We start from the raw sequence: 57,671 nt of genomic DNA on the forward strand, positions 1-57,671 counted from the left end.
GGTTTTGCGTGTGCAAAGATAGAACTATTTTTTATTATCCTCCTAATTTTTTGCCACAAAAATGAAAATGATGGAGATTTTGATAAGAAAAACGCGAAAATTTAGGGAATCATTTTTGCTTTTCTCAAACTTTATGTATCTTTGTCCCCGCAAAACAAAGTGCGGGGTGTAGCACAGTTGGTTAGCGCGCCACGTTCGGGACGTGGAGGTCGGACGTTCGAGTCGTCTCACCCCGACTTGCAATCGCAATCGCTTGAAATCGAAGCGGTTGCGATTGTTGTTTTAAAGCTCGACCGGCGGGGAGGGGGCGGCTGTTGCATTTCTTTTCGGAGAAAATGGCCCGAATGCTTGTGGGTGACAAATATTTGTAGTACTTTTGTGGGCTGATTCTGATATGGGCTCAAAAAGAGGTGCCACGGTTGGCCCCGCCCGGCAGAGATAAACGTAAAAATAAAAAGTAAAAATGTACGTTATTGTTGAGATTCAAGGACAACAATTCAAAGTAGAAAACGGAAAGAAGTTGTTTGTCCACTATTTGGGAGCAGAGCATGGCGCCGTTCTCGAATTTGACAGAGTATTGCTCGTTGACAAAGACGGAGCAGTAACCGTAGGCACTCCCACCGTAGAAGGTGCGAAGGTCGTATGTGAGGTTGTTTCGAACGACGGATACGGTAAGAAAGGCCTCGTAAAAGGTGAAAGAATTCTTGTTTTCAAGAAGAAAAGAAGAAAAGGTTATCGTCGCTTGAACGGTCACCGTCAGTATTTCACCGAAGTGTTAGTTAAAGAAATTGTTGCTTAACCCTATTAAACTTCTAAGAAAATGGCACATAAGAAAGGTGTTGGTAGTTCTAAGAACGGTCGTGAATCGGAAAGCAAACGATTGGGTATCAAAATTTTCGGTGGTCAATATGCCAAAGCCGGAAACATTTTGGTACGTCAAAGAGGTACAGTACATCACCCGGGTGAGAACGTAGGTATGGGTAAAGACCACACGTTGTTCGCTTTGGTAAACGGTACGGTAGTATTCCGCAAACGTCAAGAGAACCGTTCGTATGTATCGGTTGTACCGGCAGACAATAACTAATAAAGAGTTATAACCTATGTATAGAAAGCGTGACCGCTCGCAAGAGCAGTCACGTTTTTTATTTTTGTACGGGAGGGAATGCAGAGCGCGGGTTTCGTGGATGGAGTGTGGTATGGCAGTGGTGCTGTGCGTGTCGGTGATGTGCCTATGCCGGCGGTGGTGGCTGCTCTCGTATGTGGGGGGGGACGGGGAATGCAATGGTTGCTCCCTCTCCGATGCCGGCGGTGGATAAAACGAAAGGGCCCGCATCGGTGTGATGCAGACCCTTTTTTAATCTTTCACGTGTGTGCTTCTTATGCTTCGTGGATAGCGTCGTTAGGACAAACCTCGGCGCAAGTTCCGCAGCTCAAGCATTTTTCGGGATCGATTTTGTAGATATCGCCTTCCGAGATAGCTTCTACCGGGCACTCGCTAATGCAAGAACCGCAAGCAACACAGTTGTCATTAATTACGTAAGCCATTGTTTTTTAGTTTTTAGTTTGAAATAATTAGATCTAATTGCACCACAAATGTAGTACTTTTATTGCGATTGCAAAAAAAATGAGGAGAGATTTTCTGGCGTAAATAGAATTCTTGCGAAACAATAACCCCGTTGTTTTTCCGTTTGATAATTAGTTACCCGATGATGGAACGATGGTTACATAGAGGCTCTGTGGGGCGGCCGATATTTCGTGGGCGAAAGTCGGTCGTGCGTTGGTGCGTGGGGGTGGTAGCGCTCTTGTCGCTGGCTGGCGGCACGGTGTGGGCCCAACCTCGCAAGGTGCAGAATTTGCCCTATGCCGACTACAAGCTGCTGCATCTGGGCTTCTCCATCGGTACGCATGTGCAGGATATGACTTTTGTGCATTCGGGCTTCGTGACCGAGGGGGGAGAGAGCTGGTATATGGATATTCCCGATTTTTCGCCGGGTTTCAACGTGAACCTCATGGCCGACCTCTATCTGTGCCAATACCTCAACCTGCGGGTGTCGCCGGGCATATTCTTTGGCAACAAGGTGGTGAAATACCGCGAGTCGAACTCGCAGGCGACTCAGACGCAGGACTTGAAGTCGAACTATATCGTGCTGCCCGTCGAGCTGAAATTCAGTGCCGAACGGTGCAACAACTACCGGCCCTACCTGATTGGCGGGGTGATGGCTACGGCCGACGTGTCGAAGAAGCGGAACGATTTCCTCAAGCTGAACACCTTCGACGGCTACTTGACCATCGGTATCGGGTGTGACCTCTATCTTCCCTATTTCAAACTGATTCCCGAGCTGAAGTTCTGCTTCGGGCTGACTGATGTTATCAACCGGAAACGCAACGACCTGCGCGATCCGGCCGACATCAAGTATACTCAATCGCTGAAGAAGGCGACCTCAAACATGGTGGTCTTGTCGTTTTATTTCGAATAATCCTCGATAGAGTTGTAGATAACCGAGAAGAGTTCGGGCCGTATGTTGAGCTCGGACAGGGCGTTGTGCGACCGCGAGGGATAGACTCGGTTGCAGAGGAATATGTAGATGAGCTGTTGCTCGGGATCTATCCAGAAGCAGGTGCCGGTAAAGCCCAGGTGGCCGACGGTGGCAGGCGATGCCTCGAGTGCGGTGGGGCTTTTGTCGGGCTCTTTCGTGTCGGGTTTGTCAAATCCCAGTCCGCGGCGGCTGGTGGCGCTCTTTTCGGTCATGAAGCGGTGCACGGTCTCGGGCGACAATATCTGCTCGCCGCCGTAGCTGCCGTGGTTGAGCCACATCTGGCACAGCTTGGCCAGGTCGTTGGCCGAGGAGAAGAGTCCGGCATTGCCCTGCACACCGCCGAAGAAGGCGGCCGTCTCGTCGTGCACATAGCCGTCGAGCTGCTGGTGGCGGTAGAAGAGGTCGTTTTCGGTGGGGGCAATCCGCTCGATGGGGAATCGGGTGGCCGGGCAGTATCCTGTGGTGCCCATGCCCAGCGGTCCGTAAATATGCTTTTGCAGGTAGCGGTCCATGGCTATCCCGGTGGCACTCTCGACCGTCTCTTTCAACAGGATAAAGTTGAGGCAACTGTACAGATAGCGTTTCGTGGGACGTAGCTTGGTGCCGATGATACGGGCGATGAGGGTGTCGGGGAGCGATGCGGAGCCGTAGAGGTCGTGTGCTATCTGGATGGGATATTGGGCCGACTGTCGGGTCGAGAGCAGGTCGGAGCGTAGCCGGGCGTTGCGGTTGCCGAAGGTGCAGCCGTCGATGGGTATCGAGTAGGTGGCATCTTTCCAGCGTTTGAACAGGGGCGGGGTGAAGCTCTGCGGGTCGATGAGTACTGCCGAGACTTGCAGCGAGGGGCGCATGCCGGTCTCGTGGAGCAGGGCCTGGCGCAGGGTAAGGTCCTTTTTGTCGCTGTTTCGCAGCGGTGCGAAGTAGTGGCTCATGGGTTTTTCGAGCACGATGTCGCCGTCGTCACAGGCTTTCATCACGGCAGGCAGGGTGCCGGTGGCTTTCGATACCGAGGCCAGGTCGTAGAGGTCGTCGGTGGCGACGGGGTGGGCGTGAGTCTCGTAGTCGAAATAGCCGTAGGCCTTGTTCCAGACCACCTCGCCTTGACGGGCTACGACCAGTTGGCAGCCGGGGAAGGCCTCGTGAGCGATGCCCTCGGCAATAATCGAATCGACCTTCGACAGCACCCGGCTGTCCATGCCTACCGATTCGGGCAGGGTGTAGCCTAGGCGGCACTTCTCGGTGCGCAGGCCATCGCCTTCGTCGAACGAGCCTTCGAGCTTGACGGGCAGTTTGCCCCGGATGGCACAGCCGCCGAAGAGGGCCTGTGCGGCATACTCCTGAGCCAGCGGCGTATCTTCGTAGGCCAGCAGCAGGGCCCGGTTGTGGGCCAGCTCGTGGCCCAACCGGTTCATCTGGTAGGGCGAGAGGAAGCAGACGGCAATGGCTTTGCCGGTCTGGCAGAGGCGACCGATGCGGGCCCGGTATTGCGTCTTGTCACTGTGGATGGCCACAATCACCCGGTCGTAGTGGCGCAGGGTGTCGAGCAGGACGGTCAGGTCGGTAGAGTCGTCGAACTGTCCCGGCTGTGGTGCATACAGTTTCGTGGTGGTTTGGAATACCGATTTTGTATCGCTACCCACCGATACGACCGCAATTCTCGATTTGTCCAGATGCGTGATGGGGAGGGTGTGGTGCCGGTTGTGCAGCAGGGTGAGCGCTTCGGCATTGAGCCGGCGGTTCAGCGCCTCGTATCGGGGAGCGTTCAAGTCGGCCGTCAGCCCCTCCAGGTCGACCGACTTTTGCCGGGCCAGCCCCAACGCATATTTGTAGCGCAGTACCTTTTTGCATTTCTCGTCGATGAGGCTTTGCGAGATTTTCCCCTGGTCGATGGCTTCGCGTATGGCCTTGAGCTGAGCCTCGGGCCGTAGCGGATTGAGCACGATGTCGTTGCCGGCCTGGATGGCCAGCAAGGCGGTGTTGCCGAAGGTCGATGCCCCTTTCATCTTGAGGGCATCGGTGAAGACAAGCCCCTCGAATTGTAGCGAATCGCCCAGCAGGTCGTGGGTGATGGCACGCGAGAGCGAGGCCGGTCGGCCCGAATTGTCGAGTGCGGGAATGTTCAGATGGCCCACCATCAGCCCCGACAGGCCGCTGTCGATATACCGCTTGAAGGGGGCAATCTCGACCTGCATCAGCCGCTCGCGGCTGTGCGGTACGAGGGGCAGGGTCTTGTGCGAATCTTCCGAGGTGTCGCCGTGACCCGGGAAGTGTTTGGCTACGGCCATCACCCCCTCGGCCTCGAGTCCGCGGGCATAGGCGATGGCTTTGGTCGAGACGTTGTCGAGCCCTTGCCCGAACGACCGTTTGCCGATGACCGGGTTGCGGGGGTTGCTGTTGACGTCGAGCACCGGGGCAAAGTTGACCTGAATGCCCATGCGGCGGCACTGGCGGCCCACGGCGCGTCCATATTCATAGAGCAGGGAGTCGTTCTGGATAGCCCCCAGCATCATGTTCACCGGGAATCGGGGCGTGTCGGAGAGGCGCATGGCCAACCCCCACTCGCCGTCGAGGGTGATGAGCAGCGGCACCCGGGCCAGCGATTGGCAGTAGTTGGTGAGTGTGGCCTGGTCGGTGGCGGTGCCGGCATCGAAGAGGAGGCCGCCAATTTTCAACTCCTGCACGAGCCGTTTCAACGACTGGCGGTTTTGCGGCGTATCGCTGTTGCGCACGGTGATGACGAACAGTTGGGCGATGCGCTCGTCGGGGGTGAGGGTGTTGAATACCGAGTCGGTCCATTGCTCCATTTTTTGCGGGTCGGCCTTTTGCAACAGATGAGGTTCGACCGCTTGGACAGGCAGGAGCCAGAGAACCAGGAGTATCGCCGTGCAGACAACAGAGTGTTTCATATCGCGTTATTGAGGTTTAGCCGGGGTGATGCGCACTTCGTCCAGCGCCGAAATGGCGCGTTTGGCCTGAGTCGCTTTTTCGATGTAGTTGATGACCACGTCGCGCAGGAAGGCGGCGCTGTTTTTCCGCTCGGTAGCCTTCAGACATGGGGTCATGTGGTCGCCGCCGTTGGCCACGTAGTCGATGGTGGCTATCGAGTAGATGCGGTTGTCGTCGAGGGGGGCGCCGTCGATGGTGAGGTTGGCGGCTTTGTCGTCGGCTATGGTCATGCGCACCTCGTGGCTTACGGCCTCGCCGCCTCGCGAGGCGATGATGTCGAAGAGGTCGCGCAGGTCGCTCCCCTTCAGTTTAATGAGGCACAGCGTGTTGTCGAAGGGGAATATCGAGTAGATTTCGCCGAGGGTGATTTCGCCCTGCATCAACGGGTTGCGGATGCCGCCGATGTTGGTGATGGACAGGTCGACCGGTTGCCCGAATACCGACGGAGCCTCGCTCTTGATGATGTCGGCCGAGAGGTTGGTCAGCAGCGAGCCGGGCCGTTTGGGCTCCATGTATTGGCTCGAGGTGCCTATGACGATGCGCATCACGCTGTCGACGCTCGTTTTGTATTTGCTCACGATAGCCTCCATTTGGGGCTCGGGAGTCTGGTTCCAGTGGGCATCGACGGGAATCAGTCGGGAGGTGATGTCAAATTCGGGTCGCGAAGCCGTGCAGGCCGAGAGAAGCCACAAGGCGGCCGCGAGTATGCAGCAGGTATGTTTGTAAGTCGTTTTCATGAGTGTGCAGCTTGATTATTTGTTTTTGGGATCAATGGTAATGCAGCCCAGGTAGGCTCCGCTCATGCCGGTTTGGGCAATGACCACGTCGCGCCCTTGGCTGTTCTTCACACGGTAGCGCAGTGTGGAGTCGGGGGTGGCGTCGATTTTCTCGGGGTTAATTTCGGTATGCGAGTGGCCGCCGATGATGATGTCGATGTCGGTGCTGGCCGCAGCCACCTGCGGGTCGGTCGTGTCGCTCTTCTCTTGAGCCGTATATCCCAGGTGCGAGAGCACCACCACGAGGTCGGCCCCCTTCTCACGGAGCAATCGGGCCGTGCGGTTGGCCGCTTCGATGGGGTCGTGGAATACCACCCCTTGGCACGACTCGGCCGGGATGAGGTTTTCGGGGTTGACGTTCAGCGCCAGGAATCCCACCTTGTAGCCGCCTATTTCACGGATGACCCACGGCTTCACCAGACCGGCCAGCGGGGTAGCCGACAGGTCGTAGTTGGTCGAGATGAAATCGGCCGTCGAGCCCTTGATCAGTTGGGCCAGTTTCTCCATGCCGGCGTCGAACTCATGGTTGCCCAGCGTGCGCACGTCGTAGCCCATGGCATTCATCGCCTCAAACTCGGCATCGCCTTTGAACAAATTGAAGTAGGGAGTACCCTGAATGGCGTCGCCCGCATCGACCAGCAGCACGTTGGGCTCGGCGTTGCGGATGCTGTCGATGACCGCCATGCGACGCACCACGCCGCCCAAGTCGCCATACGTCTTGTGTGAAGGGGCAAAAGGTTCTATCTGGCTGTGGGTATCGTTGGTGTGTAGAATGACGATACGCCCTTGCTGAGCCTCTGCACAGAAGGCCATCGAGAGGCAAACAGCCGCGATTCCAATGATTTTCTTTACCATAAATTGCGTGTATATTCTTGAATAATTTGTTGTTTCGATTGGACGAAATTACAAATTTAGAGAGGATATATCAAATGGGGAGTATGAAATTTATCGGTCTCGATTGTTTTTATCTTCAGCAGAAGCCTGTTGTCGAGTAAAAAAAGCGGGTATCTCTTGGCTATGTGCCGAAAAAGTTGTTACTTTGCACCGCTTTTCGTAATCTCTGGCAGGAAAAGTGGCCTGTTATATTACGTTTCAGTATGAACATTTTAAATAGCTATTAAAAATGGATTTAGTTAAGATTGCAGAAGAAGCATTCGCATGCGGTAAAGAGCACCCCGATTTTCGCAGTGGTGACACGATTACCGTATCGTACCGTATCAAAGAGGGAAACAAGGAGCGTATCCAGCAATTCCGCGGCGACGTTATCCGCATCTCGGGTCACGGTAACAAAAAGCGTTTCACGGTTCGTAAGATGTCGGGCAACGTGGGTGTAGAGAGAATCTTCCCCATCGAGTCGCCGTTCATCGAAGAGATCGTAATCAACCGTCGTGGTAAAGTGCGTCGCGCCAAATTGTATTATCTGCGTGCACTCACCGGTAAAAAAGCCCGTATCAAAGAGAAGAGAGTTTAATCTCTTTTTTGAGGCATATAAAAACCGCATCGAGCAATCGGTGCGGTTTTTATGTTTTAAAGTTACGAGGTGGGGAGGATGGCATAATGATAATATTACGAAATCCCCATAAATAGGGGCTTGTAGAGTTGTTAATTAAAGAAAAACGATTATCTTTGTATATAGATTCATTAACTGGAGGAATAGCTATGAAAAAAGTAGTAGGGTTGCTTGTATGGGCTGTATTGGCTTTGTTGCCGTCGTATGCTCAGTACCGGGCGACGTTTGGTTCGAACGGTGTCTTGTATGGCCTCAATACAGACGATGAGGTGTGGGTTATCTCGCAATATCTGGATGGACGGGAAACGGTGCATCATACGTATAGCGGTGATGTGGTTGTGGCCGACAGTGTAGTGAATCCGTATGAGTTTTATGGAAAGAAGAGACCCGTAATCGGGGTGAAGGTTTCGAAATATGATTTTAGCGGAGTGACCAGTCTCACGTTGCCCAATACCGTACGGACGGTAGAGGGGATAGAGGGTTGTGCCATCGAAACCATAGATTTGCCGGCTTCGTTGACCGAGGTCCCCAATTTGAGCGGATGCCCCAATCTGAAAGAGTTGATACTTCCTCCTACCATCAGGAAGGTGGGTGTATGTTTGAACAACTGCCCCAGCTTGACCCATGTGCATTTAGGGGCCGGCGTATATCAGGTCGATAGGCATGCGTTCGACGGTTCCGATGCGTTGGAGTCTGTAACGGTCGATGAGGCGAATGCAGCTTTGGCTATTGTGGACAATGTATTGTATAACAAGAGCATGACCCATCTTGATTTCTGCTTTCCGTGGAATAAGGAAAAGGTAATCGATATTCCCCAAACGGTAACTTTTATCGACTCGGAGGCCTTCAGAGGATGTGAAGGTATAGAGGAAGTTACGGTACCTGAGGGGATTGAAACTTTATGGATGGGGGTGTTTAGAGATTGTGTCAATTTGCGCAAGGTTTCGTTGCCGGAGTCTTTAAAGGAAATATCTCATTATGTTTTCTTGGGATGCCGTAGTTTGGAAGAGGTGAATATACCCTCGTCGGTCGAGTCGATAGGTATCGATGCGTTTGAGAACTGTACGAGTTTGACCCGACTGGAGCTTCCCGATCGGTTGAGCGAAATTATGATAAGGGCCTTTTTGGGATGTGAGAATCTGGACTTGGATATTCCGCAGTCGGTGCAGTCGATAGGGTGGGCGGCTTTTGCCAATTGCAAGAAATTGTCGAAGGTGGTATTGCCCGAATCGATAGAGGAGATAGGCGATTCGACATTCTATAATTGTTCGGGCTTGTCGGAGCTAACCGTTAAAGGCAAGATTTCGAGTGTGGGAGAGTTTGCTTTTGCCTACTGCTCGAGCATGAAAGAGTTGAATCTCGACAATTTCGTGGGCGATATCGAGCGATATGCGTTTGCCGGTTGGGGGCTGGATTCGCTGGAAATCCCCGAATCGATTTCTCGGTACCAATCTTCGGCTCTGTCGTTATACGACTCGTTGAAGGTAGCCAGGATTGCGGATACGAATAAAACGCTTGATGCCGACAACGGGCCGCTGTTTTGGGGGTGTGACCATCTTCGAAGCCTGTATGTGGGACGACCTACCTCGAGCGGACTCTTTCTCGAGCTGCCGGCATTGACCGATCTTACGTTTGGCAGTTTTGTTTATGATGCCTCAGATATGATTTGGTCGGAGTGTGGCAATATTAAAACCGTTACGTGTATGAGCACTACGCCTCCGGAAGCCGGGATGTCTACCTTTTCGGCGGTTACCCTGTTGCGTGGTGTGCTGAGGGTTCCGGCATCGGCCGAAGAGGTTTATCGCAACACGTTGCCGTGGAGCGCATTCGAGGTTATAGAAACATTCCCCGATGTGGTGCCTGCGGAGTTGACGTTCAATGGGGCGGACAGCGTGGCGATGACCCCGTCATCGTATCTTTCGCTGTCGGTTACCGTCTATCCCGAGCAGGCTAATTTTGACCGATTGACGTGGAAGAGCAGCAACGAAGAGGTAGCTACGGTAAATAAGGATGGTGTGGTCCATTCGAATAAAGAGGGCGAAACCGATATTACCGTATCGACGAGCGACGGGTTGTCGGCTACCTGCCATGTGTCGGTGCGCTATGTCAGTGGTGTAGAAGAGGTGGCAGCCGAGCCCGTACTTCTCTATCCCAACCCGGTGAACGATCAGTTGCATATCGAGGGCGCTACCCCGGAGACAACCGTGGCTTTGTACGATATGACCGGCCGTCTGGTTCTCTCGACCCAGGCTTGCGAGGGTGTGACCGTGCTCGATATGGCCGGCTTCAAACCGGGTGTATATCTGTGCCGCATCCAGAACAAGAGTTACAAGATTGTGAAACGGTAGCGACTCGGGTCAATTCGTTTCAATCCGATACGGGGGCTCTGCCGATGGTGTGCAGGACCCCTGCTTTTTGTGCGATTGGCTCGAGGCAGAGTCTGTTCAAGGGTGTGGGTTTGAGGCCGGGAGCGCAATGCCGTTTCGGGTGAAGGGCAGAAAACAGGCTCTGTCCCTTAACGAATTGAAATAAATTTTGCGATGCCCGCGGTTTGCACTATCTTTGCACCGTCTATGTAAGAGCCGGGTGGGCTGCATGGCCGGTGAGGCTGTGGCGGTGTAAGCCGGTGAGGTGCAGGACAAATTGACAGCCTCGGGCTTGCCGCCGCGGGGCAAGCGGTGGACGTGAGCCTGCCGGAGCGACTTCGGCACTGTTTTTGCCGAATACCGATTAAGAAGATAAATAACTCTAAATAATAGAAAGCGATGAGTAAAAAAGCACTTTTGATGATTCTCGATGGTTGGGGCATCGGCAATCATTCACACGCAGATGTAATCTACAATACCCCCACTCCTTATTGGGACTATCTGTTGAAAACCTATCCTCACTCGCAACTGCAGGCCAGTGGCGAAAATGTGGGTTTGCCCGACGGTCAGATGGGTAACTCGGAGGTAGGTCACCTCAATATCGGTGCCGGCCGCATCGTTTACCAAGACCTGGTAAAGATTAACAAGGCTTGTGCCGACAACTCTATCCTGCAGAACAAAGAGATTATCTCGGCCTTCTCGTATGCTCGCGACAACGGCAAGAACATGCACTTCATGGGCTTGACTTCGAACGGTGGCGTACACAGTTCGCTCGACCACTTGTTCAAACTGTGCGACATCGCCAAAGAGTATGGCTTGGAGAATACCTTCATCCACTGCTTCATGGACGGTCGTGATACCGACCCCCACAGCGGCAAGGGCTTCATCCAGGAACTGGAGGCTCACTGCGCCACGTCGGCCGGTAAGGTGGCTTCGATCGTGGGCCGCTACTACGCCATGGACCGTGACAAACGCTGGGAGCGTATCAAAGAGGCTTATGACCTGTTGGTAAACGGTATCGGCCGCCAGTCGGACAACATGGTACAGGCCATGCAGGAGTCGTACGATGCCGATGTAACCGACGAATTTATCAAACCTATCGTCAACTCGACCTGCGACGGTCGCATCAAAGAGGGTGATGTGGTTATCTTCTTCAACTATCGTAACGACCGTGCCAAAGAGCTCACCATCGTGCTCACGCAGCAAGACATGCCCGAGGCCGGCATGCACACCATTCCCGGTTTGCAATACTACTGCATGACTCCCTACGATGCTTCGTTCAAGGGCGTGCACATCCTCTTCGACAAGGAAAACGTGCACAACACGCTGGGCGAATATCTGTCGAAACAGCACAAGAGCCAGCTGCACATTGCCGAGACCGAGAAGTATGCCCACGTAACCTTCTTCTTCAACGGTGGTCGCGAGGCTCCGTTCGAGGGTGAGGACCGTATTCTGGTTCCGTCGCCCAAGGTAGCTACCTACGACCTGAAGCCCGAGATGAGCGCCTACGAAGTGAAGGATAAGCTGGTAGCCGCCATCAACGAAAACAAATACGACTTTATCGTTGTGAACTACGCCAACGGCGATATGGTAGGCCACACGGGCATCTACTCGGCTATCGAGAAAGCCGTGGTTGCTATCGACGCTTGCGTGCGCGATACGGTCGAGGCTGCCAAGGCCAACGGCTACGAGGTAATCATCATTGCCGACCATGGTAATGCCGACAATGCCGAGAACCCCGATGGTACGCCCAACACGGCACACTCGCTCAATCCCGTGCCGTTTGTCTATGTGACCGAGAACAAAGAGGCTCGTGTCGAGAACGGTATTCTGGCCGATGTGGCTCCCTCGATTTGCCACATCATGGGCTTGCCACAGCCGGCCGAGATGACGGGTCACGACCTGTTGAAATAATAGAAATCAATGTTTGGAATATGCCGGAGTGCCAGTTGTGCACCCCGGCTTTTCTGCCTTATACTAACCGATGAAAACAACCGTAACCGAGGAGATTATGCTACAAGTAGGCCAAGCTCTGGTGAGCCTCGACGTCATAGAACGATTTTTTATTTGTAACCTCGAGAAGTGTCTGGGTGCCTGTTGCGTCGAAGGCGATGCCGGTGCCCCCATCACCGAGGAGGAGCGTTGTAAACTCAAGGAGATTCTCGATGTCGTGTGGGACGATTTGCTGCCCGAGGCCCGGCGGGTTATCGAGCAGCAGGGGGTAGCCTATGTCGATGAGGAGGGCGACCTGGTCACCTCGATTGTCAACGGCAAGGATTGTGTCTTTACCTGTTACGACAAGAACGGCATGTGCCAGTGTGCCATCGAGAAGGCCTATCGGGCCGGGAAAATCGATTTCTACAAACCCATCTCGTGCCACCTCTATCCCATACGGTTGAAGGAGTACCCCGACTTCTCGGCCGTGAATTACCACCGTTGGAAAATCTGCAAGGCCGGCGAGGTGCTGGGCCGCAGCGAGAAGGTGCGGGTATATGAATTTCTGAAAGAGCCGCTGATTCGTCGGTTTGGCGAGGCGTGGTATAATGAACTGTGTGAGGCTGCCGAAGCCTATTTGCAGCAGTATGGCGAGTAATCCGGTAAAATACAGCTATAAACAGATATGGCACATTGCCTATCCTATCCTCATCAGCCTGGTGATGGAGCAGCTTATTGGCATGACCGATACCGCTTTCATGGGGCGGGTAGGCGAGGTGGAGCTGGGTGCGTCGGCCATTGCCGGGGTCTACTACATGACCTTCTTCATGATAGCCTTCGGCTTTAGCCTGGGGGCCCAGATCATCATGGGGCGGCGCAACGGCGAGGGCAACTACTCCCGCATAGGTCCCATTTTTTACAAGGGGACCCTCTTCCTGCTGGGGGTAGCGCTGGTGCTGTTTGTCTGTTCCTATTTCGTTTCGCCCATTCTGCTGGCCCCGTTCATCAAGTCGCCACACGTCTACGAGGCGGCCATGAGCTATATCCACTGGAGGGTCTACGGCTTCTTCTTTGCCTTTGTGGCCGTGATGTTCCGAGCCTTCTTTGTGGGTACTACACAGACCAAGACCTTGACTCTCAACTCGGTGGTGATGGTGCTGTCGAATGTGGTCTTCAACTATATCCTCGTGTTCGGCAAGCTGGGATTCCCGGCTATGGGCATTGCGGGTGCCGCCATCGGGTCGTCGCTTGCCGAGCTGGTTTCGCTCATCTTCTTTATCGTCTATACCCGCATGCGGGTCGATGTCCGCAAGTATGGCTTGGATGGTTTCAGTCTGCGTCGAGGCGACTCGTTGCGACACATCCTGAATACCTCGGTATGGACCATGATTCAGAATTTCGTGTCGATGTCGACCTGGTTTCTCTTCTTCATTGCGGTCGAGCATCTGGGCGAACGGTCGTTGGCGATTACCAACATCATCCGCAACGTGTCGGCGCTGCCCTTTATGATAGTCATCACCTTTGCCTCGACCTGCAGCACGCTCATCAGCAACCTGATAGGGGCGGGCGATGCCCGGTATGTGCGGGGTACGATGGGGCAGTGCATACGCATGGCCTATCTCTTTGAGTTGCCGCTCATCCTGTTTTTCGTCTTTTTCCCCACCCTTATCCTGCGTATCTATACCGATATGCCCGACCTTATATCGGCCTCGGTTCCCTCTCTTTTCGTACTCTGCTCGGCCTATCTGTTTATTGTTCCGGGCAATGTCTGTTTTCAGGCCGTCTCGGGCACGGGCAATACCCGCATGGCCTTTCTGCTGGAACTGGTCACGCTGCTCATCTATATCGTCTATGTGGTGGTGATGATTTTTTACCTGCGGGTCGATGTAGCCGTATGCTGGACCACCGAGCACGTGTATGCCATCGGCATTCTGCTGTTTTCGGCCGCCTACATGAAGTGGGGTAAGTGGATTGATAAAAAGATATGAGAATAAGGCTGTTCCCTCTCCAAGACAATCCTTTTGTGCGCAGTCGCCTTTTTTTTCTTACGGAAATAAAAATGATAGAATGGTTGGAGGTTTAGATAATTTTAGTATCTTTGCCGGATAGATGTAATGTAAGGGGATGTGGTTGATGGAGTTTAAATTGATAATTGAGATTTTTTTATGGTAAGAAAAGTGCTGATAGTGTGTGCGTTTGTTTGCACCTTCTTTTTGTCGAAGGCGCAGGATTCGGCTGTGGCACCTTACCAGTTGCCCGATATTCCCGACAGTCTCACTACTCCCGATGTAAGGAGTGAATATCTGATAGAACATTATTGGGATAATTTTGCAGTAGAGGATAGGGCCTATTTAGAGGCACCGTTGGTGGTCGAGCAGGCATTTGTCGATTTTACTTCAATCATGCGCATCACTTCGCGAGAAAGTACGATGAAAGCGATTGCAATTTTGCTGAAGCGGGCTTCGAGCGATGGTGACATCTTGTTGATGTATGCCGACATAGCTGACAAGTATCTGTACAGCGGTGGGGGAACCTTTGTGAGTGACGAGGCCTATTTGCCTTTTGCCGAGGCTGTGGCCGAGTCGAAGAAGGTCGACGAGTTGCGAAAGTTGCGTTATATCTATCAATACGATGTGCTGACGAAAAATCAGGTAGGTATGACGGTTACCGACTTTGAGTACAAGTTGCCCGGTAAAGATAAGAAGTACCGCATCAAAAAATTGAAGTCGCCTTATATTCTGCTATACATCAACGACCCCGAGTGTGAAGATTGCTCGTTGGCTACCTTGCGGCTGAGTGTGTCGCAGGCCTTGCTGCAAGAGATACGCGAGGGGCGGCTTACGATATTGTCGCTTTATCCCGATGGCGAGACCGAAGAGTGGCTGGCCGGTGTGGCCGACTATCCCAAAGAGTGGGTGGTCGCTTCGATGGAGAATGGCGAACGCTGTTTCGATTTGCGAGTTATGCCGGCACTCTATTTGCTGGATAAAGATAAAAAAATAATTTTGCGTAATACTTCGCTCGAAGAGGTGGAACAGACCTTGAAAGCGACGAAAGAGATGTAAAGAGATAGACTTTGTGGTTTTGATTCGTTTTATTGTAGGACGATGTGAATCGTCATATTTTGAGATCCCCTCTGTGCGTGAGCATAGTTTTTGACCCAATAACACCTGAAAAGGAAGAATCGACCACAAAGTCTTTTTTTTTGTTCCCTGTCTGTTGAATTCATATTTTTTACTCCAAGAGTCCAATGGTACGATATTTTCCTTATCTTTGAATTTAAGAAGATAGAATGCGGTGTGGTAAAGTCTCAAACGGTTTTGGCTTTTTTACTCTCACCTTTCGCTATCTTTGAGAAGATAGGAGTCGGTTCGGCAGAGACAAATATTGAAAACTACGTTTCCTGTTTGTCTCTGCTCTCACCTTTCACTATCTTTGTTTCTTATAAAACCAGTGAGCTGTGGAAAATCGTATCAAGTTAAAGGTATTGGGATTGACATATAGTCAAGTGAAGAAGGGAGCATACGCTCTGGTCCTTGCCGAGGAGGAGGGACCCCGTCGCATTCCCGTAGTAATAGGTGTATCCGAGGCCCAGTCGATAGCCATTTCACTCGAGGGCATCATTCCGCCTCGACCCATCACCCACGATCTGTTTGTAAGTTTTGCCCATGGTTTCGGCATACGGTTGAAAGAAGTTTGCATTTATAAATTGGAGAACGGAGTCTTCTACTCCGAGATGGTTTTCGACGATGGTACCCGCGAGATGCGGGTCGACGCTCGTACGTCCGATGCTATAGCCATTGCCTTGCGTACACGCTCCGATATTTTTGTCATGCCCGAGATTATCGAGGAGGCCGGTTTCGTTTATGAAGAGGAGGAGGCCGATGAGCATTCTCCCGAGCGTAGTCGCGAAAAGGAGGTCGTAAAAAAAGAGGAGCGGGACTTGTCGGCCTGTTCGCGTAAGGAGTTGAAGGAACGGCTCGAAAAGGCTATTGCCTCGGAGGCTTACGAAGAGGCAGCCCGTATACAGGAGGAACTGAATAAAAGAGACAATCGCTTGTAAAAACAGCGATATTTTGGTAGCTTTGCCTGCTAATCTAAGCCATGCAAGGGTATAGGATAAGGATCGTAATACAAAACACAATTATATGAAAAGTATCAAACTGCGACTCATAGTAATGAACTTTCTCCAATTTTTTATTTGGGGATCTTGGCTCTGTACATTGGGGCTCTATATGACTACGCCTACCGAAGAGGGGGGGCTTGCTTTCGACGGTGCTCTTGTAGGCAGCGTGTTTGCCTTGTCGGGTATCGCTTCGCTCATCATGCCGGCTCTTATCGGTATCGTCTCCGACAAGTGGATCAATGCCGAGCGCTTGATGGGCGGCTTGCACTTTGTGGGTGCCATTGCCCTTTTCAGTGCGGCATTCATTTCGGACTATGACTTTTTCAAGATAGCGATGCTGGTCAACATGCTTGCCTATATGCCTACGCTGTCGCTCTCCTATACGGTGGCCTACAACGCCATCGACAAGGCCGGACTGGACCGTGTCAAAGACTATCCGCCGGTGCGGGTGTGGGGTACGGTCGGCTTTATCGTAGCCATGTGGATCGACAACTTCACCGGCTTCAGCGCCAACAACGGACAGTTGCTCATGGCCGGGGTTGCTTCGGTGGTGATGGGTTTCTACTGCTTTACCCTGCCGGCTTGTCCGCCGGCCAAGGCGATGAAAAACAACGGCCTCCTGTCGATGCTGGGTTTGGATGCGCTGGTACTTTTCAAGAATTACCGCACAGCCGTGTTCCTGCTTTTCTCGTTCCTGCTGGGTGCCGCCTTGCAGGTGACCAACATGTACGGTGTGCCTTTCCTCGATAGCTTCAAAGCCTCTTCGCCCGACTCTTGGGCCGTGAAATATTCGGTTATCCTCTCGTCGCTTTCGCAGGTATCCGAGACGCTGTTTATCTTGGCCATTCCCTTCTTCATGAGCCGATACGGTATCAAGCGGGTGATGATTATCAGCTTCACCGCCTGGGTGCTTCGGTTCGGGTTCTTCGCCATTGGCGGTCCCGAAGGCTTCTCGGTACTCTTCCTTATCTTGTCGATGATTGTCTACGGTATGGCTTTCGACTTCTTCAATGTGTCAGGCTCGCTCTTTATTGCCGATGAGGCTCCCGCTTCGATCAAGGCCAGTGCACAGGGTATCTTTATGATGATGACCAACGGCTTGGGTTCTATCGTGGGCGGTTACGGTGCCGGATGGGTAATCAAGGCCCACACCACGGCTGGTGAGACCGACTGGACGGCCTGCTGGACCATCTTTGCCGCTTATGCTTTTGTAATCGGTGTGCTGTTTGCGCTCACCTTCCACTACAAACATCAACGCACGGCTCAGGCCAACGCTTAATCGACAGTTGATGCCATGCAGATATTCTATGCTCCCGATATAGAGACCGTGCACGAGTTGCCCGAAGGCGAGAGCCAGCATTGTGTGCGGGTGTTGCGCATGAAGGAGGGCGACGAGATTGGCATTATCGACGGGCGGGGTACCCGCTATCGGGCCGAGATCGTGTTGGCTCACCCCAAGCGCTGCGGCGTGCGGCTGCTCGAGAGGGAGGCTGCTCCCAACCCTTGGACCGCCCGGGTGCATGTGGCCATTGCCCCCACCAAGAACCTCGACCGCATCGAATGGTTTGCCGAGAAAACCACCGAGATAGGCATCGATGCCATCACGTTGTTGCGTTGCCGTTTCTCGGAGCGGAAGGAGTTGAAGACCGAGCGCCTGAACAAGATTCTGGTTTCGGCCATGAAACAGTCGCTCAAGGCGGTGCTGCCGCAACTCTCCGAGATGACTCCCTTTGCCGAGTTTGTGGCCCGGCCGTTCGACGGCCAGAAGTTCATAGCCCACTGTTACGACGAGGGCGACCGCAAGGAGCTGACCGAGCTCTATCGGCCCGGTGAGAATGCCCTGATACTGATTGGCCCCGAAGGCGATTTCAGCCCCGAGGAGGTGGAGCAGGCCATCGCCTGCGGCTTCCGCCCCGTGATGCTGGGCCCGAGCCGCCTGCGCACCGAGACGGCCGGTCTGGTGGCTTGTCACACGATACAACTGATGAACCAATTAAACCCGAAATAATGAAACTCGAAAAACTGAAACATACCGACAGCGGCAACTTCTTCCTGCTGGCCGGCCCCTGTGTAATCGAGGGCGAGGCCATGGCTATGGAGATTGCCGAAAAGATTGTGCAGATAACCGATGCGTTGCAGATTCCCTATGTATTCAAGGGTTCGTATCGCAAGGCCAACCGCTCGCGTCTCGACTCCTTTACCGGTATCGGCGACGAGAAGGCCCTGAAGATTTTGCGCCGGGTGGGCGAAACCTACCAGATACCGGTGGTGACCGATATACACACGGCCGACGAGGCGCGCATGGCGGCTCAGTATGTCGATGTGTTGCAGATTCCCGCCTTCCTGTGCCGGCAGACCGACCTGCTGGTGGCCGCTGCTCAGACGGGTCGCGTGGTGAATATCAAGAAGGGGCAGTTCCTCTCGCCCGAGGCGATGAAGTTTGCCGCTCAAAAGGTGGTCGATGCCGGTAACGACCGGGTGATGATTACCGAGCGGGGTACCACCTTCGGCTATCAAGACCTGATTGTCGACTATCGCGGTATCCCGGTGATGCAGAAGTTAGGTTTCCCTGTGGTGCTCGACGCCACTCACTCGCTGCAAAAGCCCAATCAGGATTCGGGTGTGACCGGCGGCGTGCCCGAACTCATCGAGACGATAGCCCGTGCCGGGGTGGCCGTAGGGGTCGATGGCCTCTTCATGGAGACACACCCCAATCCCCGCGAGGCCAAGTCGGACGGCGCCAACATGTTGCCGCTCGACCGGCTCGAAGGACTGCTCACCCGGTTGGTGCGCATCAGACAGACCATCAATGCGTTTGACAAAAAATAGAGAAAAATAAAATCCGATTTCGGGAGGGGAGCGACGGTAACCGTCGACCTCTCCCTTTTTTCAAATATGCCGTATGAAACCGTCGTATACGGACGGTATCGTCGGTCCTGAAAATAGTGTTATGAGTCACAATACCCTTACCATGCTGGGCACGGGCAATGCCATCGTTACCCGCTGCTACAATACTTGTTTTGTGTTGAGTACCGAAACCTCGCGATGTCTGGTCGATGCCGGGGGAGGAAACGGGGTGCTTTCGCAGCTCGAGAAGGCGGGCATCGACCTGAGCTCCCTGCACGATATGTTTGTCACCCACGCCCACACCGACCACATACTGGGTGCCGTGTGGGTAGTGCGCATGATTATCAACCGCATGAAGAGCGGCCGGTACGAAGGAGCCTTCACCGTGTATGGCCACGACAAGGTGCTGACGGTACTCGACTGGATATGCCGTATGACCCTCTCGGCCAAAGACCGGGCCTATCTGGGTAATGGGGTACTCTTCCACGAGGTGAAGGACAAGGAGCGTTTCGAGGTGGGCGACATGCAGTTTCAGTGTTTCGACATCCTGTCGACCAAGGAGAAACAGTTTGGTTTCCAGGTAGCGCTGCCCGGCGGGCAGCGGCTGGTATGCCTGGGCGACGAGCCCTACAACGAGGCCAACCGGTCGTATGTCGAGGGGGCCGACTGGATGCTGTGCGAGGCCTTCTGCCTCTATCGCGACCGCGACATCTTCAAGCCCTATGAGAAGCACCACAGCACGGCGCTCGAGGCAGGGAGCCTGGCCGAGCAGCTGCGGGTAAAGAACCTGTTGCTCTACCATACCGAAGACCGCAACCTGGCCACCCGCAAGGAGCTCTACCGGGCCGAGGCGTTGCAGCACTTCACCGGGCGGGTTTTCGTGCCCGACGATTTGGAGACGGTCGAGCTGTCGTAGCCACCGTACACAACCGCGTGTAAATGGCTATGCGACCGTTTGTTCATTCGGAGAAATGTTTGTATTTTTGCCCTGAAAAAGAGTTGCCGACAATGGGGTCGGCCGTTCGTCCCCGAAGGGTGAAACGAGGCCGGTGCCTGTCGAATATAGGCGGGCCGATTCTCCCGATGTGGAATTTGCCGGCAGGGCAGCTCGGAATAGTATAAATGCAAAAACAGAAAAGGGGGTTCACGATGGGTGTACGACGTAACTGTATATGGGGAGTTGTTTTATTGGGTCTGTCGGTCGTTTCGGCTCCGGCTTCGGCTGCCGACGACGATCTGGTGAAAGCCATGATGGAGGTTTATGCCGAAGAGCTGGCCGCCAATCCTCAAGACTACCGGACCTATTACAGCCGCTCCATGGCCTATTTCGGACAGGGCGAAATGGAGAAGGCTTTGTCGGATATAAACAATGCCATCAAATATTTTCCCCGCCGGGAGAAAGACGACTTGGCCCAGGCCTATCTGCTGCGGGCCAAGATTCTGACGGTGAAGGGGGAGAACAAGCCGGCCCTGACCGACCTGAACAGTGCCTTGCGTCTGGTTCCCAACCATCGGCTGGCCTTGAAAGACCGGGGCGACCTGCTTTGCAAGATGGGCCAATACGACTTGGCCAAAATCGATTACAGCCAGTTGTTGCGGATGGATACCCGCAGCCAGAGTGCCTACATGGGGCTGGCCCGGGTCGAAGCACACGTCGGGCAACCGGTGCGGGCCAAAGACCTTCTGGCTCAGGCGGTGAATCTTTCGCCCAAAGATCCCATGGTCTACCTGGAGCGTAGCGAAATCTACAAAGAGATGGGGCTGTTGCCCGAGGCGGTCGACGATCTGGTCTACGCTGTATCGCTCGACGACGGACGTTCGGGTGCCGTGCAGCAGTTGGTGGCTTACAGCAACGAGGCTTACAGCGAGGTGATTGCCGGACTGAACCGGAACATCGAGCGATTCCCCCGTCAGGGCATGCTCTATTATGTGCGAGGTTCTATCTATAAAGACCATTACGACTTCAACTTGTCGCTGCGCGACTGGAATACGATTCTCTCCGAGAACTTCTTCAACTTCCACAGCATCTACTACAACCGGGCCTATTGCTTGTCGCGTCTGGGACGCTTCGACGATGCCCGCAACGATATTAAGCGGGCCCTCGAGAAAGATGGCCAGAATGCCGAATACTATCGGCTGCAGGCCGAAATCGAACGCGGTGCCGGCGATTTGGTGGCTGCCGACCAGGCTATCCGGCAGGCTGCCGTATACGATCCGTCGAATGTGCAGGTGTGTATCGAGCGGGGTATGATTGCTTACGACGAGGGGAATTACATCGATGCTATCGGTTACTACAACGAGGCTATCGCCGTAGCTCCTACGATGCCCTATCTCTATCTGCTGCGGGCCTACGTGCAGGAGTATGGATTTGAAAACCGGGCCGAAGCCGAGGCCGACTATCGCAAGGTGCTGAGCCTCGACGACCAGTCGACCTACTATGGCGACAACCTCAAGGGCATTGCCTTTGCCCGCCTGCATCAACCTCAGGAGATGGCTCGCTGGGAGAGCCGGCTGCTGCAGTCGGGTACGGTGCGCAATATCGACTATTTCTATTTGGCCTGCATGTATGCCATGACCGATGCCGACAAGGCAATCGGCTATCTCGAGAAGGCCTTGCAAAGCGGTTTCGGCGATTACAACCGGATAGCCATAGACCGCTATTCGTCGGTTTCGCTGTTGCCTGTCCGGCATCTGACCCCGTATAGCGAACTGCTGCAACGCTATCACTCTCTGTTTGGAAAATAGGTATAGCCTCTTTTCCCTTCCCCAATCACATCCTGAGGCTGTTTGTCCCTGAGGCTGTTTGCTCCATGGCCGGGACCTTCTGTCTTCTGTGTCGCCGGGTTCCGAATCGAGCCGTTCGGTCACACTCCTGTGTGCCGAGGTAGGTAGCCCCCTTCTTCTCCCGGGGAAGGGGCGACTCGTTCTCTGCCGGGGGGATGCCGTCTGCTTTTTGTCGGCAGGCAGCTCTTTGGGATGGGCTGTACAGAGTGGAGAGGAATAAAAAAAAGCACCAACGCACGTTGATGCTTTTTATAGAATGAAGCAGTTTGTTTTAATGGAAATGATTCAATTTTTTGTTGTTGTTCTAATTTTGGGGTTATTATCTTATTCTCAGAACCTTCCCTTCACGCAGGATAGCGTTTCGTTTGATTCCGTTCAGTTTGCATAATTGGTTGATGGAGACACCGTATTTGCTGGCTATTCTCGACAGCGAGTCGCCTTTGCGTACGCGGTACGACACATATTTGGCACCGTTGTTGGTCCCTTTGTTTCTGCTGTTTTTGTATTTCCCGTATCCCAGACTGCTGGCCAACTCTTTGGGGTTGAAGGTGTAGGTATCGGTGTGGGGTACCTGGTTTACAAAGTCGAATATCTTGTTGGGGTTGATGTCCATACCCAGGTAGCGAGTCTCGAAGTGGAGGTGCGGACCGGTAGAGCGGCCGGTGTTTCCACCCAGGGCGATGGGGTCGCCCACTTTGACGATTTGGTCGGGCTCCACCAGGAATTTGGAGAGGTGACCGTAGATGGTCTCGAGACCGTTGTTGTGGCGGATGATGACGTAGTAGCCATAGCCGCGGCGCTCGTAGCGGGTGAGCCGTACCTTGCCCGAGAAGGCGGCACGCACCGTATCGCCGATATGGAGCGAGAGGTCTACGCCCCGGTGCATGCGACGGCGACGCCAGCCGTAGTTCGAGGTGATGTGGCTGATGATGGGCATGCAATATTCCGATACGTCGATGGTTTCGGTTTCGGGCAGTTTTTCGATAGGAACTTTATAGGGGTTTACCCACGTCTGATCCCAGTTGTCGCCATATACATCCGACCCGGGGAACTCCTCTTCCTCCTCTTCGAGCATCTCGAGCAGGGCAATCGAGTCGACCAGATTGATGGACTTGTGAATGTTCTGCTGACCGGCGATGAGGTCTTGATGCAGTTTGGAGTGTTGTTGAGTAGAGAGATTCCTATTGTGTTGGGCATTGAGTGTGCCTAACGAGAATGCAAGCAGCAGTGGGAGGATACAATGTTTTATTTTTCCGAAATACATTTTAATTTGTTTCTGGCCCGAGCCAAGTCCTAAAAAAATAGAGAGTCAAAAAAAGACTTCCAGTAATCTAAACTATGATATGGGTGTGCTTTTTTCAAACGCACTCTTCAAAGATAATGATTTTTGGGGAGAAGTGTTCTGGGTGGTTAACAAAATTTAGTCTCCCTCTATGGGGTGATGGTAGATTTTGCGTATTATCTATTTGATTTATAATAAATTATGAATAATATGTTTTACAACATAAAACCCCTTATTTTACATTAGCTAATCAATCCCCAGTTTTTTTGCCTTTCGAAGATCCGGCTCAACTCTTTTCGTACGATATAATTTTCAGGATGTTCCAGTCGTTCGTCGCTGTCGAGCAGCGCGTTGGCTTCGTCGCGAGCCGCCTGCAAGATTTGGCCGTCTTTGGCCAGGTTGGCAATTTGCAGGTTGAAGGCGATGCCGCTCTGTTGGGTTCCCTCCATATCGCCGGGCCCGCGCATCTGCATGTCGGCTTCGGCAATGCGGAATCCGTCGTTGGTCTCGGTCATCAGTTCGAGCCGTTTGCGGGTATCCTGGTTTATTTTGTACGAGGTCATCAGTATGCAGTACGACTGCTCGGCTCCGCGGCCTACACGGCCTCGTAACTGGTGCAGCTGGGCCAGTCCGAACCGCTCGGCATTCTCGATAATCATGACCGAGGCGTTGGGTACATTCACCCCCACTTCGATGACGGTTGTGGCTACCATGATTTGCGCCTCGCCCGAGACGAACCGCTGCATCTGCTCCTCCTTCTCGGCTGCCTTCATCTTGCCGTGAACCATGCACACCCGGTACTCGGGGAACACCTCGCGTATGTGGTCGTAGCCCTCCTCGAGGTTTTTCAGGTCGCTCTTCTCGCTCTCCTGGATGAGGGGGTAGACGATATAGGCCTGCCGACCTATCTGCAACTGCTTGCGCAGGGCGGCATAGAGTTGGCCTCGCTTGCTGTCGTATTGGAGCAGGGTCTGTATGGGTTTGCGGCCGGGGGGCAGCTGGTCGATGACCGATACGTCGAGGTCGCCGTAGACCGTCATGGCCAGGGTGCGGGGGATAGGGGTGGCCGTCATCACCAGAATGTGGGGCGGCGTGGAGTTCTTGTGCCAGAGGCGGGAGCGCTGTTCTACGCCGAACCGGTGCTGCTCGTCGATGACGACAAAGCCCAGGTTGGCGAAGTGGACCGTATCTTCGAGCAGGGCATGGGTGCCGATGAGCAGGTTGACCTCGCCGGTGAGCAGCCCCTCGAGAATGGGGGCCCTCCGCTTCTTGGTGACCGACCCGGTGAGAAGCTCGATGCGCAACCCCAGAGGCTCGACCATCGTTTTCAGCCCCTCGTAGTGCTGGGTGGCCAGTATCTCGGTGGGGGCCATCAGGCAAGCCTGGTAGCCGTTGTCGACGGCGATAAGCATGCTCATGAGGGCCACCAGGGTTTTGCCGCTGCCCACGTCGCCTTGCAGCAGCCGGTTCATCTGCCGGCCGCTGCCCATGTCGGCCCGTATCTCTTTGATGACTCGCTTTTGGGCTTGGGTGAGCTCAAAGGGAAGTATGTGGTGGTAGAAGTTGTTGAAGCAGTCGCCGATGTGGTCGAACCGGAATCCGCCCAGTTTCTGGTTGCGCAGCCGGGTGTATCGCAGGATGTGGAGCTGCAGATAGAAGAGCTCTTCGAATTTGAGCCGCATCTCGGCCCGGCGCAGGTGGCCGACCGATATGGGGAAATGGATGTTGCGCAGGGCATCGGTAATCCCCATCAGTTGCATGTGGGCGATGACGGGGGCGGGCAAGGTTTCGGGCAGTGGGGCCTGTATGCTGGTTAGCAGGGTGTAGACCATCTTTTGCAGCGCCTTGGAGTTGAGAAAGGCGTTCTTCATTTTCTCGGTCGTGTTGTAGTAGCCTTGCAGACCGGTGGTGTTGTCGATGCGGTCGTCGATGGGGTCGAGTTCGGGGTGGGCAATGTTGAATTTCCCGTTGAAGAGGGTAGGCCGTCCGAACAGGGTATACTCCGTGCCCGGCTTGTATCGCTCGGTGATGTAGCGGATGCCCTTGAACCATACCAGCTCGATTACCCCTGTGCCATCGGAAAACAGGGCGGTGAGACGCCGACGGGCACCCTCGCCGTGGGTATTGTACGAGACGATGCGTCCCCGCAGTTGGATGTAGGGCATGGAGCCGTCGATCTCGCTTATCTTGTAGGTCTTGCTGCGGTCGATGTATTTGTAGGGGTAGTAGTGGAGCAGATCGAGATAGGTATGTATCTCCAGCTCCTTGTTGAGGAGGTCGGCCCGTTTGGGCCCGACTCCGGGCAGGTATTTTATATCGAGTTTGGCGAGGTCGGTCATCGGGCGAGCAGAATTTCGGCCAAAGCCAGGTCTATGGGTAGGGTTATCTTCAGATTCTCGCGGTTGCCCTCGACCAGGCGGGGAGCGTATCCGGCCGCCTCGTAGACCGAGGCATCGTCGGTGAAGGTCTCGCGATAGGGTTGGTCATAGGCCTCTTTGATTTCGTGGCAGCGGAAGGTCTGCGGGGTTTGTACGGCCACGAAGCGGCTGCGGTCCACCGCCTGGCTCGAACCGTCGGGGCCCAGTTGCCGCAGCGAGTCGGTGAGCGGTAGGGTAGGTATGGCACCGCCATACTCTTGTGCCGTAGCGAAGCAACGCTCGATAACGGTGTGGGCGACCAGCGGGCGCACTCCGTCGTGAATGGCCACGAGCCCCTCGTCGGGGAGCAGGGCCAACCCGTTGCGCACCGAGTGGAAGCGGGTCTCTCCGCCCGAGGCGATGCGGTGGGGAATGTCGATATGGCACTCCTGGCATACCGCTTTCCAATACTCCTGCTGCGAGGCGGGGAGTACGACCACCAGCTCTGTCGCGGGGTCGAACCGGTAGAAATTGTCGAGCGTATGGGCCAGTATGGGTTTCCCGGCCAGGCGCAGAAACTGTTTGGGCAGCTCGCTGCCCATGCGAGTACCTTTGCCGCCGGCTACTATGATGGCATATCGTTTCATCGATGACACTGCTGGATGGTTCATGTTTACAAATATAGGGCTTTATTTTGGCTTGACGAAATAAAAAAAAGAGGCTGTCTCAAAATAGAAAATAGAGATAGGGTTACTTACAATCTATAAGCTACAACATAAAAATCTCCTGCTTTTAGTCCTATAATTGCAATAAACAAGGGCTAAAGCAGGAGATTTTTTACTTCTAGGTTTTAATCTATAAGATTTTTACTTTTGCAATTCTATTTTGAGACAGCCTCTTTATGGTTTGAGTGATAAGTCGTATCAGAGTCTTACCTTGGCACGCTTCACGCTGCCGGCCGTTTGAACCTCGACGATGTAAACGCCCTTGAGGTTGGCGGCATTGATTATGGCCGATTCGGTGGCAGGACTTTCGGTGATGCAGAGGCTACCGCTCATCGAGTATACCTTAACCAGCTCGATGGGACTGCCAGCCTCGATGCGGATATTGCCCGAGCGGTCGGTAAATATCTTGGTGGCAGCTTCGGCCGTGTGGTCGATACCGGTGATGATGGTCAGCTCGAAGTTCTGTTCGATGTCGTCGCCTTCATTTACGGTAACCGTTACTCCGTCTACGGCGGTGTATTGGTCTTTCGTCACACTCATTTCATACTCTTTGCCCGGTTGCAGTACGGAGATGCTGTAAGCACCGCTGGCATCGGTCGTGGCCGAGTAGATGACTTCGCCCGATTGCATGGTGACCGTAGCACCTTCGATAGGTTCGTCACTGTCGGCACGGGTAACGATACCGTGAACAACAGGAGCCTCGGCAGCCAGACCCAGTTTGATGGTCATAATGCTCTCTTTGTAGCCCGGTACGTATGAGCCATTTGTCCAGGCATCCATGTAGTCGGCCGATGTGTTACCGTCGAACGAGTAGGCCTTCATCGATCTGAGGTTGCCCTCCGACAGGAAGAACTGGGCATTGTCACGAGGAGCATAAGCCGTAGAGTCGACCGAAACAATGAGGCTAATGTTGCCACCATTGTAGGTAATGGGCGTTTCGGGGTGCATTTCGAAATAGAGAGGAGCCTCTTGAGTACCGCCGATTTCGAATCTCAGGTCTGCACCGATGTGAGAGAGGCCTTCGATGTCGGCAGCCGACATGGCTTCGGTGGTCAGTTCGGTCTTGTCGGTGTTGCCGAACCAGACGTTGATTCTATACCCTTGTACGGTAGAGTTGACGGCCAGATAGGGCAGGTTGATCGATTCGATTACATCGCCTTCGGTCAGACCGTCGAGCAAATCGGGCGTATAGAGCGTCTCGAAGAGGAGGTGCTTGTAGTACGTCGTCGATGTGGGGGAGTTCAAGTCGCCAATCATGATGGCCGAAATCAAGGTCTCTTCGGCTACATCTACCGTAATGGTATCGGTCGAAGTTACGGCGCCGTTGAGGGTCAACAGAGCGTAGATGTGGGCTTCGCCAACGGTATGAGGAGTCCACGAGCAAGTGTAGCTCTTGGTGTCGCCCAGCGTCATGTCTTCCACCTCGTAGTGGCCAATGGTTTCGTCGCCATTCATCAGGTCGATCGAGTAGCTGTCGGCCGTTTCATCTTCGATACCCAGGCAAGCGATTTCGATGGTAAAGTCTTGCGAGTAGTTGACCATACCCTTGGTCGAGCCTGTGAAATTCTTGATGTCGAGTCGGTGATCTTGATAAACTACTTGCGGGCCATAAACCAGATCGAGGTAGGTTCTCGTGCTGGCAAATGCCAGGTAGTAGTCACCCTCTGTAAAGTCGTCGGGCATGTAGACGGCCATGGGTTCCCAGTCGTTCCAATACGAAGCGTATACGTAAATCGATTTCAACGGATTCCAGTTCTTACCGTCGGCCGAGTAGTAGATCTCTGTTCCGTAGCCCGTTGAGCTTGCGGCTTTGAGCGAGAATGCGATGGAGTCGCCGGCTGCCAGGTGGAGCAACGGAGTGACGAGGGTATCGGGTTCTACGCTTGTAGCGGCGGCGCAGGCTTTACCGTCGTAAGGCGAGCTCGAGCTCTTGCTCCACTCTCCTTGCATGACCGACCACAAGATGGGCGGGAACATGTCGCCTTCGAACGACTCGAGCAAAGTGGTTGCGGCCAGCATGGTACCCGATACGGCAAATTTCGTGTTGCCTATACCGTCGTGCTCTACGGCAATGCTGTCGGCATAGTGTCCCGGGGCTGCATCGAAGGTGATCTGAATCGTATCGGAGCCGCTGCTGGGAATGACGATAGGCAATTCGGCCTGTACCGTGAATGCCGAGTTCTCAGGGGCCGTGAAGCTCGAGATGGTGAGGGCGCCGTTGTTGCTGCTGTTCTTGATGACGTAGTCGAGAGTCATGGCTTTGTTGGTCATGCCAAAGACCAGTTCAGGCAAAGAGGCTGAGCCCTTGTTGGGTCTGATGGTCAGGTTGTTTCCTGTTTGCATTACAACGAAGTGCGTGTTCTCTACACCGTTGGCGATTACATTGAACATGAGTTTGCTGATCTCGTCGTCGCATTCGATGAGCATGTAGCCGCTGATGGTCTTCTCTTCGTTGGTAGCAATGGCCGGGCCGGGTATTACGTTGTCTTCGTAGAGTGTATACTCGTCACCGTTCTGGATATAGGTCTTGTACGAAACACCTTCGACGGGAGCGTTGTTCTCATCGACCAGTTGGGTGGTGAAGTTGTAGCTTCCGGCTTCGATAGCCTGGGTACCGATATTCTTGAACGTAAACTGTATGGTATTGTCGGTAGCCTTTTCCTCACCGGCATACAGCGACATCCAACTGCTCGGACGGTTGAGCGAGTTTTTCTGCAGTTGTATACCTTTGGTAATCTCTTGGTGTGCGAATGCCATGAAATTGTCGAGGTAGGAGTTGCTTATCAGGAAGGCAAAGCGCGAGCCTTCGGGCACATCTTCGATGACGATGGGTGTCCAGTTGGTTGTGCTGGCTCCCAACTCGATTTCGGTCTTGTTGCCGGATGCGTCAACCAGGAAGGCTTCGAATATGGATGAGGCCGAATATACCTTCTTGAAGTCGAAAGTCACTTTACCCGAGACTACGGGCGAGTAGATGGTGTCGAGCGATGAGGTGTCGCCCCAGTAGTCTACGGCGGCAGTCAGTACGTTCGACCCGTCTTCACCGACTCCGGTCTTGATCGAGTAGGTGGTTTCGTTGCCATCGGCTACCACTACCCATTCGGCCGGCAGGTTGGTCGAGTTGTCGAAGGTCTCGTAGTACGAGGTTGCCGGATAGGTCTCGGCCTGGAGGGCGATGGTGTCGTTGCCGCCGTTGGTCGTGATATAGAGGTTGTCGCTGAACGGACCTACTTCACTGTTCGAGAAGCTGACCGTGAAGGTCTTTTGTTCGTTGAACGGAATGCTGGCTGTCTCGGGAGTAACCGAGAAGGAGGAATTTGCATCGGCCATCGCGAGGTTGACCTCCAATACGTTGGTACCTACGTTGGAGAGGGTAAATTCTTGCGAAGCTGTTTCGCCGGCTTTTACAAAGCCCAGATTTATCGACTCGGTTGTATTCTCCAGTCGCGGGGTGTTGGGCAACAGTTCGATTTTGAGGTTGTCGATAGCGTTGGAATTTCCGTATTCCTGAATGGCTTCGATGATAACGAAGAAATCTTTCCCGGCATATTCGGCGGGGATGTTTACCTCTACGGGGTACATTGTCTCCAAACTTATTTCGCTACCTGCATATCTCTTGGCATGGAGTATGGGATCGACCAGCGTGGGGACGGTGTTGTCGCTGTTAATGACTATGTTTCCGTCGCTGTCGTAGTTGTAAATATCAGCTACCTCGTTGACATATACTTTGAATCCTTCGTTCTCTTTACTGGAGCCACTGGCACGACGCATGTAGAACGAGATTTTGGCGCTGCGGTCGGCTGCAAAAGTCAGTTTGGGGCTTATCAGCAGGGCGGTACTTGTAGCTCGGGCGTCGTTGGCTTGCAGCGATTTTCCGTCGCACACATAGGCGCTGGTCGTACAGATACTCCAAGAGGTCGCGGTACTGCCCGTGGCATATCCGTTTTTCAAAGTCCAGGATCCCAGGCCCATATTAGGCTCATTGGCATCAAGCTCGTTGAAGTCTTCGAAGATGGGAGCATCGTCGGTAATGACAAATGTCCACTGTGCGTTTTCTGCATCGTCCTCAAACCCACAAGAGTAGGGGTAGGTCTGTGCATGAGTGATTGGTATAAATCCTAATAAACTCATTACCAAACCAATGCAGGTGAGTAGGTAAGATTTTTTCATAATTAAAACTTATTAGTGAAGATTTATATAAAAAGTGATGTCTTATTTTGTATTTTGCAAATATAGAAAAATAATTGAAAAAATGATATGTAAAAGCTGATTTTTTCGTCGAAATGTAGCTTTTTATCTATTTTGTGCAATAAATATCTATTTCAGGTTTTTTTAGATTCTTCTTCGTCAGGGAAGCGGTAGCACGGAAGGCGGGTCGTTGAGAACGGCAGATTACGACAGGGGCAGGCCGTAGCCCGACGGTCTCTATACAGGCAGCGGGTCGATGACTCCTATATAATATATTATTGTAGATCGAGCGGTTTCTGCCGTCGTGCTATCGCAGGGTGGGCGGCGCGATAGGTTTGGGTGTAGACTAAATGGTTGGTTGACAGAATGGTATGAAAAATAAAAAAAGAGCTTTTTCTCAAAAGCTCTTCCTTTATAGGTTTTCAATAGGTATTAATTTTTTTAAGGTAAAAAAGATTGTTTTAGGTTATTGACACAAAGGACAACTTTTTTTTGCAGATACGCAAACAAAAAAATATGTTTTATAATATGGTTTTTTAATTACTTTTGAGGTTTTTGGGGTTGTAAATTGTTGTTAAATAATTGATTGGGATTAAATTCTTTACTTCTCTTTGAATGTGTAAAAAATATTAAAATAGATATTTTGACATCATTTTTGCCTCATTCTTCGATGTAATCATACAAATTTAAACCCGTTTCATCGAATACTGCATAGGATGGATTTTTAATCCAGTCGCCCAAGATGACGATGCGGCTTTGCTGGGGCAGAGCCAAGTCGAGCAGGATGTGCCGGTGGCCGAAGATGAAGCAGTCGATGGGGTGCTCTTTGCGGTACTCTTTGGCAAAGCACACCAAGTGTTCGTTCTTCTCGCCCCGATACTCGGCATAGTCGTCGCCGGCCTTGCGGCTGTGGGCCGACCAACGCAGGGCAAAAGCTACGGTCCACCGTGGGTGTATGGCGGCGTAGAGGCGTTGGCAGAACCGATTGCGGAAGATGCTGCGCAGCAGCCGGAACGAACGGTCGCGATGCCCCACGTTGTCGCCGTGCGAGAGGAAAAAACGCTTTCCGCCAATCTCGGTGATGAGGGTACCGTCGTGTATGGTGATGCCCAACTCGTGGGGCAGGTAGTCGAAAATCCAGATGTCGTGGTTGCCGATGAACCAGTGTATGTCGACACCACTGTCGCTCAGCTCGGCCAGCTTGCCGAAGAAGCGGGTGAAGCCGCGAGGCACTACGTAGCGGTACTCGTACCAGTAGTCGAGTATGTCGCCCAGCAGGTAGAGGGTACCGGCATCGGCCTTGATGCTGTCGAGCCATCGCACGATGCGACGTTCGTATTCCAAGGGATTCTCGATGTATCGGGCTCCCAGGTGAAAATCAGAAGCAAAATAGGTTTTAGTCCCGGGCATAGGCAATACGGTTTACAGAAGTCCGAGCTCGAGTTTGGCCTCTTCGCTCATCATGTCCTTGTCCCATTCGGGTTCGAATACGAGTTGAATGTCGACGCTCTTTACATTTTCGATACTCTCGAGTTTCATGCGCACATCCTCGATGATGAAGTCGGCCGCCGGGCAGTTGGGGGCGGTGAGTGTCATCGCTATCTTCACGGCGCCGTCGTTTACCTCGATGTCATAGACGAGCCCCAGGTCGTATATGTTGACCGGAATCTCGGGATCGTAGACGGTTTTCAGCATCTTTACGATCTCTTCTTCGATGGTCGGTTTGTTGTCTGTGATATCCATAAGTCGAAGTCTTGTTTTTTTCGATTGTCGAAGATACGCTATTTTTTTTGATAGCCGATAAGAGTCTGTAAATTTTTGTATTTCTTGTCGATTTCTCGTTCGATTTTGTGATTTTAATATATTTTATCTTATCTTTGTGCAAAGAGGTGTCGCGAAATGGGTTATAGAAATAGTCTGTTCTGCGACTAAAAATTAGAAATACAAATAAAAAGAGATTTATGAAAAAGACAGTTTTTTGTGTAGCTCTCATTGCTGCCTTGTTTTTGGCGATTCCGGCCAATGCACAGTTTAAGTTTGGACCCAAGCTTGGTGTGAACATCTCGTCTCTCTCTCTGGGTGGAAACTTGTCTGAGAATTTGAAATCGAACAATATCACGAGTTTTACGGGTGGTATCATGGCCGAGTTTATGGTGCCCGTTATCGGGGTGGGCCTCGATGCTAGTGTGATGTACTCTCGCAAAGGATCTACCTTGAAAGAGGTTATTTCCAACCTGACAGAGACGCATCACACCGATTATATAGAGATACCTATCAACCTGAAGTATAAATTCTCGTTGCCGGTGGTAGGGTCGTTCATGTCGCCCTTTGTCTATGCCGGTCCCAGTTTTGCCTTCCGGGTAGGCGACAACTTTGCCGATCAGTACAAGAACAAGAGCTTCGAGACGGCCATCAACTTAGGTCTCGGTCTCGAGTTCTTCAGCCATTTGCAGATTGCAGCCCAGTATGGTTGGGGCTTGGGCAAGACCATGGAGCTCGATGACAATCTGATCAATGCAACCTTGAACGGTAAGAGCCGTGCCTGGACCGTGACGGCTGCCTACCTCTTCTAAACGAAACGATATTTGATGCTGTATAAGCGGGGCTGGGAGCGAGGCTCTCGGCCCCGCTTTTTTGTGATGTTTTTGTTTGTTCCCGATACTCTTTCCGTTCATCTACGCTAAAAAAAACAGATGGCCGGTAAAACCGTAATACCAGCCATCTGAATCTGTTTTTTTGACCGATGCGGTTACTTTAAGTTCTCCCTGAAAAACGCCTCGAACTTGTCGAACGGAATTATATCCAACCGGTCGTACAAGTCGGTATGGCTCGCTCCGGGAATAATCATCAGTTCCTTGTTGTCGCCTTTCAATTTGCTGAACGCCTCCTGTGAAGCCGGAAGCGAGTAGGCCTTGTCGCCATGCACGACAAGCACGGCACTTTTTATTTCGCCTGCATAGGCCATCAACGGGAAAGTAAAGAACGGCAGGTTGGTGATGGTCTGCCACCCCGCATTGGAGTTGAGCGAACGAGGGTGATACCCCCGTGATGTCTTGTAGTAGTCGTGGTAATCTTTCATAAACCGGGGGGCATCGGCAGGTAATGTGTCGGGTACGCCTCCGGCCAGTGCATGGTTGCCGTTGCGGGCATCGATGGTGCGCTGTTCGTTGAGCCGGCGGCGTGCTTCATAGCGTTCTTCCGGCGTATTGAACGTATCGAACGCTCCCATGGTAGAAGATACCGTAGCCTTGATGCGTGTATCCATGACGGCTGCACTGATAGCCAATCCGCCCCAGCCGCAAATACCGATGATACCTATGCGGTTTTCATCTACATCGTCACGCAAAATAAGATAGTCTACCGCTGCGCTGTAATCTTCCGTATTGATGTCCGGCGAAGAAACATACCGGGGATGTCCGCCGCTCTCGCCACAATAGGAGGGGTCGAAAGCCAGTGTAAGGAATCCACGCTCGGCCATGGTTTGGGCATAAAGACCCGAACATTGCTCTTTAACCGCACCATAAGGGCCGCATACGATGATGGCGGCCAACCGTCCGCTTGCTCCTTTCGGAACATAGAGGTCTGCGGCGAGCGTGATGCCGTAGCGGTTTTCAAAAGTTACTTTGCTGTGAACGACTTTGTCGCTCTTCGGGAAAGTCTTGTCCCATTCCCGTGTCAGATTCAATACTTCCATACCTTTGTTCCTTTGATTGTCCTGCCCTGTCATGGCATGAGGAAAAGCCAATGACAGGCAGAGCATGATTGAAATTATCCTGATCATTGTTTTCAACTAATCATGTATTTTGTGCAATCCGATGCCTTTCACCGTTTCCAAATCCATGTCATCGTAGATGGGGCTTTTCCCCGTGTCCAACCCTGCAATGGCCTGCATTTCTCCGTCTGTAAGGGTAAAATCGAAGATGGCAAGGTTCTCTGCCATACGCTCCTTATGCACTGTCTTGGGAATGACCACCACATTGCGCTGGTTCAGCCAGCGGAGGACAATTTGCCCCACCGTGCGCCCGTGTTTTTCTGCAATGGCTTTCAGCACGGAGTTGTTCCAAATGTCGTTCTTCCCTTCGGCAAAAGGAGCCCACGCCTCGTGCTGGATAGCCTCTTTCAGCAAGAACGTATTGGCGGCATGCTGCTGGAAAAACGGGTGTGTTTCAAGCTGATTCACGGCAGGTTTCACCTCATTGTGAAGAAAAAGGTCCTGCAAGCGTTCATTGGAGAAACTGGTCACGCCGATGGCGCGGACAAGACCTTCTTTGTAAAGCCGTTCGCAGGCTCTCCATGCGGCATAATAGTTGCCGTAGGGCTTGTGCAACAGATAGAGGTCGATATAATCGAGCCCGAGCAATTTCAATGACTTGTCAAAGGCGCGGAGTGCGTCGTCATACTCATAATCCTGCACCCATAATTTGGTGGTGATGAAAAAATCCTCACGCTTGATGCCGCTTTGCCTGATGGCATTGCCCACTTGTTTTTCGTTGAAATAGGAAGCTGCCGTGTCGAACAGCCGATACCCCACTTCGATAGCATCGCTTACGGCACGTTCTGTTTTATCCTCCGGAATCTGAAATACGCCGAATCCGATGGCCGGCATCATTACGCCATTGTTCAGTCTTACATCTTTCATATGCTTATAAGGTTTTAACTTTGATACAAAATTACGGGGAGTCTATTGCTCTATTGATTCATAATTTGGAGCAATATTTTCACTATTCGTGGTTTTTGTGCATTTTTGTCAATAAATAGATTTGGATAATGAGCGATACGAAATTTGATGGTATTGTTTTTGCCGATACATGGCATGATTTTAATACTTTGCGATATGCGGGAAGAGTAATCCATATCCTTTGCCGAAAAGGTAATATGGGATTCTCTTTTCAGGATACCCATTATAACATTGCAGCCGGTGACTATGTTATTCTGCCCAATGCGACACTTGCATCGGATTTTACTGCATCAGATGATTTCCAAGGTATCTTGATGAACCTTTCGGAAGCATTCGTTACTTCGATTGCCATTCGCAGTAATTATGGCATCATAGGGCATCTGTCGCTTTTGCGGAATCCGGTCATGAAACTTTCCGAACGGGATTTCCGGATATGCGAGGCCGCCTTGCAATATCTGCGTATGCGTATGGAAGAAGAGAATCATTTTTTCCGAGAAGAATTGTTAGGCAGCCTGCTGACAGCCCATATTCTTGACTTGTACGACATTCACGCGCGTAGCCACAGGGACTTGCAAGTGTCGGAGCGAGTTACCTCTCTGTTACGAGGCTTCATAGAGTTGCTGTATAACGGTGAATATATTCGAAATCGAGCCCTCGAATTTTATGCGTCACGGCTTTGCATCACGCCCCACTATTTGTCGGAAATATGCAAAAAGGTAAGCGGGAAGCCGGCTTCTTACTGGATAGACCGCTTCACCATGCAGGAAATCACCCGCCTGCTTCGGCAAAAAGGACTCTCCATGACCGAAATTGCAGAGCAGATGAATTTCTCTTCCGTCTCCTATTTCAGTCGGTATGTGCAAAAGCGGTTGGGAGTTTATCCTACTGAATACAGGAATAATCTTTTGAAGGATAACCGCCCTGACAGATGACCGGACAGGACAGGGAAAAATCCAAGTAACCTTGTTCCCTTTCACTATCTTTTCATAAGATAAGATGCGTCTCAGTATAAAAAATCAAGCGAGCTTGTTTTTCTACTTTCGACTTTCATTATCTTTGTTATACGAAGACTGGATTCGGTTCGGCATCGCCAAATTTGAAAACACATGTTTTCATTTGTCTCTGCTCTCACCTTTGCGTATCTTTGTACGAGATTGAGCCGGGATTTTTGCCCGGGAAGAAAAGTTTTTCGTTATGAATGCATTTGCCGATGTTGTATTACCCTTGCCTCTTTATAAATATTTTACGTATCGGATTCCTTCCGATTGGCAAGTCGCGTTGCAGCCCGGCAGCCGGGTGGTGGTGCCTTTCGGTCGCAAGAAATACTACACGGCTATTGTGGTGCGGCTGCACGATGTCATGCCTCAGGGCTACGAGGTAAAAGAGATTCTTTCCATACTCGATGATCGCCCTGTTTTGCGACGCCCGCAGTTGCAGTTTTGGGAGTGGATTGCCGACTATTATCTCTGCTCGGTAGGCGATGTCTACAAGGCGGCATTGCCTTCGGGGCTGAAACTCGAAAGCGAGACGACTGTGACTTTGAACCCCGATTTCGAGGAGCCTGATGACGACCGGCTGAAAGAGCGGGAATGGATGTTGTTGACGGCTTTATCGAAAAAATCGCGCATGACCGTGCAAGAACTCGAAAAGGAGAGCGGCATGCATAATCTGTTGCCTACGCTGCGCCTCTTGTTGGAGCGCGAAGCGGTGTTCGTTTCGGAGCAAATCAAGGCACACTACCGTCCCAAGACCGAGACCTACATACGCCTCGCCTTTGCCCCGGGCGACGAGGTGGCTCTGCGCAGTGCCTTCGAGCGGGTGAAGCAGGCCAAGAAGCAGGAGGTAATGCTCCTCTCGTTTCTCGATTTGTCGCTCTTCATGCAGAAGGGCAAACTGCGCGAGGTTTCGCGCAAGGCGTTGCTCGACCGTTCGGGTGTCTCGTCGGCCGTGCTGGGGGCAATGGTCGAGAAGGGAATTTTCGAAGTCTATAAAAAAGAGATAAGCCGTTTCGATACGGCCACATTCACCGAGGGCGAGATAGCCCCGCTGAGCGAGTTGCAGCAGATGGCCTGCAACCAGATAGTCGAGTCGTTCAGGGAGCACGACGTCACGTTGCTGCACGGGGTCACCTCGAGCGGGAAGACCGAGATTTATGCCCACCTCATTCAACGGGTGCTGGCCGAGGGGCGGCAGGTGCTCTATCTGGTGCCCGAGATAGCTCTCACTACCCAGTTGACCAACCGGCTGCGCAAGATGTTCGGCGACAAGCTGGTGATCTATCACTCCAAGTTCTCGGACAACGAGCGGGTGGAGATATGGAATACTCTGCTCGACAGTCGCGAGCCCCGGCTTGTGCTGGGGGTGCGCTCGTCTATTTTTCTTCCCTTTGCCGACCTGGGGCTGGTGATTGTCGATGAGGAGCACGAGACCTCGTACAAGCAGTACGACCCGGCTCCCCGCTACCATGCCCGCAACGCCGCCATCGTGCTGGCTTCGATGCACGGTGCCAAAACCCTGCTGGGTACGGCTACTCCGGCCATCGAGACCTATTTCAATGCCCGGCAGGGCAAGTATGGGCTGGTGGAGCTGAAGAAGCGCTTCAACGATGTGGAGCTGCCCGAGATTATCCCGGTCGACGTCAAGGAGATGCGCAAGAAAAACCGCATGCAGGGGAACTTCACGCCCGAGCTGCTCAACCGCATGCAGCACGCCTTGCAGGCCGGCGAGCAGGTCATTCTGTTTCAGAACCGCCGGGGGTTTGCCCCCATGGTCGAGTGCAAGCAGTGTGCCTGGGTGCCCAAGTGCGAACATTGCGACGTGAGCCTCACCTATCACAAACGGTACAACCAGCTTACCTGCCACTATTGCGGCTACACTTACGAGATACCCAAGGTGTGCCCCGCCTGCGGACAGCCTACCATCGGGGTGATGGGTTTCGGTACTGAGCGCATCGAAGAGGATGTGGCCCGGCTTTTCCCCGAGGTGCCGGTGTCGCGCATGGACCTGGACACCACCCGTTCGCGCAACGCCTACGAGCAGATTATCGACGACTTCTCGAAGGGGAAGAACAAGATTCTCATCGGCACGCAGATGATTACCAAGGGGCTGGACTTCGACCGGGTGAGCGTGGTGGGTATCTTAAGTGCCGACCAGATGATGAACTTCCCCGACTTCCGGGCCCACGAGCGGGCTTTCCAGATGATGGAGCAGGTGTCGGGCCGGGCCGGGCGTAAGAACAAGAAGGGGGTGGTGGTGCTGCAGACCTCCGACCCCTCGTCGCCTCTGATTCAGCAGGTCATTGCCCACGACTACGAGGGCATGTACAACCGGCAGTTGGCCGAACGCAAGGCTTTCTCCTATCCCCCTTATACCCGGTTGATATACATCTACCTGAAGCATCGCGACGAGACCCTCTTGCAGGAGCTTGCCGTGCGCTATACCACGGCGTTGCGCGAGGTCTTCGGCAGCCGGGTGCTGGGCCCCGACAATCCGCCGGTCGCCCGCATCCAGTCGCTCTATATCCGCAAGGTGGTGTTGAAGATGGAACTGGCGGCCTCGATGTCGCGGGTGAAGGAGATTTTGCGGCAGGTCTATGAAAACATGCTGGTCGACGACCGTTTCAAGTCGCTGCTGCTCTACTACGATGTAGACCCTCTTTGATGGAAATCTATGTGAAACATAAATTATAATCAACCATGAAACGTGGAATTTTATTCATTGCATTGTGCTGTTTGATGCCGGCTCTGGTATGGTCGGCCAACGAGAATTTGAAGTATGTCGATGCCTCGGGCCTCACCCTGGTGGGGAAGGCGATGCCTACTCCTGCGAACGTCTATCACCGGGTCGATGTGGAGAAGTATGGCAACATGCCCAAGCGGGTGAAAACCCTCTTTACCTATCCGGCCGGTCTGGCGGTCAGTTTCAAAACCAACAGCTCTACCGTGGTGGCCCGCTGGACTACTGCAGGGAAGCGGGTGATGGGCAACATGACTCCCATTGCCCAACGGGGGCTCGACCTCTATATGTACGACGACGAGGGTTGGATGCCGGTAGGTGAGGGCGTTCCCACGGCCGGAAAAACCCAACACGAGAGTCGTCTGGTCAAGGCCTTGAAGCCGGGCGAACATCGTTTCCTCCTGTATCTCCCCCTCTTCGACGAGATTACCTCGCTCGAAATCGGGGTCGATTCGGCTGCGGTCATCACGGCCGAGCCGTCGCCTTTCCGCCACACGGTACTCATCTACGGGTCGAGCATTCTGCACGGGGCTTCGGCCAGCCGTGCCGGGTTGGCCTATCCGGCCCGCATGGCCCGCAACACGGGTATCAACTTTGTCAATTTCGGGTTGAGCGGTAGCGGCAAGATGGAACCTGCTGTGGCCGACATGTTGAAGGACGTCGAGGCCGATGCCTTCGTGCTCGACTGCATGCCCAACCCCTCGCCCGAGGAGATTACCGAGCGCACCCACTATCTGGTGAAGACGATAAGCGAGCATCACCCCGGGGTACCTATTATTATGATTGAGACCTTCATGCGCGAGGACGGGTATAGCGACCAGCAGATGCACGAGCGTTGTGTCCGTCAGAGCGAGGCCTTTATCGCGCAGTACGAACAGCTGAAGAAGGAAGGGGTAAAAGACCTTTACCTCATTCGCGACAACCATGCTATCGGTACCGACCACGAAGGGACCATCGATGGCACGCATCCCAACGACCTGGGCTTCGACCGACTGGTGCAGCAGTACCAGCCCCAGATTATGAAGATATTGAAACGATACGGCATCCGGTGATACCTTGCCGGTTTCGGGATAATGACAAAGGCTCGGGGACAATTCCCCGAGCCTTTGCTGTGTGTGAGTATGGGTTGCGTCCTGTTATCGACGCGACAAAGCCTTTTCGATACCCTCGACTACCAGCGGTTCCATGATCTTGTAGCCGTCGATGGTGGGGTGCACGCCGTCTCGTCCGTAGGCGTCGTTCAGTCCCTTCTGGTCGTCGACGAGCGGTGTGTAGAAGTCGACATAGACAATCCGGTTAGCCTCGGCATAGGCTTTTATCTGTCGGTTCAGTTCGATAATCGTGTCGGCTGGTTTCACGTCGGGAGCCCAGCCGTAGCGGTTGGCGGGGAGCACCGAGCAGAGCACCACCTCGATGTCATTGGCCTGGGCCAACTGTACCATCGATTCGATGTTGTCCATAATCATCTCGACACTCGAGGGGCCCGTGTTGCCGGCAATGTCGTTGGTACCGGCCAGAATAACGACCGCCTTGGGCGAGAGGTCGATGACATCCTGACGGAAGCGCAGCAGCATCTGCGGCGAAGTCTGTCCGCTGATTCCCCGGCCCAGGTAGTTGTGGCTGGTGAAGAACTCGGGGTCCATCGAAGCCCAGTTTTGCGTGATGGAGTTACCCATGAATACCACCCAGCTCTTTTGGGCGTCGGAGGGGTCGTTGCGACGGGCCTCGAGGTTGGTCTGGTTGTCGCTGCGGTAGCGGTTGAGGTTGGGCCAGTCCTGGGCTGCACACTCCGGGGCGAAGGCTCCGGCCAGCAACAGGGCCGATACAAGAAGTTTAGCACTTGTTTTCATGGTGATGTAAATGAAAAGTACACTCCCGCAAGTGGGGAGTGTACCGAATGTGAATGAATAAAAGTCAATCGATTAGTAGGCGAAGATGGGATAGTCCTTCATCATGCCGTTTACCTTCTCGCGAACGGCTTTGATGACCGTTTCGCTTTCGGGGTTGGAGAGCACGGTGTCGATGAGTTCGACAATCTCGAGCATCATATCCTCTTTGGCACCGCGGGTGGTGATGGCCGGTGTACCTACACGGATACCCGAGGTCTGGAACGGCGAGCGGCTGTCAAACGGAACCATGTTCTTGTTGACCGTGATGTCGGCCTGAACCAGAGCCTTCTCGGCCACCTTGCCCGTCAGTTCGGGGAACTTGGTGCGCAGGTCGATGAGCATGCAGTGGTTGTCGGTACCGTTCGAGATAATCTTGTATCCCTTGTCCATGAAGGCTTGAGCCATGACGGCGGCATTCTTCTTCACCTGAGTCTGATAGTCGACATACTCGGGTTGCAGGGCCTCGCCGAAGGCTACGGCTTTGGCGGCAATCACGTGTTCGAGCGGGCCGCCCTGTACGCCGGGGAATACAGCCGAGTCGAGCAGAGCCGACATCTTCTTGATTTCGCCTTTGGGCGTCTTTTTGCCCCAGGGGTTGTCGAAGTCTTTGCCCATAAGGATGATACCGCCGCGGGGACCGCGCAGGGTCTTGTGAGTGGTCGAGGTGACGATGTGGGCATACTTGAGCGGATTCTCGAGCAGACCGGCGGCGATGAGGCCGGCGGGGTGAGCCATATCGACCATGAAGATGGCGCCGATTTCGTCGGCAATCTTACGCATGCGGGCGTAGTCCCATTCGCGCGAGTAGGCCGATGCACCGCCGATAATCAGTTTCGGACGCTCGCGCAGAGCCACCTCTTCCATCATATCGTAGTCGACATAACCGGTATCTTCTTTCACGCTGTATTCGAGCGGGTGGAACATCAGGCCCGAGAAGTTCACGGGGCTTCCGTGCGACAGGTGACCGCCGTGCGAGAGGTTCAGACCCAGGAACTTGTCGCCCGGGTTGAGCACGGCCATGAATACGGCCATGTTGGCTTGGGCTCCCGAGTGCGGTTGCACGTTGGCCCACTCGGCGTTGAACAGCTTTTTGAGCCGGTCGATAGCCACTTGCTCGCTCTGGTCTACCACCTCGCAACCGCCGTAATAACGCTTGCCGGGATACCCTTCGGCGTATTTGTTGGTCAGGCACGAGCCCATGGCTTGCATCACTTGTTCGCTGACAAAGTTTTCAGAGGCAATCAATTCGATACCTTTACGTTGTCGTTGATTCTCTTTTTCGATAATGTCGAAAATGATGTTGTCTCTTTTCATGTTGGTTTTGTGTTAGTGTATTTTTACCATAAATATCCTATTGAAATGCTCAACTCGTTGACGGCCCGCGAGAGCTTTACCTGCCCCACCTGCGAGTCGTCGAGGTCGATTTTGAACGATTGGTCTTTCGAGTTTCCTATGCAGTAGGCATACCGAAAGTCGATGTACAGGTGGCCGATGGTGGTACTTAGTCCGCCCACGGCGTAGAACGAGAAGCTGTTGGGCTTGTCGTCGTAGACCAGATTGCGCGATGTCGTGCCGTTGACATCGATCTGGCTGGTTTCGTTGCAGATGTACGAGACGCGCGGTCCGGCAAAGAGGTTCATCAGGAAGGGCCCGTGCTTGGTGATGTTGTAGCCGTACAGCACGGGAACATCGATGGCATAGGCCGAGGTGTTGATTTTGCTCAATCCGTAGTCGGGGTTGTACAGCCGGGTGTGCGACTGGTGCATGCCCACCTCGAGTTGGATATAGTTGCGTTTGAAGTTGTACCGCCCGATAAAGGAGCCTGTGAGTCCCAGACTCGATTCGGAGTCCGATTCGTCTATCTGGGTGCCGTCGAGGCTCATGTGACGTATGTCGACCAGGGGAGCGTTCACTCCCAGCCGTACGCCCCAGTTGAACCGTTTGCTCACGTTCAGCTCCTTCACCTGCGCTTGTGCGGCAAAGGTGAGCGAGAGTGCGATACAGATAGCAGTGGCCAGTCTCTTCATGCGCGTGTATTTGTCTATTTGTTTTTCTTTTGTACCGACCAGCCGAACTTGCCTATCTCGCGACCCATCTCGTAGTAGTGCCCGTGCGAGTAGACCAGCAGGTTGGCCTTCTGCATGTCGAAGGCGCCGGTCGAGGGGTCGATGTAGCGGTCGTCGGCCAGCAGGTTGACGACGTCGGCGATGAACATGTCGTGCGAGCCCAGTCGTACGATTTCGCGGGCCTTGCATTCGATACAGAGGGGCGACTCGTCTACGTAGGGGGCCTGCACGATTTGTGCCTGGCGGGGGGTGAGCCCGGTCTTCTCGAACTTGTTGTAGTCTTTGCCCGAGGTGACGCCGCACCAGTCGGTCGCATGGGCCATCTCGACAGTAGTGAGGTTGATGACAAACTCCATGTTCTTGCGCAGAATCTCGTAGGAGTAGCGCTCGGGACGTATCGACACATAGCACATGGGCGGGTTGGTACATATCGTGCCCACCCAGCTGACGGTAAGCAGGTTGTACTCTTCGGGCGTGCTGCCGCAGCTCACCAGTGCGGCGGGCAGCGGGTAGATGGTGGTCCCGGGTTTCCAGGTCTGTTTCATGGGCCGGTGCGAGTTAGCAGATTTCTATTTCGTCTTTCGATACCGAGCGTTCGCAGTAGTGGCATTTGACCTGAATGTTCACCTTGTCGACCACGTGGAAGATCGTCTCCATGGGTTCGTTGTTGGTGATGCACTTGGGGTTGCTGCAACGGATGATGCCGTGCACCACGTCGGGGAGCGATACCTTGCGCTTCTCGGTCACCTGGTAGTCGTGTATGATGTTGATTTGCGCTTCGGGAGCTACCAGGGCTATCTTGTTCAGGTCCTCTTCCTTGAAGAAGCGGTCGGCCACCTTGATGATGCCCTTTTTACCTATCTTCTTGCTGGCGAGGTTGTTGCCTATGGTTATGCTGTTGGGGCAGTTTTCGAGGCCCAGGATAGAGACCACTTTGAAAAGTTGGTTCGAGGGAATGTGGTCGATCACCGTTCCGTTTTCGAGGGCAGCTACTTTTAATTCTTTCTTTTCGACGTTCATGATTTTCGAAATGGTGGGGGTTAAACTTCAATTCCTAATACTTTGCAGATGATGGCTTGCCGGGCATACAGACCGTTTTGGGCCTGTTGGAAGTAGTATGCCTTGGGGTTGCTGTCGACGTCGTATGAGATTTCGTTGACACGGGGCAGCGGGTGCAGAACCCGCAGGTTGTCTTTGCTGTGCTCGAGCATGCTGTTGTGCAAAGTGTAGACGTTCTTTACCTTCTCGTACTCCATGAGGTCGGTAAACCGTTCGCGCTGTACGCGGGTCATGTAGAGAATGTCGGCCTGGTTGATGACATCCTCGGAAAATTCGGAGTGCTCGAAGTAGGGGATGTGGTGCTGCTCGCAGAATATCTTGTACTCGATGGGCATCTTCAACTCGTCGGGAGCGACGAAGTGGAAGGTGGGGTTGAAGTGCGACATGGCCATGAGCAGCGAGTGTACCGTGCGCCCGTATTTCAAATCGCCTACCATCGTGATGTTCAGGTTTGAGAGGGTACCTTGTGTCTTGTAAATCGAGTAGAGGTCGAGCATCGTCTGCGAGGGGTGTTGGTTGGCACCGTCGCCGGCGTTGATGACGGGCACCGATGCAATCTCCGAGGCGTAACGGGCGGCCCCTTCGAGGTGGTGCCGCATGATGATCAGGTCGACATAGTTGCTCACCATCATGATGGTGTCTTTCAGCGTCTCGCCCTTCGACGAGCTGGTGGTGCTGGCGTCGGAGAAGCCGATGATTCTTCCGCCCAGTCGGTTGACGGCAGTCTCGAAACTGAGGCGGGTGCGGGTCGATGGCTCGAAGAAGAGCGTGGCCACGACTTTGCCTTCCAGAATCTTTTGGTTGGGATTAGCCTCGAATCGACTTGCAGTTTGGAGCAGGTCCAGAATTTCTTCTTTTGAAAAATCGGTAATAGATACTAAACTCTCAGGTTTCATCGTCGGTATGATTTGTTTATAGGTTACACTATGGTTGTCCATAAAAAAAGCCAACACGACAATGAATGTCACGCTGGCTTGCTGTTCGTTCTATGTTGGAGAGAATATAATCCCCGGCGTTTGTAAAAATGCCTTTGTTGTAATGGATTATATGTCTGTTCCCGCCAATTCATTTCGATAAGCAAAGATAGTAAAAAAAGGGCGAAAGCCAAACTGTTTAGCCATAAAAAATATTCTTTATAAATCTGCAATATGTCGTTGAATGAAATATATTTGCTACCTTTGCTTTAGTAATTGGCTTTAAAGGGATTTGCAGGTGTGAGTCTCGGGCCGCAAAATCGTAGATATATAGGAAAGACAATGAAAGTGGATAGGATTAAAAGCGCTTTTAGCGACACCTCTCGTGTAATTAAATATATGTGGATTACCTTCGGTGCCCTGGTGCTCCTTGCCGTGGTCGCTTTTGCCATGATTGCCTGGGGATGGATCGGCTACATGCCGCCCATCGAGGATATGGAGAACCCCAAGGATAAGTTCGCTTCGGAAATCTATTCGTCCGACATGCAGGTGATAGGTCGTTTCTACCAGAGCAAGAGTAACCGGGTGTATGTGCACTACGATGAAATCTCGCCCTACCTGGTCGAAGCCCTTATCGCTACTGAAGACATCCGCTTCAAGGATCACTCGGGTATCGACGTGAAGGCGCTCTTCCGGGCCTTCATCAAGCGTGGACTCTTTTTCCAGAAGAGTGCCGGCGGTGGCAGTACCATCACCCAGCAGTTGGCCAAGCTGCTCTATTCGCCCAGTGCCGACAACATCGTGGAGCGCCTCTTCCAGAAACCGCAGGAGTGGGTCATCGCCGTACAGCTCGAACGCTTCTATACCAAGGAGGAGATTGTGAACATGTATCTCAACCACTTCGACTTCCTCAACAACGCGGTGGGTATCCAGTCGGCTGCCTATATCTACTTCCACACCACCCCCGACAAGCTGAAAATCGAGGAGGCCGCCACGCTGATAGGCATGTGCAAAAACCCCTCGTACTACAATCCGCGCCGTTACAACGAGCGCACGCGCGGGCGCCGCAACACGGTGTTGGACCAGATGTACAAAGCCAAATACATTACCAAGGCCGAGCGTGACTCGCTGCAGGCTTTGCCGCTGGAGTTGCACTACACGCGGGTCGACCACAAGGAGGGATTGGCGCCCTACTTCAGAGAGCAGTTGCGCTTGATGATGACGGCCAAGAAACCCGACCGGGCCGACTACCGCGGCTGGGAGGCTCAGAAATTTGTCGACGACTCCATAGCCTGGGCCACCAACCCGCTCTATGGCTGGTGCGAGAAGAACCGCAAGGCCGATGGCTCGAAATACAATATCTATACCGACGGTCTCAAAATCTACACGACCATCGACTCGCGCATGCAGCGCTATGCCGAGGAGGCTGTCGAGGAGCATCTGGGCCACTACCTGCAACCCCGCTTTTTTGCCGAGAAAAAGGGACGCAGCTACGCACCCTTCTCGCGCAGCATCACGAAGGAGGAGCGCGAGGGCATTCTCGAGCGGGCCATGAAACAGTCCGACCGCTACCGGGCCATGAAGCAGGCCGGGGCGAGCGACGAGCGCATCCGGCAGGCCTTCGTTACGCCGGTCGAGATGCAGGTCTTCTCGTACGACGGCATGATCGATACGATTATGTCGCCCATGGATTCGATACGGTATCAGAAGTCGTTCCTCCGCACGGGCTTCATGTCGATGGATCCCCATACAGGCCATGTGAAAGCCTATGTGGGTGGACCCGATTTCGAGCATTTCCAATACAACATGGTGTCGGTAGGCCGCCGGCAAATCGGGTCGACGGTGAAACCGTTCCTCTATACGCTGGCCATGGAAGAGGGCTTCACCCCCTGCGACATGTTCCTGAACGAACAGCCCACGCTCATCACCGAAGACGGCAAGGCGTGGTCGCCCCGCAACTCGTCGAAGGCGAGGGTGGGCGAGATGGTGACCCTCCGCTGGGGGTTGGCCAACTCGAACAACTGGATTTCGGCCCGGTTGATGGACAAGCTGTCGCCCTCGTCGCTGGCGCGGCTGATGCACTCGTTCGGTATCAAGAATAAAATCGACGAGGTGGTATCGCTCTGTCTGGGTCCGGTCGACGTTTCGGTCGAGGAGATGGTGACCGCCTATACCGCTTTTTCGAACAAAGGAGTGCGGGTAGACCCCCTCTATGTCACCCGCATAGAAGATAATCTGGGCAATGTGATTGCCGAGTTCAACCCCACGATGACCGAAGTCTTCAGCGAACAGGCCTACTACCGCATTCTGCCCATGTTGCGCGACGTCATCGACCACGGTACCGGCGGCCGCGTGCGTTACCGCTACGGCATCACGGCACCGATGGGTGGCAAGACGGGTACGACCAACAACAACTCCGACGGTTGGTTCATGGGCTTTACCCCCGACCTGGTTTCGGGCGTGTGGGTAGGTGGCGAGGACCGCTCGATTCACTTCGACGGCATGGCCGACGGTCAGGGTGCCAGCATGGCCCTGCCTATCTACGGCCTCTACATGCAGAAGGTCTATGCCGACCCCACGCTGGGCTATTCACAGCAGAGCAACTTTGAGATTCCGGCCGAGTATGCCGACCCCTGCAGTGGCGGTTCCTACGTCGAAGAGCCCGCCCAGGAGGCTCCGATGGAGAGTATCGAGGGAATATTCGATTAAAGATAACTACAATAGATGCAACAAGAGAGGCGAGTGCGTGACTTGCCTCTCTTGTCGTATAGGGGGAGTATGTTTACAAGGTGTTGTTACGGGGGGTAATGTTGCGCATGTGGCGCACAAACTCCTTGCTGGCGAGGTAGCGGCCTATGTGCTGGGCGTGGTTGCTGTTGTGCATGTCGCTGCCCAGGTAATCGACCATCTGTTTCGAGACCAGCCACTCGGCCACCTCTTTCGTCCGCTTGTTGTAGTAGCCGGCCAGCGAGAGCAGGTTGACCTGAAATTCGCATCCCTGGTCGTGCAGCTCCTGATAGATTTTCTTGTCGTCGTAGTAATAGGCATACCGCTCGGGGTGGGCCAGTATGGGCGAGAAGCCCTTGAGCTGCAGGTCGAAGACCAGCTCCTTGATGTTCCAGAAAGGTTGCAGAAACGAGTTCTCGATGAGCAGGTGGTTGCCCGGCATGGGCATCACCTCGTTGCGTTGCAGTATGGCCAGGAAATTGTCGTCCATGCGATACTCGGCCGAGTAGCACAACTGTATGCCCAGCTCGCCAAACTCGGGTTCGCGGCACAGCCGGTCGTAGGCATCGCCCACGGTTTGCGGGGTATTCTCGAAGGTAGCTTCGGTCACGTGAGGGGTAGCGATTACCTTTTCGATGCCCCATTCGCGCATCTGGCGCAGCAGGGGCAGCGAGTGCTCGGTGTCGGGCGAACCGTCGTCGATGCCCGGCAGTATATGGCAGTGAACCTCTGTTGTATAGGGGAATAGAGGCTTTTCGGCAGACTTTTTATGGAAGAAATTGAACATACGCGAATGCCTTGAAAATTCGTTCGAGATACAAAAGTACGCTTTTTCTTTTGATTATAAGTTAAAGAATATTATATTTGTATGCTTGAAATCATGTAATGTGGAAAAAAGTAACACCTATTAAATCAGATTGCTATGTCAAGAAAATTGAAAATTCGAGATCTTACCCTTCGTGATGGGCAACAATCCTTGTTCGCAACTCGTCTTACCCAGGAGCAGATAAACCGGGTATTGCCTTATTATAAGGATGCCGGCTTCTTTGCCATGGAGGTATGGGGTGGTGCAGTACCCGACTCGGTGATGCGCTATCTGAACGAGAGCCCTTGGACCCGCCTCAAAACCATTAGCGATGCTATTGGCGGCGCTTCGTATTTAACTGCTCTCTCTCGGGGACGCAATTTGTTTGGATATGCCCCTTATCCCGATTCGGTACTCGACGGTTTTTATCGCGAGGCCGTAGCCAACGGGTTGGGAATTATGCGTATATTCGATGCTCTCAACGACCTGAACAACGTGAAGTCGTCGGTCGAAAAGATAAATGCCGTGGGCGCTATCTCCGATGGTGCCGTATGCTACACGGTAGACCCGCACTATACCATCACCTTTATGGACCGGGTGAAAGCCCTCTTCGGCAAGAAGTTGCCCAAACCCATCTTTACCGACGACTATTTCGTAGAGAAGGCTGTCGGCTTCGAGAAACTGGGTGCCAAGATGGTAACCTTGAAAGATATGGCCGGTCTGGTAAATCCGTCGCGTATCGCCTCGCTGATGCCTAAGTTGAAAAAGGCACTGAAGGTACCCGTCGACTTCCACACCCACTGTACGCCGGGTTACGGTCTGGCTTCGTCGCTCATGGCCGTGATACACGGGGTAGACATTCTCGATACCAACATCTGGTATTTCGGTGGCGGTTCGGCTGCTCCGGCCATCGAGTTGCTCTACATCTTCTGCCAGAAACTGGGCGTGGAGATGGAGGTCAACATGAGCGCCGTGAGCAAGATTCGTGCCGAGTTGCTGGGCATTCGCCGCGAGCTCGCCGCCTACGACCTGAAGAAAGACTCCTTCCCCATTGCCTTCGACCCGCTCATCGACAAGCTGCCCGACAACATCGACAAACTTTTCGATACGGCTATCGATGCGGCCAAACGCAACGACGAGCCCGCATTGCTCGACGCTTGCCACGCCATCGAAAACTACTTCGGTTTCCCCAAACCCAACGAACTGGTGAAAGAGGCCGAGGTTCCCGGCGGTATGTACTCCAACATGGTGGCTCAGCTCAAACAGCTCAAGGCCGAGCACGTACTCGACGACGCCATGAAGCTGATTCCGAAGGTACGTTCCGATGCCGGTCTGGTGCCTCTGGTTACGCCTACCAGCCAAATCGTAGGTAGCCAGGCTGTAAGCTGCGCCCTCGACCGCCTGAAAGGCAACCCCGAATACACGACGGTTTCGAACCAGTTCAAGGCCTTGGTAAAAGGAGAGTACGGTAAGACGCCGGTACCCGTCGATCCCAAGTTCCGCGAGAAGATTACCGGCAGCCCCATCGAGACGCCCTACGATACCAATTCGTACAAGGCTCCCGAGAATCCCGTGCTGCCCGAGTTCGGTGGCGTGAAGCTGGCCGAGAACGAACAGGAATACCTGTTGCTCGAGCTCTTCCCCAACGTGGCTACCACCTTCTTGAAAGGCGTGCGTGCCGCCGAATACGAGGCCAAGAAACCGGCTGTCGAAGAGAAGAAGGAAGAGGTTCAGGAGGCTGCTCCCGTTGAGCCCATCACCGGCCCCACCATCGACGCTCCCATGGGTGGCAAGGTAGTCGAAATCAAAGTGAAAGTAGGCGACCAGGTGAAGAAGGACGACGTGGTGCTCGTATACGAGGCCATGAAGATGGAGAACGATATTCTCTCGACCCTCAACGGTAAGGTAAAACGCATTCTCGTAAAAGAGAACGACGTGGTAGGTACCAACGACCCGCTCATCGAATTTGAATAATCGACGAATAAATCAGGTCCCGGCCGGTGCCAAAAGCGCCGGCCGGACTTTTTTTGTGAAAAAGTGAAGTAAATATTTTTCTAAGTCGAAACTTATCCCTACATTTGCAAGCCATTACGAAAAAATCACGCTACCAACGTGAACATTTGATAATATTAAAAAGACGATATAACAATGAAAAAAGGAATCCATCCTGATAACTACCGTCCCGTAGTTTTCAAAGACATGTCGAACGACGAAATTTTTATCACCCGTTCAACGGTTGCAGCCAAAGAAACAATCGAAATCGATGGCGTTACCTATCCTCTGGTAAAGCTGGAAATCACCAGTTCGTCGCACCCCTTCTTCACCGGTAAACAGAAACTCGTGGATACCGCAGGTCGTGTGGACAAGTTCATGAGCCGTTACGGCAATCGCAAGAAATAATTGACAGTTCAATTATAGGATTAAACAGTACCCCGGTCGTCAGGCCGGGGTATTTTGTTTTCAGGCGGAACCTTTCGAGGGTGCCGCCTTCCTTGTTCCGAGTGGGAGAGGGAAGAGTACGGTCATATGGATGAATACTTCAGACGCCCGGTATATTGCGATTCGCGGGCAAAAGACGTATCTTTGTCCCTCAAAGAGAAAAGCCCATGGAAAAGAAAAAATTCAGTCTTGCCGCTCGAGCCCGCAGCTTCAAGTATGCCGGGCGCGGCATCGCCCGGTTGATAAGCCGCGAGCACAATGCCTGGATACACTGTTTTGTAGCCGTGTGTGTGGTGGTGGTCGGTGCGTTGGTGGGGCTGTCGGCTCTCGAGTGGGCGGCCGTGGTGCTCTGCATCGGTGTCGTGCTGGCGGCCGAGGGCATCAACTCGGCCATCGAAGCTCTGTGCGACCGGGTGTCGCCCGATTACGACGAGGCCATCAAGCATGCCAAGGACCTGGCAGCCGGGGCCGTGCTCATCGTGGCCATCATGTCGGTCGTGGTGGGGCTGTTGATATTTGTTCCCAAATTTATAACCCTGTGGTCGTGATGAAACGTATTATTCTCTCTGTGGTCTTGGCATTGCTGGTGGTTGGCCAGTCGGTGCGGGCCGAAGGGTTGAGCCGGAGCCGCCAGGCGGTGAAGGTCTCGAGCGATGTATTGCTGGTGGCCATGCCGGTAGCCACGGCTTCGGCCATGCTGGCCATGAAAGACTGGACCGGTTTCAAGCAGGCTGCCTTTACCGGGCTGACTACCCTGGGTGCCACCTATCTGCTCAAGTTTGCCGTCCACAAGGAGCGGCCCGACCACAGCAACAACCTCTCGTTCCCCTCGGGACACACCTCGGTTACCTTTGCCAATGCGGCCTTCGTGCAGCGTCGCTACGGTTGGGCGTGGGGTGCTCCGGCCTATGCCGTGGCCGCCTATGTGGGTTGGGCCCGTACCTATGCCCGCCGGCACGACTGGTGGGATGTGGCCGCCGGAGCCCTTATCGGTGCCGGCAGTGCCTATATCTATACCCGTCCCTTTGCGCGTGACAAGCAGCTGGTCATCTCGCCTGTCTCCGACGGTACCTCTTTCGGGGTCTACGCCTCGCTCACTTTCTAATCTCTTTTGCCCTCTCGTCTGTTTTCTTTCCCGACGGGTACCGACACCTGCCGGGCTTCCCGATGTGGCCGTACGGGCCAAAAAAAGCCCGCCGCAAAGGCTCGGGAGCTTTGCGGCGGGTGATATGGAACGGGTGGCCTTGATGGATTAGCCACCGAAGTTGTCGTACATGAGGTTCTCTTCGGGTACACCCAAATCCCACAGCATCTTCTCGACGGCCTTCGACATGGGGCCGGGGCCGCACATGTAGTATTCGATGTCTTCGGGAGCCTCGTGGTCCTTCAGATAAGTGTTGTAGATGACCTGATGAACGAATCCCGGGGTGTACTTCACGCCGGCGGCATCGGCGGCCGGGTCGGGCCGGTCGAGGGCCAGGTGGAACGAGAAGTTGGGGAACTCCTTCTCCAGCTCGAGGAAGTCGTTCAGGTAGAAGACCTCGTTGAGGGCACGGGCACCGTAGAAGTAAGACATCTTGCGGTCGGTCGTGTGGAGGGTCTTGGTCATGTGCATGATTTGCGAACGCAGGGGAGCCATACCGGCACCACCGCCGATCCACATCATCTCGCGCTTCGAGTTGAAGATGGGATGGAAGTCGCCGTAAGGGCCGCTCATGATTACCTTGTCGCCCGGTTTCAGGGTGTAGATATACGACGAGGCGATACCCGGCATCACATCCTGGAAGCCCACTTGAGGTTTCGGTTTGAAGGGCGGCGTGGCGATACGAACCGTCAGCATGATGCGGTCGCCCTCGGCCGGATAGTTGGCCATGGAGTAGGCCCGGATGGTGGGCTCGGTGTTTTTACACTTGAGGCCGAAGAGTCCGAATTTCTCCCACGAGGGCAAATATTCGTCGCCGATGAGGCTCTTGTCTATATCCTTGTCGTAGTCCATCTCGAAGGTAGGAATCTTGATTTGGGCATACGAACCGGGGATAAAGTTCATGTGCTCGCCGGGAGGCAGAGCCACGATAAACTCTTTGATGAAGGTGGCCACGTTTTTGTTCGAGATAACCTCGCACTCCCACTCTTTCACGCCCAGAACCGATTCGGGAACGACGATTTTCATGTCGTTCTTCACCTTCACTTGGCAGCCCAGCCGCCAGTGGTTCATCTGTTGCTTGCGCGAGAAGTGTACCTGCTCGGTGGGCAGAATTTCGCCGCCGCCCTCGAGTACCTGACAGCGGCACTGTCCGCACGATCCGCCTCCGCCGCAGGCCGAGGGGAGGAATATTTTCTCGTTGGCCAGGGTGCTCAGCAGGCTGCCGCCCGTGTCGACCTCGACCTTCTTGTCGTCGTTGATGGTGATGACCGCCTTGCCCGACGGTACCAGGTATTTCTTGGCGATGAGCAGAATCACTACCAGCAGGAGCGATACGCCCAAGAATAAAACAATGCTCGATATGATTGTCGTTGACATGGAACTTATTGCTAATAACATCGTGACTCTCCTTTCAAAGTTTGATTCCTAAAAAGCTCATGAAGGCGATACCCATCAGGCCGGTGATGATGAACGTGATGCCGATGCCCCGCAGCGGTGCCGGTATGTTGGAGTAGCTGAGCTTCTCGCGAATGGCAGCCAGGCAGACGATGGCCAGCATCCAGCCCAGTCCCGAGCCGATACCGTAGACGGTGGCGCTCGTTACCGTGGGGAAGTTGCGCTGCTGCATGAAGAGCGAACCACCCAGGATGGCACAGTTCACGGCGATAAGCGGCAGGAAGATACCCAGCGAGGCGTAGAGCGAGGGCGAGTATTTCTCGACGAACATCTCGACGAGCTGCACCATCGAGGCGATGATGGCGATAAACATAATCAGACTCAAGAAACTCAGGTCGAGTTGCGCATATTCGGGACCCAGCCATTTGAGGGCGCCGGCTTTCAGCACGTAGGTTTCGAGCAGATAGTTGACCGGCAGGGTGATGGCCAGCACGAAGGTGACGGCGATACCCAGACCGAATGCCGTTTTCACGTTCTTCGATACGGCCAGGTAGGAGCACATACCGAGGAAGTAGGCAAATATCATGTTGTCTATGAAGATAGACCTGACGAACAGATTTAGATTTTCCATATATCAAGTAGCTTATCGCGGTTTCTTATTGTTGCAAATCTTTATTGCGGGAGCGGTGTACCCAAATGATGCAGGCCACGGTGATGAGCGCCATGGGCGGGAGTATCATCAGACCGTTGTTCTGGTAGCCCCAGTCGTAGAGTTGTTGGGGGATAACCTGGTACCCGAAGAGGGTGCCCGAGCCCAGCAGCTCTCTGAAGAAGGCGACGATGACCAGGATGATGCCGTAGCCTACGCCGTTGCCCACACCGTCGAGGAACGACTCCCAGGGCTTATGGCTCAGCGCGAAGGCCTCGAGGCGTCCCATAAGGATACAGTTGGTAATGATGAGCCCCACGAAGACCGAGAGCTGTTTGCTCACCTGGTACATATAGGCTTTGAGCACCTGATCTACGATGATAACCAGTGCCGCAACCACTACTAGCTGTACAATGATGCGGATGCTGTTGGGGATGGTATTGCGCAGCAGCGAGATGATGACGTTGGCGAAAGCGACGACGGCAGTCACCGATACGGCCATGACGAGTGCCGGTTCGAGTTTTGCCGTTACGGCCAGGGCCGAACAGATACCCAATATCTGCACGATCACCGGGTTGTTCTTGGAGAGCGGCCCTAAAAGTATCTCTTTATTCTTTTTTGACAACATGGCTTATATATTCTTTGAATTGAGCGATTCTAAAAATTGGGCATAGGGTTCCACGCAACTTTGCAGCATGCTCTGTACCCCTTTGCTCGTGATGGTTCCACCCGATACGGCATCGACGTAGTCGGCCCCGTTTTGCGGTTTCCGTCCGGCCTTCTCCACGGCGATGGGCATGAAGGCACCGTCGATGAAGAAGTGTTTGCCCTGGAACTGTTTCTGGAACTGCGGTTTCTCGATTTCGGCTCCCAGGCCCGGGGTCTCGCTCTGGTGAGCGAAGTAGGCACCGTAGACCGTATTGCCGTCGTTCTCGATCGAGATGTATCCCCAGATGGGGCCCCACAGACCGGCACCCGACAGGGGGATGATGTATTTGGGCGAGCCCGAGTCGTCGGTGCAGATAAAGATGGGCAGCGTGCGCTGGCTTTCGGGCAGCTTCAGCTGGTCGGCGATATTCATCGAGAACGATTCGCCCTTGACCAGTTGGCCGTTGGCATCGACTACAAACGAGTCGTCGATGTATTTGCCGTACAGCTCCTGAGCATTCTCGGGAGTCGACACGATATTGACCGAGTTGAGTATCTGGCTCATCTTGTCGATAGCGATATTCTTCTGCTGGGCAGGTTTGAGGCCAATGGCGGCGAAAGCCAGAATGAAGGCTACGACGATGACCATAACCGCGGTATAGATGAGCGTATATGTATTACCTTGTTTGTTCATAGCTGTAATTCTATTTTGTCAAGTTTTTGGCTCGTTTGAGACGGTGGCGGATATTGGCCTCGACCACGAAGTAGTCGATGAGCGGGGCGAATGCGTTCATAAGCAGCACGGCCAGCATGGCACCTTCGGGGTATCCGCTGTTGAATACCCGGATGAGGATGGCCAGCACACCCACCAGGAAACCGAAGATGTATTTACCCGTATTGGTACGTGCGCCCGTTACCGGGTCGGTAGCCATGAATACGGCGGCAAAGGCAAAACCGCCCAGGCAAATCTGCTCGAGGGGCGAGAGTTGTGCAGCCGGATAGATGTCGGGGTTGGCGAACCAGTTGCAGATGAGGCTCATCACGATACCGCCGGCGAATACCGAAAGCATCACGCGCCAGCTGGCAATGCCCGTAGCCAGTAGAATGACGGCACCGATGAGGATGGCCAGCGTCGAAGTCTCGCCGATGGAGCCGGGAATGAACCCGAGGAACATGTCGTGCAGCGAGAGCGTGTTACCCAGAATGTCGGTCAGCTGCAGGGCACCGCCGCCCGTGTGGGTAGCAGCCTGCCCCAGCGGGGTAGCTCCCGAGAAGCCCTCGACAACCTGTCCGGCACCCAGGCCGAAGGTATCGCCCGTGCGTACGAACACCTCGTCGCCCGACATCTTGGAGGGGTAGGCAAAGAAGAGGAACGCACGCGTTACCAGTGCGATGTTGAAGATATTCATACCCGTACCGCCGAATACCTCTTTGGCAAAGATGACGGCAAAGGCCGTAGCCACGGCAATCATCCACAGCGGGGTGTCGACCGGCACAATCATGGGGATGAGCATACCCGATACCAGGAAGCCCTCCTGGATTTCGTGGTGACGCAACTGTGCGGCGGTAAACTCGATGCCCAGACCCACCACATACGATACCACGATTTTGGGCAGCACGGCCAGGAATCCGAAGAGGAAGACCGACCAGAACGACGTCTGTGCCAGCTCGCCTATGGCCAGGTAGTGCTGATAGCCCACATTGTACATACCGAAGAGCAGGGCCGGCAGCAGGGCGACGATAACGACCGTCATCGTCCGTTTCGAGTCTATGCTGTCGTGAATGTGTACTCCCGAACGCGAGGTGGTGTTGGGAACAAACAGGAATGATTCAAACCCTTCGAATACCGATTGGAACATAGACAATTTCCCGCCCGGTTCGAAGTGGGGTTTGATTTTGTCTATATAATTCTTTAAAGCTTTCAAAGTTGTTTTGTATTAAAATGGTTATTGTTTCTCTTAGTTCATCTCTTTCATCAGGTGGTCGAGGCCGTTACGCACGATTTTCTGCAACTCGAGTTTCGAGGTGTCGACAAATTCGCACAGGGCAAAATCCTCGGGAGCCACTTCGTAGATACCCAGATTCTCCATCTTGTCGATGTCGAACGCCAGGATGGCCTTGATGAGGTATTCGGGATAGATGTCCATGGGGAATACCCGGTCGTACTCGTCGGACATGATGATGGCCCGCTCGCCGCCTCGTATACGGGCGTCGATGTCGTAGCGACGTTTCTTGCCCAGCAGCCACGAGAGGTACGAGTGGCTCATGCTGTATTTGTGGGGATTGAGCGATGCCCAGCCCATGAACTCGTTGCAGTTGTTGCCTTCGGGGATTACGGTCACCTGGGCCTGTCGGGCACCCAGATAGCCGTCGGCTCCGGCGTTGAACCCGGTGAGCACGTTGCCGCTGATGTAGCGGCGCTCATAGTCGGCCGGCTTGACCATGCCCTGGGTAATCGAGGCAATAGACGCTCCGGCGCAGGTGCGCACATAGTGGGGCTTGTTCACCTCTGCACCGGTGACGGCCACCAGCCGCGAGAAGTCGACATGACCCGTCTCGAGCAGTCGTCCGATGAACAGCAGGTCGAGGGCGTTGATGGTCCACACGATTTCACCCTTGTTGATGGGGGAGATGTGGTTGATCTGCACCCCTACGTTGCCGGCGGGGTGGGGACCGTCGAATACGACCGTTTCGCCGTTCTTGACCTCGATGGGCGACCGTTTGGAAACACCCACATAGACCTTGCCCGGGGTGAGCCGTGCCAGCGCCTTCAACCCCGTTTCGAGGTGGTGCATCTCGTCTTTCAGCACAAAGGCATAGTCGGGGGCCAGCGGGGCCGAGTCGAATGCCGTCACGAAGATGTCGCGCGGCGTCGTGTTGGGGTTGGCGATAATGTCGTAGGGACGTTGCTTGATAAATGCAAACGTGCCCGACTTCAGCAGCAGCGCCTTCAGGTCGCTTGCCTGCATCGTGTCGGGCGATACTTTACCGAACTCGACGGCTTGTTGTGTGGCGTCGGGCTTGATGGTGATCTTCATCACCTTGCGCCGTTCGCCGCGCTCTACGGCAACTACCTCGCCGCTTACGGGCGAAGTGACCACTACATCGGTGAGCGTCTTGTCGTGCATGACTGGCGAACCGGCC

Annotated in this window: 49 protein-coding genes and 1 tRNA gene (1 of these 50 running past the window's edge); 25 read left to right on the top strand and 25 right to left on the bottom strand. The window is 53.7% G+C overall.

Annotation, left to right across the window (positions count from 1 at the left end; all coding sequences use genetic code 11):
- Positions 1–162: 162 nt before the first annotated feature.
- From NW211_RS07835 to rpmA, 3 genes are all read left to right on the top strand, one after another.
- Positions 163–236: transfer RNA gene (locus NW211_RS07835), tRNA-Pro, on the top strand.
- A 227-nt stretch (positions 237–463) separates the two neighbouring features.
- Positions 464–799 (top strand): 50S ribosomal protein L21, encoded by a 336-nt coding sequence (gene rplU / locus NW211_RS07840; protein WP_087408927.1) that lies wholly within the window; start codon positions 464–466, stop codon positions 797–799.
- Between the two features lie 21 nt (positions 800–820).
- Positions 821–1,084 (top strand): 50S ribosomal protein L27, encoded by a 264-nt coding sequence (gene rpmA / locus NW211_RS07845; RefSeq protein WP_025278985.1) that lies wholly within the window; start codon positions 821–823, stop codon positions 1,082–1,084.
- A gap of 293 nt (positions 1,085–1,377) precedes the next feature.
- Here rpmA and NW211_RS07850 read toward each other — a convergent pair whose 3' ends face one another.
- Entirely contained in the window at positions 1,378–1,545 is a 168-nt protein-coding gene (locus NW211_RS07850) for a DUF362 domain-containing protein (RefSeq protein WP_087408926.1), read from the bottom strand.
- A gap of 161 nt (positions 1,546–1,706) precedes the next feature.
- Here NW211_RS07850 and NW211_RS07855 point away from each other — a divergent pair, with 161 nt between their 5' ends.
- Positions 1,707–2,477, top strand: a complete 771-nt coding sequence (locus NW211_RS07855; protein WP_258327494.1) for a porin family protein — start codon at positions 1,707–1,709, stop codon at positions 2,475–2,477.
- On the opposite strand, the gene NW211_RS07860 is transcribed toward NW211_RS07855, so the two are convergent.
- The 3 genes from NW211_RS07860 to NW211_RS07870 are packed head-to-tail and all read right to left on the bottom strand — an operon-like array spanning position 2,465 to position 7,114.
- Positions 2,465–5,443, bottom strand: a complete 2,979-nt coding sequence (locus tag NW211_RS07860; RefSeq protein ID WP_258327495.1) for a glycoside hydrolase family 3 N-terminal domain-containing protein — start codon at positions 5,441–5,443, stop codon at positions 2,465–2,467. The two genes, NW211_RS07855 and NW211_RS07860, sit on opposite strands and share 13 nt — an antisense overlap.
- A 6-nt stretch (positions 5,444–5,449) precedes the next feature.
- Entirely contained in the window at positions 5,450–6,220 is a 771-nt protein-coding gene (locus NW211_RS07865) for a 5'-nucleotidase C-terminal domain-containing protein (RefSeq protein WP_258327496.1), read from the bottom strand.
- Positions 6,221–6,235: 15 nt separating this feature from the next.
- A complete protein-coding gene (locus NW211_RS07870; RefSeq protein ID WP_258327497.1) occupies positions 6,236–7,114 on the bottom strand; it encodes a bifunctional UDP-sugar hydrolase/5'-nucleotidase in 879 nt (292 codons plus the stop codon).
- A 268-nt stretch (positions 7,115–7,382) separates the two neighbouring features.
- On the opposite strand from NW211_RS07870, the gene rplS reads away from it, so the two are divergent.
- The 12 genes from rplS (at position 7,383) to NW211_RS07930 (ending at position 21,788) form a co-directional block, all read left to right on the top strand.
- On the top strand, positions 7,383–7,730 hold the full coding sequence (gene rplS / locus NW211_RS07875) for a 50S ribosomal protein L19 (protein ID WP_025278994.1): 348 nt from the start codon (positions 7,383–7,385) through the stop codon (positions 7,728–7,730).
- A gap of 188 nt (positions 7,731–7,918) precedes the next feature.
- The gene (locus tag NW211_RS07880; RefSeq protein ID WP_258327498.1) at positions 7,919–10,117 is read left to right on the top strand and encodes a leucine-rich repeat protein; all 2,199 of its coding nucleotides are present in this window, start codon (positions 7,919–7,921) and stop codon (positions 10,115–10,117) included.
- Between the two features lie 417 nt (positions 10,118–10,534).
- A complete protein-coding gene (gpmI, locus tag NW211_RS07885) occupies positions 10,535–12,049 on the top strand; it encodes a 2,3-bisphosphoglycerate-independent phosphoglycerate mutase (RefSeq protein ID WP_258327499.1) in 1,515 nt (504 codons plus the stop codon).
- A 97-nt stretch (positions 12,050–12,146) separates the two neighbouring features.
- Positions 12,147–12,728: a DUF3109 family protein gene (locus NW211_RS07890; RefSeq protein WP_258327531.1), complete on the top strand. Its 582-nt coding sequence runs from the start codon at positions 12,147–12,149 to the stop codon at positions 12,726–12,728.
- The gene (locus NW211_RS07895) at positions 12,718–14,058 is read left to right on the top strand and encodes an MATE family efflux transporter (RefSeq protein WP_258327500.1); all 1,341 of its coding nucleotides are present in this window, start codon (positions 12,718–12,720) and stop codon (positions 14,056–14,058) included. Before NW211_RS07890 ends, NW211_RS07895 begins: the two co-directional genes overlap by 11 nt.
- A gap of 177 nt (positions 14,059–14,235) precedes the next feature.
- Positions 14,236–15,135: a DUF5106 domain-containing protein gene (locus NW211_RS07900; RefSeq protein ID WP_258327501.1), complete on the top strand. Its 900-nt coding sequence runs from the start codon at positions 14,236–14,238 to the stop codon at positions 15,133–15,135.
- Between the two features lie 395 nt (positions 15,136–15,530).
- A complete protein-coding gene (locus NW211_RS07905; protein ID WP_087408915.1) occupies positions 15,531–16,133 on the top strand; it encodes a bifunctional nuclease family protein in 603 nt (200 codons plus the stop codon).
- Between the two features lie 85 nt (positions 16,134–16,218).
- Positions 16,219–17,475, top strand: a complete 1,257-nt coding sequence (locus NW211_RS07910) for a nucleoside permease (protein ID WP_258327502.1) — start codon at positions 16,219–16,221, stop codon at positions 17,473–17,475.
- Positions 17,476–17,490: 15 nt separating this feature from the next.
- On the top strand, positions 17,491–18,204 hold the full coding sequence (locus tag NW211_RS07915) for a 16S rRNA (uracil(1498)-N(3))-methyltransferase (protein WP_087408913.1): 714 nt from the start codon (positions 17,491–17,493) through the stop codon (positions 18,202–18,204).
- The gene (gene kdsA / locus NW211_RS07920) at positions 18,204–19,025 is read left to right on the top strand and encodes a 3-deoxy-8-phosphooctulonate synthase (RefSeq protein WP_258327503.1); all 822 of its coding nucleotides are present in this window, start codon (positions 18,204–18,206) and stop codon (positions 19,023–19,025) included. The genes NW211_RS07915 and kdsA overlap by 1 nt, the downstream gene beginning before the upstream one ends.
- A gap of 121 nt (positions 19,026–19,146) precedes the next feature.
- Positions 19,147–19,959, top strand: coding sequence for an MBL fold metallo-hydrolase (locus NW211_RS07925; protein ID WP_258327504.1), 813 nt, complete (start codon positions 19,147–19,149; stop codon positions 19,957–19,959).
- Positions 19,960–20,192: 233 nt separating this feature from the next.
- Positions 20,193–21,788 (top strand): tetratricopeptide repeat protein, encoded by a 1,596-nt coding sequence (locus tag NW211_RS07930; protein WP_158096861.1) that lies wholly within the window; start codon positions 20,193–20,195, stop codon positions 21,786–21,788.
- 358 nt (positions 21,789–22,146) lie between these two features.
- On the opposite strand, the gene NW211_RS07935 is transcribed toward NW211_RS07930, so the two are convergent.
- The 6 genes from NW211_RS07935 to NW211_RS07960 all read right to left on the bottom strand — a co-directional run bounded on the left by NW211_RS07935 (position 22,147) and on the right by NW211_RS07960 (position 32,122).
- Positions 22,147–23,091 carry a M23 family metallopeptidase gene (locus tag NW211_RS07935; RefSeq protein WP_087408909.1) on the bottom strand — a complete coding sequence of 315 codons (945 nt, stop codon included), beginning with the start codon at positions 23,089–23,091 and terminating at the stop codon, positions 22,147–22,149.
- 260 nt (positions 23,092–23,351) lie between these two features.
- Positions 23,352–25,448, bottom strand: a complete 2,097-nt coding sequence (recG, locus tag NW211_RS07940; protein ID WP_258327505.1) for an ATP-dependent DNA helicase RecG — start codon at positions 25,446–25,448, stop codon at positions 23,352–23,354.
- Positions 25,445–26,113: a 2-C-methyl-D-erythritol 4-phosphate cytidylyltransferase gene (locus NW211_RS07945; protein ID WP_258327532.1), complete on the bottom strand. Its 669-nt coding sequence runs from the start codon at positions 26,111–26,113 to the stop codon at positions 25,445–25,447. The genes recG and NW211_RS07945 overlap by 4 nt, the downstream gene beginning before the upstream one ends.
- Before the next feature lie 276 nt (positions 26,114–26,389).
- Positions 26,390–30,361 carry a carboxypeptidase regulatory-like domain-containing protein gene (locus NW211_RS07950; RefSeq protein WP_258327506.1) on the bottom strand — a complete coding sequence of 1,324 codons (3,972 nt, stop codon included), beginning with the start codon at positions 30,359–30,361 and terminating at the stop codon, positions 26,390–26,392.
- Positions 30,362–31,039: 678 nt separating this feature from the next.
- Positions 31,040–31,789 carry a UDP-2,3-diacylglucosamine diphosphatase gene (locus NW211_RS07955; protein WP_258327507.1) on the bottom strand — a complete coding sequence of 250 codons (750 nt, stop codon included), beginning with the start codon at positions 31,787–31,789 and terminating at the stop codon, positions 31,040–31,042.
- A gap of 12 nt (positions 31,790–31,801) precedes the next feature.
- Positions 31,802–32,122, bottom strand: coding sequence for a metal-sulfur cluster assembly factor (locus NW211_RS07960; protein WP_087408904.1), 321 nt, complete (start codon positions 32,120–32,122; stop codon positions 31,802–31,804).
- Positions 32,123–32,340: 218 nt separating this feature from the next.
- Between NW211_RS07960 and NW211_RS07965 the strand changes: the two genes are divergently transcribed.
- Complete coding sequence (locus tag NW211_RS07965; RefSeq protein WP_258327508.1) at positions 32,341–32,952, top strand: porin family protein; 612 nt, start codon at positions 32,341–32,343, stop codon at positions 32,950–32,952.
- Between the two features lie 176 nt (positions 32,953–33,128).
- On the opposite strand, the gene NW211_RS07970 is transcribed toward NW211_RS07965, so the two are convergent.
- Complete coding sequence (locus NW211_RS07970) at positions 33,129–34,160, bottom strand: alpha/beta hydrolase (protein WP_375379583.1); 1,032 nt, start codon at positions 34,158–34,160, stop codon at positions 33,129–33,131.
- A 9-nt stretch (positions 34,161–34,169) separates the two neighbouring features.
- Entirely contained in the window at positions 34,170–35,018 is an 849-nt protein-coding gene (locus NW211_RS07975) for an aldo/keto reductase (protein ID WP_258327509.1), read from the bottom strand.
- 128 nt (positions 35,019–35,146) lie between these two features.
- Between NW211_RS07975 and NW211_RS07980 the strand changes: the two genes are divergently transcribed.
- The 3 genes from NW211_RS07980 (at position 35,147) to NW211_RS07990 (ending at position 39,844) form a co-directional block, all read left to right on the top strand.
- Positions 35,147–35,989, top strand: coding sequence for an AraC family transcriptional regulator (locus tag NW211_RS07980; RefSeq protein WP_258327510.1), 843 nt, complete (start codon positions 35,147–35,149; stop codon positions 35,987–35,989).
- A gap of 262 nt (positions 35,990–36,251) precedes the next feature.
- Complete coding sequence (gene priA, locus NW211_RS07985) at positions 36,252–38,717, top strand: primosomal protein N' (RefSeq protein WP_258327511.1); 2,466 nt, start codon at positions 36,252–36,254, stop codon at positions 38,715–38,717.
- A 35-nt stretch (positions 38,718–38,752) separates the two neighbouring features.
- Positions 38,753–39,844, top strand: a complete 1,092-nt coding sequence (locus tag NW211_RS07990) for an SGNH/GDSL hydrolase family protein (RefSeq protein ID WP_087408901.1) — start codon at positions 38,753–38,755, stop codon at positions 39,842–39,844.
- A gap of 84 nt (positions 39,845–39,928) precedes the next feature.
- Here NW211_RS07990 and NW211_RS07995 read toward each other — a convergent pair whose 3' ends face one another.
- From NW211_RS07995 to pyrB, 6 genes are all read right to left on the bottom strand, one after another.
- The gene (locus tag NW211_RS07995) at positions 39,929–40,642 is read right to left on the bottom strand and encodes an SGNH/GDSL hydrolase family protein (RefSeq protein ID WP_258327512.1); all 714 of its coding nucleotides are present in this window, start codon (positions 40,640–40,642) and stop codon (positions 39,929–39,931) included.
- A gap of 72 nt (positions 40,643–40,714) precedes the next feature.
- Positions 40,715–41,995, bottom strand: coding sequence for a serine hydroxymethyltransferase (glyA, locus tag NW211_RS08000; protein ID WP_087408898.1), 1,281 nt, complete (start codon positions 41,993–41,995; stop codon positions 40,715–40,717).
- Between the two features lie 23 nt (positions 41,996–42,018).
- Positions 42,019–42,708 (bottom strand): porin family protein, encoded by a 690-nt coding sequence (locus NW211_RS08005; protein WP_087408897.1) that lies wholly within the window; start codon positions 42,706–42,708, stop codon positions 42,019–42,021.
- 14 nt (positions 42,709–42,722) lie between these two features.
- Positions 42,723–43,292, bottom strand: coding sequence for a flavin reductase family protein (locus NW211_RS08010; RefSeq protein ID WP_087408896.1), 570 nt, complete (start codon positions 43,290–43,292; stop codon positions 42,723–42,725).
- 13 nt (positions 43,293–43,305) lie between these two features.
- A complete protein-coding gene (pyrI, locus tag NW211_RS08015; protein ID WP_087408895.1) occupies positions 43,306–43,767 on the bottom strand; it encodes an aspartate carbamoyltransferase regulatory subunit in 462 nt (153 codons plus the stop codon).
- A 20-nt stretch (positions 43,768–43,787) separates the two neighbouring features.
- Complete coding sequence (pyrB, locus tag NW211_RS08020; protein WP_087408894.1) at positions 43,788–44,702, bottom strand: aspartate carbamoyltransferase; 915 nt, start codon at positions 44,700–44,702, stop codon at positions 43,788–43,790.
- Positions 44,703–45,119: 417 nt separating this feature from the next.
- Between pyrB and NW211_RS08025 the strand changes: the two genes are divergently transcribed.
- On the top strand, positions 45,120–47,429 hold the full coding sequence (locus NW211_RS08025) for a transglycosylase domain-containing protein (protein ID WP_258327513.1): 2,310 nt from the start codon (positions 45,120–45,122) through the stop codon (positions 47,427–47,429).
- A gap of 73 nt (positions 47,430–47,502) precedes the next feature.
- Here NW211_RS08025 and NW211_RS08030 read toward each other — a convergent pair whose 3' ends face one another.
- The gene (locus tag NW211_RS08030) at positions 47,503–48,234 is read right to left on the bottom strand and encodes a tyrosine-protein phosphatase (RefSeq protein WP_087408892.1); all 732 of its coding nucleotides are present in this window, start codon (positions 48,232–48,234) and stop codon (positions 47,503–47,505) included.
- 135 nt (positions 48,235–48,369) lie between these two features.
- On the opposite strand from NW211_RS08030, the gene NW211_RS08035 reads away from it, so the two are divergent.
- The 4 genes from NW211_RS08035 to NW211_RS08050 all read left to right on the top strand — a co-directional run bounded on the left by NW211_RS08035 (position 48,370) and on the right by NW211_RS08050 (position 51,796).
- Positions 48,370–50,226 (top strand): biotin/lipoyl-containing protein, encoded by a 1,857-nt coding sequence (locus NW211_RS08035; RefSeq protein WP_087408891.1) that lies wholly within the window; start codon positions 48,370–48,372, stop codon positions 50,224–50,226.
- Between the two features lie 174 nt (positions 50,227–50,400).
- Positions 50,401–50,652: a type B 50S ribosomal protein L31 gene (locus NW211_RS08040; RefSeq protein ID WP_087408890.1), complete on the top strand. Its 252-nt coding sequence runs from the start codon at positions 50,401–50,403 to the stop codon at positions 50,650–50,652.
- A 206-nt stretch (positions 50,653–50,858) separates the two neighbouring features.
- Positions 50,859–51,239, top strand: a complete 381-nt coding sequence (locus tag NW211_RS08045) for a diacylglycerol kinase family protein (RefSeq protein ID WP_258327514.1) — start codon at positions 50,859–50,861, stop codon at positions 51,237–51,239.
- Positions 51,239–51,796, top strand: coding sequence for a phosphatase PAP2 family protein (locus tag NW211_RS08050; protein ID WP_087408888.1), 558 nt, complete (start codon positions 51,239–51,241; stop codon positions 51,794–51,796). Before NW211_RS08045 ends, NW211_RS08050 begins: the two co-directional genes overlap by 1 nt.
- A gap of 147 nt (positions 51,797–51,943) precedes the next feature.
- Here the strand turns inward: NW211_RS08050 and nqrF are convergent, their stop codons facing one another.
- The 6 genes in view from nqrF to NW211_RS08080 are tightly spaced (at most 34 nt apart) and all read right to left on the bottom strand, a layout consistent with a single transcriptional unit that may run on beyond the window.
- The gene (gene nqrF / locus NW211_RS08055; RefSeq protein ID WP_258327515.1) at positions 51,944–53,212 is read right to left on the bottom strand and encodes an NADH:ubiquinone reductase (Na(+)-transporting) subunit F; all 1,269 of its coding nucleotides are present in this window, start codon (positions 53,210–53,212) and stop codon (positions 51,944–51,946) included.
- A 34-nt stretch (positions 53,213–53,246) separates the two neighbouring features.
- Positions 53,247–53,861, bottom strand: coding sequence for an NADH:ubiquinone reductase (Na(+)-transporting) subunit E (gene nqrE, locus NW211_RS08060; protein ID WP_258327516.1), 615 nt, complete (start codon positions 53,859–53,861; stop codon positions 53,247–53,249).
- Positions 53,862–53,886: 25 nt separating this feature from the next.
- Positions 53,887–54,507, bottom strand: a complete 621-nt coding sequence (locus NW211_RS08065; RefSeq protein ID WP_025279031.1) for an NADH:ubiquinone reductase (Na(+)-transporting) subunit D — start codon at positions 54,505–54,507, stop codon at positions 53,887–53,889.
- A 3-nt stretch (positions 54,508–54,510) separates the two neighbouring features.
- Complete coding sequence (gene nqrC, locus NW211_RS08070; protein ID WP_087408885.1) at positions 54,511–55,221, bottom strand: NADH:ubiquinone reductase (Na(+)-transporting) subunit C; 711 nt, start codon at positions 55,219–55,221, stop codon at positions 54,511–54,513.
- Positions 55,222–55,231: 10 nt separating this feature from the next.
- Complete coding sequence (locus NW211_RS08075) at positions 55,232–56,452, bottom strand: NADH:ubiquinone reductase (Na(+)-transporting) subunit B (protein WP_087408884.1); 1,221 nt, start codon at positions 56,450–56,452, stop codon at positions 55,232–55,234.
- Between the two features lie 33 nt (positions 56,453–56,485).
- Positions 56,486–57,671: the 3' portion of a Na(+)-translocating NADH-quinone reductase subunit A gene (locus NW211_RS08080; protein ID WP_258327534.1), read on the bottom strand. Its footprint extends 164 nt past the window's final position; the window shows 1,186 of its 1,350 coding nt (coding positions 165–1,350); the start codon falls outside the window, past its right edge; the stop codon is at positions 56,486–56,488.

It is taken from the genome of Barnesiella sp. ET7 (assembly GCF_024733785.1).
In the GTDB taxonomy this organism is placed as follows: Bacteria; Bacteroidota; Bacteroidia; order Bacteroidales; family Barnesiellaceae; genus Barnesiella; species Barnesiella merdigallinarum.

Coding starts and splice junctions, on each gene's coding strand:
- rplU (WP_087408927.1), top strand. CDS start 464: ATGTACGTTATTGTTGAGATTCAAGGACAACAATTCAAAGTAGAAAAC.
- rpmA (WP_025278985.1), top strand. CDS start 821: ATGGCACATAAGAAAGGTGTTGGTAGTTCTAAGAACGGTCGTGAATCG.
- NW211_RS07850 (WP_087408926.1), bottom strand. CDS start 1,545: ATGGCTTACGTAATTAATGACAACTGTGTTGCTTGCGGTTCTTGCATT.
- NW211_RS07855 (WP_258327494.1), top strand. CDS start 1,707: ATGATGGAACGATGGTTACATAGAGGCTCTGTGGGGCGGCCGATATTT.
- NW211_RS07860 (WP_258327495.1), bottom strand. CDS start 5,443: ATGAAACACTCTGTTGTCTGCACGGCGATACTCCTGGTTCTCTGGCTC.
- NW211_RS07865 (WP_258327496.1), bottom strand. CDS start 6,220: ATGAAAACGACTTACAAACATACCTGCTGCATACTCGCGGCCGCCTTG.
- NW211_RS07870 (WP_258327497.1), bottom strand. CDS start 7,114: ATGGTAAAGAAAATCATTGGAATCGCGGCTGTTTGCCTCTCGATGGCC.
- rplS (WP_025278994.1), top strand. CDS start 7,383: ATGGATTTAGTTAAGATTGCAGAAGAAGCATTCGCATGCGGTAAAGAG.
- NW211_RS07880 (WP_258327498.1), top strand. CDS start 7,919: ATGAAAAAAGTAGTAGGGTTGCTTGTATGGGCTGTATTGGCTTTGTTG.
- gpmI (WP_258327499.1), top strand. CDS start 10,535: ATGAGTAAAAAAGCACTTTTGATGATTCTCGATGGTTGGGGCATCGGC.
- NW211_RS07890 (WP_258327531.1), top strand. CDS start 12,147: ATGCTACAAGTAGGCCAAGCTCTGGTGAGCCTCGACGTCATAGAACGA.
- NW211_RS07895 (WP_258327500.1), top strand. CDS start 12,718: ATGGCGAGTAATCCGGTAAAATACAGCTATAAACAGATATGGCACATT.
- NW211_RS07900 (WP_258327501.1), top strand. CDS start 14,236: ATGGTAAGAAAAGTGCTGATAGTGTGTGCGTTTGTTTGCACCTTCTTT.
- NW211_RS07910 (WP_258327502.1), top strand. CDS start 16,219: ATGAAAAGTATCAAACTGCGACTCATAGTAATGAACTTTCTCCAATTT.
- NW211_RS07915 (WP_087408913.1), top strand. CDS start 17,491: ATGCAGATATTCTATGCTCCCGATATAGAGACCGTGCACGAGTTGCCC.
- kdsA (WP_258327503.1), top strand. CDS start 18,204: ATGAAACTCGAAAAACTGAAACATACCGACAGCGGCAACTTCTTCCTG.
- NW211_RS07925 (WP_258327504.1), top strand. CDS start 19,147: ATGAGTCACAATACCCTTACCATGCTGGGCACGGGCAATGCCATCGTT.
- NW211_RS07930 (WP_158096861.1), top strand. CDS start 20,193: ATGGGTGTACGACGTAACTGTATATGGGGAGTTGTTTTATTGGGTCTG.
- NW211_RS07935 (WP_087408909.1), bottom strand. CDS start 23,091: ATGTATTTCGGAAAAATAAAACATTGTATCCTCCCACTGCTGCTTGCA.
- recG (WP_258327505.1), bottom strand. CDS start 25,448: ATGACCGACCTCGCCAAACTCGATATAAAATACCTGCCCGGAGTCGGG.
- NW211_RS07945 (WP_258327532.1), bottom strand. CDS start 26,113: ATGAAACGATATGCCATCATAGTAGCCGGCGGCAAAGGTACTCGCATG.
- NW211_RS07950 (WP_258327506.1), bottom strand. CDS start 30,361: ATGAAAAAATCTTACCTACTCACCTGCATTGGTTTGGTAATGAGTTTA.
- NW211_RS07955 (WP_258327507.1), bottom strand. CDS start 31,789: ATGCCCGGGACTAAAACCTATTTTGCTTCTGATTTTCACCTGGGAGCC.
- NW211_RS07960 (WP_087408904.1), bottom strand. CDS start 32,122: ATGGATATCACAGACAACAAACCGACCATCGAAGAAGAGATCGTAAAG.
- NW211_RS07965 (WP_258327508.1), top strand. CDS start 32,341: ATGAAAAAGACAGTTTTTTGTGTAGCTCTCATTGCTGCCTTGTTTTTG.
- NW211_RS07970 (WP_375379583.1), bottom strand. CDS start 34,160: ATGATCAGGATAATTTCAATCATGCTCTGCCTGTCATTGGCTTTTCCT.
- NW211_RS07975 (WP_258327509.1), bottom strand. CDS start 35,018: ATGAAAGATGTAAGACTGAACAATGGCGTAATGATGCCGGCCATCGGA.
- NW211_RS07980 (WP_258327510.1), top strand. CDS start 35,147: ATGAGCGATACGAAATTTGATGGTATTGTTTTTGCCGATACATGGCAT.
- priA (WP_258327511.1), top strand. CDS start 36,252: ATGAATGCATTTGCCGATGTTGTATTACCCTTGCCTCTTTATAAATAT.
- NW211_RS07990 (WP_087408901.1), top strand. CDS start 38,753: ATGAAACGTGGAATTTTATTCATTGCATTGTGCTGTTTGATGCCGGCT.
- NW211_RS07995 (WP_258327512.1), bottom strand. CDS start 40,642: ATGAAAACAAGTGCTAAACTTCTTGTATCGGCCCTGTTGCTGGCCGGA.
- glyA (WP_087408898.1), bottom strand. CDS start 41,995: ATGAAAAGAGACAACATCATTTTCGACATTATCGAAAAAGAGAATCAA.
- NW211_RS08005 (WP_087408897.1), bottom strand. CDS start 42,708: ATGAAGAGACTGGCCACTGCTATCTGTATCGCACTCTCGCTCACCTTT.
- NW211_RS08010 (WP_087408896.1), bottom strand. CDS start 43,292: ATGAAACAGACCTGGAAACCCGGGACCACCATCTACCCGCTGCCCGCC.
- pyrI (WP_087408895.1), bottom strand. CDS start 43,767: ATGAACGTCGAAAAGAAAGAATTAAAAGTAGCTGCCCTCGAAAACGGA.
- pyrB (WP_087408894.1), bottom strand. CDS start 44,702: ATGAAACCTGAGAGTTTAGTATCTATTACCGATTTTTCAAAAGAAGAA.
- NW211_RS08025 (WP_258327513.1), top strand. CDS start 45,120: ATGTGGATTACCTTCGGTGCCCTGGTGCTCCTTGCCGTGGTCGCTTTT.
- NW211_RS08030 (WP_087408892.1), bottom strand. CDS start 48,234: ATGTTCAATTTCTTCCATAAAAAGTCTGCCGAAAAGCCTCTATTCCCC.
- NW211_RS08035 (WP_087408891.1), top strand. CDS start 48,370: ATGTCAAGAAAATTGAAAATTCGAGATCTTACCCTTCGTGATGGGCAA.
- NW211_RS08040 (WP_087408890.1), top strand. CDS start 50,401: ATGAAAAAAGGAATCCATCCTGATAACTACCGTCCCGTAGTTTTCAAA.
- NW211_RS08045 (WP_258327514.1), top strand. CDS start 50,859: ATGGAAAAGAAAAAATTCAGTCTTGCCGCTCGAGCCCGCAGCTTCAAG.
- NW211_RS08050 (WP_087408888.1), top strand. CDS start 51,239: ATGAAACGTATTATTCTCTCTGTGGTCTTGGCATTGCTGGTGGTTGGC.
- nqrF (WP_258327515.1), bottom strand. CDS start 53,212: ATGTCAACGACAATCATATCGAGCATTGTTTTATTCTTGGGCGTATCG.
- nqrE (WP_258327516.1), bottom strand. CDS start 53,861: ATGGAAAATCTAAATCTGTTCGTCAGGTCTATCTTCATAGACAACATG.
- NW211_RS08065 (WP_025279031.1), bottom strand. CDS start 54,507: ATGTTGTCAAAAAAGAATAAAGAGATACTTTTAGGGCCGCTCTCCAAG.
- nqrC (WP_087408885.1), bottom strand. CDS start 55,221: ATGAACAAACAAGGTAATACATATACGCTCATCTATACCGCGGTTATG.